Below are 45,398 nucleotides of genomic sequence, written 5' to 3'. Positions count from 1 at the left end.
GATGAGGTTTCTCATAGCATAAGCTAGTAAGATCCCATGTAGACGACATGGTTGATAGGCCAGGTGTGGAAGTGCTGTAAGGCATGGAGCTGACTGGTACTAATAGATCGAGGGCTTTACTTAAAAAAACTTGTAAGTTAACTATTATTCTTCTATGTAGTTTTCAGGGAACACCCTGACAGATTCAGTGACGATGGCTACGAGGAACCACCTGTTCCCATCCCGAACACAGTAGTTAAGCTCGTAAACGCCGAAAGTACTTGGCTGGAAACGGCCTGGGAGGATAGGAAGTTGCTGATTAAGAAAAGAAAAAGAGACACCGAATGGTGTCTCTTTTTCTTTTCTTTGTTAGTGAGTTTACATACGAGTAGGCCCCGCTGGGATCCCCAGTGAACCACTTTCATAGGAGCGAAGCGATGCATGAAAGTGTGTGAATCGGGGAGTTCTGCCCGTAAGATTTTCGACGACCGAAGGGAGTAAAGAAAATCCACAGGGCAGAACAGGAAGTTGCAGATGATGAGGCTATATGAGAAAAGCAATTATATTGATGACGTAATATAACTCTTTTTATAACTATTTTGTTTTAACTATCTAGTTTCTACTTCGTCTATTATGATATAATCTGATCGAATTAGCTGTAAATGTAAAACAATGAATAGATTTATTATATTATAGGAGAAGTTGCTATGACTAATATCGATATATTTAAACAACAAATACAAGAAATGATGAATACAGATTACCGTTCATTTATAGTAGCTCTTATTAACATCGAAAGAGGAGAAACTAATAAAGATAATTTACAAGCTATATATAATTTATATATGGAAAATGATGATGTAACTTTACTAAATCAGCTTTTCTATAAATAGTATATAGTTATATTTTTTTATATTTAGGTCTGGAGAAGACCCTTTTTATTGTGTTAGCATTAGATCTTGACAACCCTATTTATATATGATCTACTTAAGATATAAATTGTTATATCCTAAGGAGAAATCAATATGCAAATTGGTACAGTTTGTAAGCAAATTAAAGAATTATTTCCAATAGGTGATGGGCCAACCTATGTAGTTCCAATTTATCAAAGACCATATACTTGGGAAGAGTCTAATATTAATGATTTTCTAAATGATATAAGTGTGGAGAATGATGGATATTATATTGGAAATGTTTTACTGATAGATAAAATAGATCAGAATTATCCTAATATTAAATTACAAGAAGTTGTAGATGGTCAGCAAAGGTTAACTTCATTAGCATTAATTTTAATGGCTATATTTTATAAATTATACGGTTTTATTTCTTACGTAGAGAGAAATCAACTTTCCAAATTATTCACTATACAAGAAGATATTAAGCGTAAATTAACTAACGCCGAAAACACTGAACATTCTTTACGTTTACTAAAAAAAGATAGTGATGTATATAATGCCATATTTACATTTATTATTACAAATTCATCCTATGATGAATTAGGTAATGCATATAATTTAAACAATACTGCTGAAATTAAATGTGATAAAAGACGATTAATGTGGAAGCGTTTTATTGATATTTTAGAATGGTTATCTGAAAACTGTCATACTTTTGAAGATATAGAGCGTTTTTACAGAAAAGTTGATAATTTAACGATTGTGTCAATTACCTGTAATGACCTTGGTGATGCCTTTTCTATTTTTTCATCAATAAATGCAAAAGGCTTGCCATTAACTTTAATAGATTTAATTAAAGTTGAGTATTTATCTGCTGTGGGAGCATCGGATGAAAACCTTATCACAGTGTATGAGGAAAAGTGGATAGAATTATTAGATATATTTAGTGAAACACAAAAGGACTCTAATCACAGTAAAGTTATTCAATTTTTACAAAATTATTATGATACTTTTATAAACTCAACAGCATCCTCAATAACTAAAAAAGAAGCTTTGAAAGAGTATAAAAAGGTTTTTACTAGTAAAGGTTCAGATTTTATTGATGAACTATTCAAACAGGCAAGAATTTTTGTAGATATTATAAATAGTGAAAATATTATTAATGATAAAGCTGATGCAAATGTTATCGATGATATAAATATTTTAACTATTTTAAGTGAACTACATAGAATGGAAACATCTTCTATCTATCCTTATTTAATGTTCTTTTTAGATTTGTATGTAAATAAATGTATAGGATTAGAGGATTTAATTTATAATCTTACAAAAATAAAGGCTTTTTACATAAAAAGGAATATTATGCAGAAACCCAAAGCATCTAATATTCGTTCGAGGGTTTTAGAAACTATTCGTAGTTTTAAAAATATTAATAGTGTAGATACTATAACCTCAACTGTATCTAACTTATTAAGAGATATTTCTGTGAGTGATGAACAATTTAAACTAGCACTAGAAGAACCCTTATATAGTAAATCAAACTCTAAAACTTTATGAATCATATTAATAGATTTGGCTAGACAATATAATAATGGTTATTTCTCTAAATCTAGACCCGATACATTAGATTTATATACATCTAAACAGACACCTCGTTCTATGTATAAATGGACGATAGAACATATTTTACCAGATGGCAGGTTAAATAGCGATTGGATTCAGTCCTTAAGTAAAGGTAATAAACAAGTTGCTGAAGAAATTCAAGAAAAATATAAGAATAAATTAGGTAATTTAACGTTAACTCCATATAATTCGGAAATGAGTAATTCGTCTTTTATTGTTAAGCGTGATTATAATCCAAGTGGTTCAGAATATGAAGGACTAAGAAGTGGCTTATTTTTAAATGAATCTATAGTTGATAGTGTTAGAGACGAAGATATAAGTAATAAGGAAGAATGGACAGCAGAAGATATAAACAGAAGAACAGATATATTATCTGATCTGATTATTGACTTGTATACACTTTAAATTTAAGGCATTTATCTAGTGATCATAACTCTATTCTAAATTCTAATAAGAAAGGATACGCTATGGACTCAAAGGATATAGAAATTAATGACATTGTTACAAACGACACAAATGAACTGCAACAATCTAAATCTTTAGTAAATCATAAAAATCTTACTTTAGTTCAAGTGTATTTTACTCATAAAAAAGATGCTTACCTATACTTATGTGAAAATATTGTTTTACATGAAGGTGATCATGTATATGTATCTGGAAAGATGAAAGATACATTGGGGATTGTGGTAGATGTGAGACATGAATTTAAGGTTCGCCCATCTAAATATGAACGTGTGATTGCTAAAGTAGATACCCAATTGCATGGTGACCTTACTATTTCTAATCGCTTTTTACTCTCTTTTAGTCGCAATTGTATAGGAAAGGAAAAGATCAGTAAATGGTTTTTTGCGCCTCAAGGGGAAGAACTTTTTATTTCTACGTATACGCCATCTCCATTTCCTTTAGATGATTTATCTCAATTTCCTATTCAAAGAGAACGATTGGAAAGAGGCATTCAATACTATAAAGATCAACGTGTAGTATATATATGTTTAGATGATGTATATGGATATGCGATTGTTCAAGGATCAGAATGTTATGAAATAGAATTTATATATCAAAATGAAATGATAGAGGATATTTCATGTGGCTGTTATTGTGATGGATATTGTAAACATGAATTTGCATTATTGTTAGAATTAAAGGAATTGGTTAAAGAGCTTAAGACATATTTCACCAAGCAATATTCTGTAAATACATATGTGGCAGCGATAGATAAGGATGTCTTATGGCATATGAGTGTAAGATGGGCGAGACGAGGGATTATTTCTTTTACTAATGATACAGAACCTATTATTGTAAATTAAGGAGGACCCATGCAAGAACGTAAACTTTCATCTGAAATGAAATTCGATGGTAAATTAATAAAAGTAACTTATGATATTGCCGATGTCAATGGTAAGGAAGCATGGCGTGAAGTAGTTCACCATCCAGGGGCTAGTGCTGTAGTAGCCATTGATGAAGACAATCGCATTATTATGGAAAAACAGTTCCGCTATGCTTTGAACGATTATTTATTAGAAATTCCAGCGGGTAAATTAGATGCTGGTGAAGATCCTTTAGTATGCGCCAAACGTGAGCTAGAAGAAGAAACCGGTATCATCGCCTCTGAATGGATTAGTCTTGGCGCTATTGCTACGTCTCCTGGATTTTGCAATGAAGTTATCCATTTATATGTGGCAAAAGGACTTTCAAAAGGAGAAATCCATTGGGATGAAGATGAATATGTGGAAGTAGAGCGATATACTTTGGATGAATTGTTACAACGCATTAAGGAAGAAACAATCAAAGATAGCAAAACTTTATCTGCGTTGTTATTAGCAATGCCATATATAAAATAGTCAAAGAATGCCTAGGAACAGTATTCCTAGGCATAGGCTTTTTACGCTAGAGTAATAGAGAGGAGGTCTCTATGTTTAAACGAATTATTACGATTGTTACAGATAGTGTGGGGATTGGTCATAGCCCAGAGGCAGAGCGCTTTGGAGATGCTGGTGCTAATACATTGGGGCATATTGAAAAGGCAGTAGGGCCTTTACAGATTCCAAATTTACGAAAATTAGGTATCGGAAGGATTGCAGATATTACACCGCAACAAGATACAGTGGTGGGCGCCTTTGGTCGCATGCATGAACAAAGTACAGGAAAAGATACCACCAGTGGTCATTGGGAGATGATGGGGCATCCCGTGAAAGTTCCTTTTCCAACATTTTATGACGGGTTTCCACAGGAGTTGATGGATACTTTTACGAAGGAAACTGGCTATGATTTTCTAGGTAATGAAGCGGCATCGGGGACGGAAATCATTGAGCGCCTAGGGGAAGAGCATATGAGAACGGGGAAACCCATTGTGTATACATCTGCCGACTCGGTGTTTCAAATCGCCGCTCATGAAAGCATCATTCCGTTAGAGGATTTATACAAGATGTGCCAAATTACACGAGACCGTGTTTGTATTGGAGATTATTATGTAGGACGTATCATTGCTCGTCCATTTGTGGGAGAGCCAGGTCATTTTGTGCGCACCTCAAATCGTCATGATTATAGTCGATTACCAGAAGGGCGATTTGTATTACAAGCCTTACAAGATGCGAAGGTGCCGACCATTGGAGTAGGGAAGATCGGCGATATTTATGCTCATATTGGACTGGATCAATCCTATCCGACGAAATCTAATTCTCATGGTATTAACCTAGTGGCTGCCTTGTTGGGACATAGTACGAATGGCACACATCCTATGTATGATACATCGGATGCTATGTCAGAAGGTAGATTTACTTATGGCTATATGATGGTCAATTTAGTAGAGTTCGATAGCTTATATGGGCATCGTCGAGATGTACAAGGCTATGGTCGTGAGTTAGAAATGTTCGATTATCAACTAGGGGGATTGCTAGAACTATTGAGCGAAGATGATTTACTACTCATTACGGCAGACCATGGTAATGATCCGACGTGGAAGGGAACAGACCATACACGAGAATTAGTGCCACTATTGGCATATTCACCAGCTTTTACAGGGCCCATTGACTTAGGGGATAGACGTAGTTTCGCTGATATTGGACAAACCATATTAGAAAACTTTGGTGTAACAGAACCATTTGTGGGGGAAAGTTTCTTGTATAAGATAGTAAAATAGAGAAATACTTACTTTTTTATAATGTTAGGCGTATAATAAAACTAAGACATATGATAAAAAAGGAGGTGAGAGAATGTGTACTATAAATATTAGTCAAAATGAAGAACTAAAAGCCCTTGTAAAATTGCTTATTGATGGAGCAACAGAGTCAATTATTTTACAAGATGAGAATACAGTAGCAGAAATAAAACTAGTGAAAGATGTACCACAACCGATACAGTTTGGATTAGGAAGAGGTTTGTTTACAGTTCCAGATGATATTCATGCAGGGGATGAAGTAATTCAAGAAGTATTTAAGGAGTACATATGAATATTCTATTAGATACACATATTTTATTATGGCTTTTATTTGATGATAGTAAACTTTCAAATAATTGCAAAAATATATTAAGCTCACAAGATACATATATATTTTTTAGTGTTATTTCTCTTTGGGAAATTGAGATTAAGCATAATAAATATCCAGATAGATTTCCTTATGATGCAGAAATTGTATATAAGCTAGCTAAACAGTCTGGGTTACGATTATTATCGTTATCGCCAGAAAATATTTTTATGATTAGGACTTTAACTAGAACGGAATCGGCAAAAGCACATCATGATCCATTTGATAAGATTATGATCAGCCAAGCCAAAGCTGAAAGAATGCAATTTATAACACATGATGAACTGTTATTAGGGTATAATGAACCCTGCGTTTCATGGGTGTAAGTATACATTTAATATAATAAGTTAGACATAGCAAAAGAGGCTATCAGTACTGAAGAATATTCTTCCTGACTGATAGCCTCTTTTTTGAGTACATGTACCTTCAAAATCTTACGCGCGTGTAATTTTATCAGAACGAAGGCAGCGTGTGCAAACGTTAACTCGTTTAGTTTCGCCGTCTACAATTGCTCGTACTCTTTGGATGTTTGGTTTCCAAGTTCGTTTGGAACGGATATGGGAATGAGAAACATTCATACCCGTAGTAGTGGATTTACCACATACTTCGCAAAGGTTTGCCATTTGTTTCCACCTCCAAAGTGTTTACTACTAATATAACATATGTATTTTATCATAAAAAGGCTAGGGAATGCAAGTGCATTTCTCCCTTTTCAGGTAATATTATACTAGCCTATTCACTATATACTAAAATCGTAAAATCTGTCAAATTTTATTGAAAAACAACTTGCGTTTATTTTACACAAGTTGTATAATTTAAATATAATTAAATATAAGAAGGACACTTTGATACAACGCCTAACACACGTGACTCTTCAAAAAAGTGCCCTTCTTTTTTTGTGCCATTTTATGGATTTTAGTTCACTTTCATGACAGGCACTATGGTATAATATAATGCATAATACGATCTGTTAGCTACGGTATACGTATTCTCTAGTAGTTATATAGTAGAGCTACTAGACCGTGGTAATTTTGCCATGTTTGAAACTGGTAGTAATCATTGATAGAGAATATAGTACGCTACACTTTCACAAAAGTGGTGTAACTAGAAAGAGTATAGATAGAGCATGAACGAACAATTGCAATCCATCAAAGGCGTAGGGCCACAGAGGGTGAAACAATTACATAAACTAGGCATCACCAGTGTAACAGGATTGTTACACTATTTTCCGCGCACCTTTGAGGATAGACGACAAGTGTATTCTGTTCATGAAGCGCCAGTAGGTGAAACTGCTGGAATTACAGGGCGTGTGGTACGGGTCAGCGAAAAGCGCCCTCGCCCTAGAATGCATATTTTAACGGTTACTGTAGGAGATGGTATTCGACAAATAAATTTGGTACTTTTCAATCAAGCCTATAAAAAGAATTTTTACAAGTCGGGGCAACAGATCTATGCGTATGGAAAGTTAGAGCATGCCTATGGTAATTTGCAAATGAACTCCCCCCAAATAGAAATACTGGAAGAAGGACAAACTATAGATAGAGGGATTGTTCCTGTGTATGGATTGACAGAGGGAATGAAGCAATGGAGCATTCGTATGGCCATTAAGAATTGGTTTGACAATCATCAAGAGTTAGAGGATGTATTACCTGTAGAGGTGCAGAGACATCGATGCACTATGAGCCGATACGATGCGTTTAAAGAAATGCATTTTCCTACTTCTTGGGAACGCCATCAAGAGGCACGAAAACAATTGGCGTATGAAGAGTTGTGGATAATGCAAATGGGATTACTTCTATTGCGGGCTCATGAGCAGGTACAAGGTGGACATGCAATGGATGGGAATGGCTCGTTAGTGGAGCGCATTACTTCGAGTCTACCCTTTCAGTTAACGGGGGATCAAAAGAAAGCCTTTGCAGACATTGCTAGCGATATGGAAGAGCCAAAGGCCATGCAACGTCTTGTACAAGGTGATGTAGGGTCAGGTAAAACCGTAGTGGCCGCATTAGCGTTGGCAAAGGCTGTAGAAAATGGATTTCAAGGGGCTATTATGGCACCTACAGAAATTTTAGCCTCCCAACATTTTGAAAGCTTTCAAGAATTGTTTGGCGATGCACCGATACGAATGGTCCTGTTAACAGGCTCTACCAAAGCGAAGCAAGATGTATATGAGGCGTTGCAAAAGGGTGATATAGATATCGTAGTGGGAACACATGCCTTAATCCAAGAAGGAGTAGAGTTTCATAGATTAGGACTCATCGTGGTGGATGAGCAACATCGTTTTGGGGTAGAGCAACGGGCGAAGTTACAACGAAAAGGAGATCATCCTCATGTGCTCATTATGACGGCCACCCCTATACCAAGGACGATGACCTTATCTATCTATGGAGATTTAGAGGTATCCTTGATTAAAGAGATGCCGCCAGGTCGTAAACCGGTAAAAACCTATGCAGTGGATACATCGTATAAGGAACGCTTATTACATTTTTTTGAAAAAGAAATGAAAGAGGGGCGACAAGTGTATGCAGTCTGCCCGTTAGTAGAAGAATCAGAAAAGATGGATCTTCATGCAGCAGAGCAGATTGCCTATGAGTATAAGGAATACTTTGAACCACACTATCGTGTAGGTATGGTACATGGTCGAATGCGACCGAAGGAAAAAGAGGAAGTGATGGATGCTTTCTATCGTCGAGAGCTTCACTTATTGGTATCTACCACAGTCATTGAAGTGGGCGTGAATGTACAAAATGCAACCATTATGTGCATTCATGATGCGGAGCGATTTGGACTTTCACAGTTGCACCAACTACGAGGGCGCGTAGGACGTGGGTCCGCACAAGCCTATTGCATATTGATCAGCGATAGTAAAAATCCAGATAGCAAAACGAGGCTATCCCTGATGGAACAAACACAGGATGGATTTGAATTGGCGGAACAAGATTTGTTGTTACGAGGCACTGGAGAGCTATTCGGATTAGCGCAGTCGGGATTACCTGATTTAAAGGTGGCTAATATCATTAAGGATATACCTATTCTCGTAGAAGCTAGAGAGGATGCAAATACCTATTTGCGTGAGAAGGGATTTGTAGAGGTGCAGGCCACGCTTCGTCACCAAATGGAAGCTAGATTTGGTTCTCAATATATGCGTATTTTGTATAGCTAAAGTTGTTTATCCAGGTCAAATTATGATACAATAAGGTAAGATTCTATCTTTAGCACAGTGCTAGAGATTCGTAGTGGTAAGGGAGGAATAGCTCATGCCTATTATTCATGTAGAATTAGTTGAAGGTCGTACATTCGAACAAAAAAAAGCTCTTGGTGAAGCAATTACAAAAGCAACAGTAGAAACTGTAAAAGTACCTGCTGAAGCGGTAAAAGTTATTTTTGTAGATATGAAAGCTGACAACTATATGGAAGCTGGCGTTATGCGCTGTGAAAAGAAATAATTAGGAAAATTACCTACCAGAAGGATAGGTCTATGAAGATAGTCTTACTATTTTCGTATGTCCTGTCCTTCTTGTTTGCGTACTAGAGTGGATGAGGTGAATGGTGCAGAATCAAATACATGTGCTGTCCGTACCGATTGATGTGGTAACGATGACGGAAGCCGTACAAAAGGTGCTCACATTAGTGGGAACACCAGGCTTACATATGGTGGCCACAGCAAATGCAGAGATGGTCATGATGGCTCAAGAAAACCAAAAACTGTTAGAGGTTCTGCAAAAGGCTGACCTCGTAGTTCCCGATGGAGCAGGTGTGCTATGGGCAGCAGAGCAACAAGGGGAATCTTTTCCTGAACGGGTGACAGGATGTGATTTACTACATCATCTATTGCAAGCCGCTAAAGATAATCATATTAAGGTATATTGCTTAGGTGGTGCAGAAGGTGTTGTGAAACAGGCCTTGGAGAATGCTACAGCAGAATTAGGCGATTTGCCAGTGGTAGGATATCATTCTGGATATTTTACTGAGGAAGAGGAAGTAGACATTCTTAAGGATATAGAACGCAGTGGAGCGCAACTTGTGTTTGTTGCCTTTGGGGTACCTAAGCAAGAATTCTGGATTCGAGAGCGACTCGCTCATTTAGATGGCGTTGTAGCCATGGGTGTGGGTGGTTCATTCGATGTGATGGCGGGCATGTTGAAACGTGCACCTCTATGGATGCAACGCAATCGGCTAGAGTGGTTATATCGCCTACTATTACAACCAAAGCGTATCATTCGTATGTTAGCATTACCAAAGTTTATGTGGGCTGTTTGGCGGCATAAACAATAGATGCCTTATTATATAACAGTATGATAGAGGCAAAGCATCAGAGAGGTTTTAGTATGGGTTTTATTGTAAAAGAAGGATATCCCTTAATAGGTGCGTGTTTAGTGGTAGCAGGCCTAGTTGGATACTTCGTATCATGGTGGTTAGGAATTATACCGTTTATATTGGCATTATTCTTTACATATTTTTTCCGGAATCCTAATCGCCGTATTCCTCACGATCCAACTATACTTGTGTCCCCAGCGGATGGCAAGGTGATGGAAGTGACGGAAGTATTTGAAGATACCTATTTGCATCAACAATGCAAAAAAGTAACTATTTTCCTATCTGTATTCGATGTGCATGTGAACCGTGCACCTATGGCGGGGGAAATTACCTTCCGTCAATATACAGAAGGTCAGTTCTTACCAGCTTACAAAGATTCCGTAGGCTATGAAAATGAAAGACATACAATTAGCATTAAAAATGATCGCATGGAAATTGTGGTGACACAAATTGCGGGATTGTTAGCTAGACGGATTGTGTCTTGGACAGATTTAGGAGATACCTTAGAACAAGGTACCTTGTATGGTATGATTAAGTTCGGTTCTTGCACAGAATTGTTTGTACCTTTAGATGTAGATATTTGCGTAAGAAAAGGTCAACATGTAAAAGGTGGAGAAACGATTATTGGGAGGGTGAAAGATGAATAAGTCTATATTTCCCAATCTATGTACAGCAGCTAATCTAGCCTTTGGTGTCGTTGGTATTAGTTTATCTGCAGCGGGAAACTTTACAGGGGCAGCTATATGCGTCCTATTATCATTACTAGCAGATGGCCTAGATGGTCGCATCGCACGAGCATTGGGAGTATCTGGTGATTTTGGTCGTGAACTTGATTCCTTAGCGGATGTAGTTGGATTTGGTGTATCTCCTGCGTATATGCTATATATGATGAGCTTAGATCACTATGGGTGGTTAGGCTATGTCCCTTTATTAGTATTTTCTGTATTAGGGGCTTTCCGATTAGCTCGTTTTAATATTATGACAGAAGAAGTACACGGTTACTTTCAAGGATTACCTATTCCAGCAGCAGGATGTATGGCAGCAACCTATGTATTGAGTGGTGTTCGAGTTCCAGATGTAGTATTGATGATTGCGATGATACTCGTAGGCTACTTGATGGTTAGCAATGTGCATCATCCAGACTTTAAAGGTAAAGGTAGTGATCCAGTACAACCTATAGCAGTAGGAATTACCGTAGCTTGTGGTGTATTCCTTGCATTATTGGACTATCGCGTATGGCCAGTACTTATTTTTGTGTTGTATACCGTATATGGCATTAGCAATACGATTATCAACAATATTCGTAAATAGGAAGGGGCTAGGATGAATTACGTTTGGTTTGACCTAGTTATGATTCCCATACAGGTAATCATTGTATTCTATACATTGTATTACTTTGTGTTAATGGTTTGTGGTATGTGGCATAAAAGTGATACAACAGAGTGCCCTCCAAAACATTCCTTTGCCATTATTGTATGTGCTCATAATGAAAGTGCTGTTATTGGTCAATTAGTCAACAATCTCCAAGTTCTTGACTACCCTCGTCATTTATATGATATTTTTGTTGTGGCTGATAACTGTAAAGATAATACGGCACAGATTGCTCGTGAAGCAGGAGCAGAAGTGTATGAACGTTTTAATACGGACGAAGTGGGCAAAGGCTATGCCATGGGATGGATGTTTGATACCGTATTCGCCATGGAACGTAACTATGATGCGTTTGTCATCTTTGATGCAGATAATCTTGTGCATCCTCACTTTCTGTATGAAATGAATCGCCATTTAGAAAAAGGAGAGTCAGTGATTCAAGGGTATTTGAACGCTAAGAATCCAACCGATACATGGGTGGCGGGAACATTTGCCATTGCTTTTTGGATGGTTAATCATATGTGGCATTTGGCAAAATATAATTTGGGACTATCTACAGCTTTGGGTGGTACAGGTATGTGTATTCGTACCAATATTATTCGAGATTACGGATGGTCTTGTAATAGCTTAACAGAAGATATGGAGTTTTCCCTAAAATTGTTGATTCATGGTGTCAAAACAACCTGGGCACATAATGCGATTGTATATGATGAGAAACCATTGACATTTATGCAATCTTGGAACCAACGAAAACGATGGGCCCAAGGGCACTTTGATACGGGAGAACGGTATATACCGAAACTCTTTGTACAAGGAATTAAGAAGGGGAAATGGACAATCCTCGATGGGATAGTGCAGATTACACAGCCATACTTCTTATTATTATCGGCATTCTATATTATCATGACGTATATTAATGGGATTGTTCCATTTTATACCAATATTATTTACCAAATCTTGCCCGTACAAGTGTGGCAGATTATTGGGGTGGGACAGTATTTATTCCCGCTTATCGTATTGGCGCAAATTAAAGTGCCTCCAAAAGTGTGGTTCTATTATTTACTATATCCATTATTCATCTATTCTTGGGTACCGGTTACCTTCTTAGGATATTTGAATCGACATGATAAAGTATGGTCTCATACACAACATACCCGAGGTGTAGCACTAGGGGAAGTAAAATTAACTCGTATGGGAGATACAACTCGTAAAACAAAAGAATAATATAAGTGAAGAGCAGCAAAGCAGAAATGAACTTGCTGCTCTTTTGTTGAAAGAGGATACACGGGAAGATATCATTAAGGTAGCCTTAAAGATGCATGACTATGTGTCTCCCCTCATCGACCCGATTGAAAAGTATGCAAAAGAGTCCACAAAGATAACACAAGAATAGTTACAAGGGATAGAACTGCAATTATATGTCATTTTTGCAGGTATAGAGACCTTGCCGACATTATTCTCCTATACATATACAATGGAGAAGATTAAAGCAGGAAAGGTAAACAGTGTGGAGCCTCAAGATATAATTACGGGGAGAGATAAGCAGAAAAATTTACTAACACTATTATTTTGGCTCCAAACTATAGAGGTTGTAGCGAAAGAGATTCTATTGCAACTAAACTATCGCAATGAAGTGACTGGGGATTTTCCTAGATGCATGAAGCAATTAAGCAAGATCTTAGAGTTTTATGTAGAACAATTCAAAGGTAATGCGATTCCATACGCAGATGTACCAACATTAGAATTACAATGGGGTGTTCCAGTATGTGAAGTGGTGGAAAGGTTTAGTCGCCATGTACAACGTTGGATACAACATAAGGCAAATGTAGGTACGAGTACAGAAAGACATTGTTTGAAGCTGTTAGAAACTTTAAAAGTAGCGGCAGATTATTATAAAATACTGTTCCCTGGGATGATAAGTATGGAGTTTCAGGAAAGGGTTAGAAAGCCATAGTATATATGTTGTGATTATAGATTGTAATATGTATAGTCTATTTCTACAATATGTCCTATTCCATGCTATAATAAAATTAGATTAGATAATTTTCTATCTTTCACAAGGAGGAACTATATGTCAGCTATTGCTATTATTGGTGGTACCGGTGTGTACGATCCAAATATGTTTGATACGATGACGGAATCATCTCTTATGACACCATATGGAGAGATTCATTATGTATGTGGAACTTATGAAGGTAAGACGGTGTATTTTTTAGCTCGTCATGGCCGTGATCATTCGATTCCACCACATAAGATTAATTATCGTGCCAACATTTGGGGGTTGAAAAAGTTAGGTGTTAAGTTCATCGTATCTACGACAGCAGTAGGTTCTTTGGATCAAAACTTTGGACCAGGTCATTTTGTGTTGACTGACCAATTTCTAGACTTTACGAAAAACCGTGTGAATACATTCTACGAAGGCGGCGATCGTCCAGTGGCGCATGTGGATGTAACGGAACCATATAGCCCTGAATTACGAGGTATTGTAGAAAACGCTGCTAAATCTTTAGGATTGACGGTGCATAATGGTGGAACGTACGTATGTACAGAGGGGCCTCGTTTTGAATCTCCTGCTGAAATTCGCATGTATGCTATGTTAGGCGGTCAAACGGTGGGGATGACAAATGTACCAGAGGTGACCTTAGCGAATGAAGCGGAAATGGCATATATGACAATTTCCATGGTTACAAACTATGCAGCAGGCATTTCTAAATCTGCCTTGACACATGGTGAAGTGGTGGATATGATGCAACAAATGGCAGAACAGTTGCAATCGCTGGTGAAAGAAGTTATTAAGGGCATTGATGTGAATGCAGATTATCCAGCGCATCATCGTATGTCAGAATACGGTGGCTTTCAATTATAATCTATGGTGAAGAATTTAAAAGGAGAACGCCAATGCAATCTTTAATTCGAGATATTTCCTTAGCTGCTGAAGGTCGTAAAAAAATCGACTGGGTGGCTAATTTCATGCCTACTTTGAACACATTAGGAGACCGTTTTGAAAAAGAACAAACTTTCAGAGGTCAAACCATCGTTGTATCCGTTCATTTAGAAGCAAAAACAGCGTATTTATCTACCGTGTTACAACGTGGTGGTGCCGAGGTTATTGTTACAGGTTCCAATCCGTTATCTACGCAAGATGATGTAGCGGCAGGATTGGTAGACATGGGGTTAACTGTATATGCTTGGTACAACTGTACAGACGAAGAATATACAATGTTCCTAAATAAGGCCTTAGATCATAAACCGCATATCATCATCGATGACGGTGGCGATTTAGTAAGTTTATTACACACTACTCGTCAAGATGCGAAAGAACGTCTATTAGGCGGTAGTGAAGAAACTACAACAGGTGTACATCGTTTGAAAGCATTAGCGGAAGCGGAACAACTAACATTCCCTATGATCGCTGTTAACGATTCTAACTGTAAATACTTATTCGATAATCGCTATGGTACAGGTCAATCTGTTTGGGATGGTATTATGCGTACTACAAACTTAACGGTAACAGGTAAAAATGTGGTGGTTGCTGGTTACGGTTGGTGTGGTAAAGGTGTAGCACTTCGTGCCAAAGGCCTAGGTGCTCACGTGTATGTCACAGAAGTGGATCCAATTAAAGCCATCGAGGCTGTATTCGATGGTTTCAAAGTATTACCAATGGTAGAAGCAGCTAAAATCGGCGATATTTTTTGTACAGTGACAGGCTGTAAAGATGTTATCACAGAAGAACACTATGCGGTGATGAAAGACCGTGCTGTACTTTGTAATGCAGGCCATTTCGATTGCGAAGTCAATGTAAAAGATCTAGAAGCTATGGCGGTGTCTCACGAACGAGTGCGCCAAAATATCGAGGCCTACCATATGCAAGATGATCGCCAATTGTATGTACTAGCAGAAGGTCGTCTAGTAAACCTAGCAGCAGGTGATGGACACCCAGCAGAAATCATGGACTTGTCCTTTGCAATGCAAGCATTGGCGGCAGAATATATCTTGCATCATGGCAAGGATATGGAACATGATGTACATGTATTGCCATATGAAGTAGACGCAGAAATTGCGAAACTGAAATTGCAATCCATGGGCTACGATTTAGATACGTTGACACAAGAACAATATGATTATTTGTATACTGTAAACTAACATTTTGTATATGTTGTTAGGGGGCGTATAGTATGGAAGTAATGGAAACATATTTTGAATCCTTTGAGAAATTCAAAGATTTTCTTGAATGGCAAGATTTTTATGAATATCTAAATGATGTATTAGGGAAGTTCTATAGTAGTAAAGAAGCGGGTATATTCTATGATACACTAGAAGGTTACTACCGTGAGTTGGATGCCTTTAATACAGATAAAAAATACGATGATATTGAATATGAAGATTGGATTAAGTTACAAGAAGATTTTCAAAAGAATTTCTGGAATCAATTTCCAAGTGAAAATATTTGGGTAGATGACTTTGTAAGTGTAAGAGATTTGTTCAAAGATAAAGAAACTGGTCAATTTGTTGCTATGCAATATATGCCTCTACCTAGGTACTGCGATGTAACTGGATATGGGCTGGGAGAATATACATTTAACAAGTACACTTCTATTAATGATTGGGAATCGTTTCCTGTCTTTCACATTAGAAAAAAAGATGGAACCATCTATGTAGTGGGTGGTGAAGGTAATTGTTATGATATTTCTGAACCTCCTGATAGAAATGCTGATGATTGTTTTGTTATTTTTTCAGTACTAATCTTTTTATTTATGAAGCAAATTATAGATAAAGGTGAACACTATGAACCTATTTTAGAAATTCTAACAAAATCAAAAACAAGAAAACGTAAATTTTTACAGGATTTGTATAAGGAAATTACTACAACAACGATTATTATTGATGAAGTATCTTTTGAAGGATTAGAACAATATGATGGCATTGCAGAAAGAACATTACTGCATAGCCTAACTGCTAACAACTAAAAAAATAGTCTACACATAATTTGGTGATGGAAGATTTAACTTTCATCACCATTTTTATTCAAAAAAGATATTTGTCCTCTATATAAATACAAAAATATGGAAAATATACGCTATGGGTTTACTAAATAAACTCATAACTAAATTCTTATATTTATATTTGACAAACTACTCAGGTTACATTCATAATAGGAAAGCATAGATTTTCTATAGTGTTATCACTTGTTCTTTAAGCTGATAAAGTGAAAAAGGTAAAGATGACTTTCACAGTTAGAAAATCCAAAAGAGGAGTTTTTAAGAAGGAAGGGTGTAACATGAAAAAATCCATGTTCAAACGTGCACTAGCATTGGGTGCTACGGCTATTTTGGCTGCAGCGATCGCTGGTTGCGGTGGCAATAGTTCATCAAGTGACAATGCAAATGAAGCAAAAGTAGCTTTATTGACGACTACGTCTGGCGCAGCAGCTGCCTATGGCGAATCTATTAAGAATGGTGCAGAGTTAGCGGTAGCACAAATTAATGCAGATGCTAACAATGTAAAAATTAATTTGTTGGTGGAAGACACAAAAGGTGACAAAAACGAAGCTATCAATGCGATGAATAAGGTCATTGCAAAAGATAAAGTAGTGGCTGTTATTGGACCGATGTTATCTGGTGAAATGATGGCAGCAGGCCCGATTGCCAACAAAAATAAAGTGGTAGCATTGGGTACTTCTACAACAGCAGAAGGTATTACTGATATCGGAGATTATATTTTCCGTAATGCTGTACCAGAATCTTTGGCAGTAGACGCAGCGATTCGTCAAGCTCATAAAGTATTAGGTTTCAAAACAGCAGCGATTATGTACTCTAACAACAATGACCAAATGGTATCTGTAAACAATACTGCTAAAAAAGCATTGGAATCTGAAGGAGTTCAAATTGTAGCAACAGAAACGTTTGCAGACAAAGATACAGATTTCTCTGCACAGTTGACTAAAATTCAACAAGCAAAACCTGATATCATCATCGTTGCTTCCTTGTACCAAGAAGGTGCGTTGATTATGAAAAAAATGCGTGAGCTTGGTATGAACCAACCAGTGGTAGGTTCTAATGGTTTTAATAGTCCAGCGTTCATTAAAAATGCAGGTGCCGCTGCTGATGGTGCGATCGTAGGTACACCTTGGTTCCCTAACAAAGATGACCAAAAAGTTCGCGACTTCCGCAAAGCCTATGTAGAAAAATATGGTCATGAACCAGACCAATTCGCAGCACAAGCATATGATGCTGTATTCTTGTACGAAGCCGCATTGAAAGCAGCTAGCTCTACAACAGATCGCGAAAAATTCCGTAATGCTTTAAAAGGTATTACAGACTTCGTAGGGGTAACTGGTAAATTCCAATTCAACGAAAAACGTGATCCATCTATGGAAGTTCAAGTTTTACAAATTAAAAACGGTCAGTTCGACGCATTACAAAAATAGGAGTTAAACGATGTTTTTACAGCAATTAGTGAATGGCCTTACTTTAGGCAGTCTCTATGCAGTATTAGCAATCGGATTGACACTGGTGTTTGGTGTGTTGAACATCATCAACATGGCTCACGGAGGCATCTTTATGATAGGTGCCTTCGTGGGTTTATTTATGGTGACAGTCTTTGAAGCTAATATCTTCGTAGCCATCCTTGTGGCTATGCTCGTAGGGGCAATTCTTGGATATTTGTTAGAGTTTGTGGCACTTCGTCCACTTCGCAAAAAAAATGTATCCCATTTGGCGCCATTGATTTCTACGATTGGTGTCTCTATTTTTATTGAAAGTGTAGCCTTGCTTGTGTGGGGTCCACAAACACGTTCTTTCCCACCAGATTTTATTGGTGGACTTATCGATTTTGGTATGTTCAAAATCTCTATGGTTCAAATTATTGGCCTTGGCGTATCCATTGTGTTAATGTTGATTTTAAATGTACTCATTAAAAAGACTAAAATCGGTAAAGCTATCCGTGCTGTATCTTTGAGCACAGAAACGGCATCTCTATTGGGTATTAACCCTACTTTGGTTATTTCTGTAACAGTGATGCTCGCTTCTGCATTAGGTTCTGCAGCTGGTGTATTAGTTGGCTTATCTTTCGATGCCGTAGAGCCTATGATGGGTGTTGTCATCGGATTTAAAGGCTTAGCTGTATTAATCTTGGGTGGTCTTGGAAATATTACCGGTGCCATGGTAGGTGGATTCATCTTAGGTGTATCTGAAGTATTCTCTGTTGCTTATGGAGCATCTTCTTACCGTGATGCTGTAGCCTTTGGGTTAATCATTCTCTTATTGTTCTGGAGACCACAAGGGTTATTCGGATCCAAAGATAAGGGGGGACGACCATGAGTGAAATTTTAAATCCATATTATCTACAAATTGTGATGTTCTTCATTATCAATGCCATTATGGGTATTTCCATTTTCTTCACCCTTTCTACAGGGCAGTTGACATTGGGTGCGGCTGGTTTTATGAGTGTTGGTGCCTACGTAGGTGCTTTGCTTACTTTGAAAGCTGAACTGCCGATTCCGATTGCTATCTTCATTGGTGGTATCGTAGCGGCCTTAGTAGCTATTGTGATTGGTTTACCGACGACGCGTTTGAAAGGGTTATACTTAGCCATTGCTACCTTAGGTTTTGGTGAAGTAGTACGTGTTATTTTCTTGAACTTGGAAGTGACACATGGTGCATTGGGGCTTTCAGGAATTCCAGCGATTGCCCAAGAATTGACAAACTATGTGTATGAATTTGATATGGACGGATTGTTAGATATCGATGCATTAACATGGGGTAACTTGTTAACGATTGTTATCTTATTAGTGATTTTAGCATTGGTTATTCTATTTTGTTTACGTATCCACAATAGTCGTGTAGGTCGTGCATTCCAAGCTATCAAAGCAGATGATCATGCAGCAGAATTAATGGGTATCAATGTGGTGTATTACAAAATGTTAGCCTTTGTAATTGGCGCTTTCATTGCCGGCATTGGCGGTGGTTTGTATGCGCATATTACGAACTTCATCAACCCTACGGATTTCAGTTACCACAAAGTAGTACAAATTTTATTGTTCCCAGTGTTTGGTGGCTCTAATGTAGTATGGGGGTCTGTACTAGGCTCGTTCATTTTGACATTGTTGCCAGAAGTATTGCGCTTCTTAGCGGATTATCGTGATATTATTTACGGTGCGTTATTAGTTATCTTGATGGCGGTTCGCCCAGATGGTATTTTGACAGAAGAATTAATGGAAAAAATCTATCGTAAACTAGGTGTAAAAAAGAAACCATATATTCCAGAATCACAAGTGTTAACAGAACGCTTTGAAGCATATAAAGCACAGAGCAAGTCTGGTCAAGAATAGGAGGTAACCATGCTATTACAATTAGATGATGTAAGTAAAAGCTTTGGCGGTGTGGCTGCCTTGACAGGAGTTACCTTCCAAGTGAATCAAGGAGAAGTCTTTGGTGTGATCGGACCCAATGGTGCTGGTAAAACGACGTTATTTAACTTAATTACTGGGGTGTTCCCTGTAAGCACTGGTAATATTGTATTTGATGGTATGAATGTAGTGGGCATAAAACCACATCGTACAGTGGAGATGGGGATTGCTAGAACGTTCCAAAATATCCGTCTCTTTGGTAATATGACAGCCTTGGAAACTGTATTGACAGGTATGCATTGTCGTACAGGTTCTGGTGTGTTGTCTAGTTTCTTCCGTACAAAACGCCAACGCATTGAAGAAGAGCGTTGTCGTGGTATTGCCTATGAGTTTTTAAAACTCGTTGGTTTAGAAGAGGATGCAGAAGAAGTAGCTACATCCTTACCATATGGTAAGCAACGTCGTTTGGAAATTGCTCGTGCCTTAGCAACGCATCCACAATTGATTTTATTAGATGAGCCTGCGGCAGGTATGAACGATAGTGAGACAGAGGTATTGCGCCAATTGATCGGAAAAATCCGTGATTTAGGTATTACCGTGGTGGTCATTGAGCATGATATGGCGTTGATGATGAATATTTGTGACCGTTTAGCAGTGTTGAACTTCGGCAAAAAGATTGCAGAAGGAACTCCACAAGAAATTCAAAACAATCCAGATGTAATCGAAGCGTACTTAGGAAAGGAGGAATAATATGTTAAAAATTGAAAATGTAGTAGCTGGTTATGGACATATTACAGCTTTAAAATCTATTAACTTAGAAGTTCCTCAAGGTTCTATTGTATCTTTGATTGGTGCCAATGGTGCTGGTAAATCGACAACTATGCGTTCTATTATGGGCTTAGTAAAACCAACAGAAGGTCGCATTACTTTTGAAGGTAAGGATATTACGTCCATGAAAACACATGACATAGTGAAAGCTGGTATCTCCCTCGTTCCAGAAGGGCGCCAAATATTACAAGATATGAGTGTTTACGAAAATTTAGAAATGGGTGCGTATATACGCAAAGATAAAGATATCGAAGCTGATATTAAGAAAGTATTTAAACGTTTCCCTATTCTTGACGAACGTAGCTACCAATTAGGCGGCACACTGTCGGGTGGACAACAGCAGATGCTTGCGATCGGTCGTGCTTTAATGGCTCGTCCTAAACTGTTGTTGCTAGATGAACCATCCATGGGTTTGGCGCCGTTGGTAGTGAATGAAATCTTTGAAGTTATCAAGGAAATAAGTGCTGAAGGAACGACTGTATTATTAGTAGAGCAAAATGTACGTCAAGCTTTGAAAATCGCTGACTATGCATATGTATTAGAAACAGGTAAAATCGTTCTTTCAGGACCAGCAGAAGAAATTCGCCATGACCCTAGAGTGATGGAAGCGTATTTGGGTGGTAGAGTGGAATAATTCTCTAAATTTTATCTTAAATATCCTAGAAAAGTAAAAGATATATAGAGGATTCAATACTGGTGAATTGACCTTGGCAGGTAACTATATAAAGATAGCAGATATACAATCCATTGCGGTTGTGTATCTGCTTTTTATTTTCTATATTTTTAATATATAGTTATTACAAAGAGAAATGGGGCGTACATATTACTATAAGAATATAGAGAAATGATTATATAATGGCATATATATATCATTACATACTAGAGGAGTATATAGGAGATGCTTTCAAAAGATAAATAAAATTGAAAGGTAGTAAAAACTATTGTGTATACATGAGCTCAATGTCTTGTAGTCAAAGCAATTTTTTTGTACACTAGTAGATAGATATTACATATAAGTATAAATTAGGAAGGTGTTACACATGAGCATGGCAGCGAAACAAGCGCGTGGGAAAAAAGCAAATGACGCCATCTTTGCAACAAACTCTCGAGCGCAAGAAGCAGCAATAACATATGGTAAAGAAAATGTTTTAATCGGTACTGTCGGGTCTATCCTTGATGAAAACGGAGATATCGTATTTTTAAAGGTTGTAGAGGATGAGTTCCGTAATTTGCCACGCAATGAATACATCGCATATGCTCCAATTGAAGGACTGCCGGAGTTCATCGAAGCATGTAAGCAAGAATGTTTTAGTGAGTCTCGCCCAAACGCCTATATCGAAGGGATTGCTACGACTGGTGGTACAGGTGGGATTCATCATTTAGTTCACAACTATACAGAAATTGGAGATAAGGTCATCACAGCTGATTGGCATTGGGGCGCCTATAAACAAATTTGTGCAGATAATGGTAGAGAATTAGTGACATATCCTTTGTTTAATGAGGCGTTTGAATTTAATTTCCCAGCTTTAGAAGCGCTTACCTTAGAATTGGCTAAGATACAGGAAAATGTGTTAATTATCATCAATACACCTGGTAATAACCCAACAGGATTCTCTTTATGTGAAAGTGATTGGGATAAAGTCTTAGGCATGTCTAAAAATTTGGTAGCTAATGGAAAAAATAAAGTAATCATCGGTATTGATGTGGCCTATATTGATTTTTCTGGTGAAAAAGAAGAAGTTCGTCGTTTCTTCAAGAAATTCGAAAATCTACCTAAAGAGATACTAGGAGTAGCTTGCTACAGTATTTCTAAAGGTTTCACGATGTATGGACAACGTGTGGGCTGTATGTTAGGGATTACTTCTGATGCAGAAGTGGCGCAAGAGTTTTTTGATATCAATCAAATGACCTCTCGTGGTACTTGGTCCAATATTAATCGTCCGGCTATGCGTACGATGTCGAATATCGTTCATGATCCAGAAAAAATGAAACGGTATGAAAAGGAAATTCTTGGTTATTCTAACTTAATAGAAGAACGTGCTGCTATTTTAGAAGAAGAAGGTAAAGCGATTGGTCTTCCTATGCTGCCATATATGGGAGGTTTCTTTGTGACCATACCAAGCGATGCACCAGCTGAAGTGACAGAGGAATTGATGAAAGAACATGTGTACTTAATTCCTGTATCTAGAGGGATTCGGGTGGCAGTATGTTCAGTACCTAAACGACAAATTACTGGATTGGCACAACGTATATATGATGCCATGAAACGAGTTGGGCAGCTGTGACACGTAATAATAGGGATAATAGAATATAACATATATCTGTTAAGAAAAGATGGGTGAATCATAGATTCACCTGTCTTTTTTATTTTATGGTAATTTCTTGTGTGTTTCCCACGTGTGTATCAATACCTTTAATACTCTATTTTTCAAGTGAATATACTGAATTTTTATAGTACATAGAATAAATGATGAAAAATAGAAAATTCCCACCACTTTTCCCCACCATTTTATACTGTAAAAAGTGTTCGATATTATGCTTTATATACGAACATATATATAAATATTTAGAAAGAAGTTCGTTATAAACGAATTGTAAGAAAAATTTGCATAAATATCTATAAAATGAGTGGTTATTGTGTTGTTAAAAGTGGTGAAATGTGGTAGAATTTACCATATAGTGGTAATAGGGCAAAAAGGTGTATAAAAAAGGAGGTGTCCTTGCTATGTTTAAAGGTGAATTTTCACATACAATTGATAGTAAAGGACGCATGATAATTCCTGCTAAAATGCGCGAACAGCTTGGTGAAAACTGTGTTGTTACCAGATATTTAGATAATACCCTAGCCATTTATACACAAGAAAAATTTGAAGAAATTGCCAAAAAGCTAAGTGCCCAAAGTTCCAATAAATCTGCACAACGTGCCTTTGTGCGTTTCTTTGTAGGGGGAGCCGCAGATCTTGAATTTGATAAGCAAGGTCGTGTCTTGATTCCAAGTAATCTAAGAAAGCATGCAGAATTAAAAAAAGATGCAATCATCGTTGGTAATGGTGAGCGCATTGAAGTATGGAATAAAGCTCGTTGGGATGCCTATAATGATGAGATTTATGGCAATATTGAAGAATTAGCTGAAGAGTTGGATTTAGATGACATTGGATTTTAAGTGAGGGATTATGGACTTTCATCATGTGAGTGTATTACTCAATGAAACGCTAACAGGATTGGCAATTAAACCAGATGGAATCTATGTAGACTGTACCTTGGGTGGGGGAGGACATTCCCATGCCATTGGTGAACAGTTATCTGCAGAAGGTATGATTGTAGGTTTAGACCAAGACGTGGCGGCATTGCAAGCAGCATCAAAGCGATTAGAAGATTTAAGCTGCCAGGTGAAAGTTATTGAAACCAATTTCTCTAACTTAAAGCAAGCCTTGCTCAATGCAGGCATAGAAAAAGTAGATGGATTTGTCTTTGATCTAGGCGTATCCAGTCATCAATTAGATACGGCAGAACGAGGATTTTCCTATATGCAAGATGGTCCACTAGATATGCGAATGAATCAAAGTGGAGCATTAACTGCGGAAGCGATAGTTAACACGTATTCTAGTGAAGAACTATATCGCATCATTTGGGAGTATGGGGAAGAACGTTGGGCCAAACGTATCGTAGAGTTCATTGAGGAAGCGAGAGCTGAGGAGCCAATTGTTACGACTGGTCAATTGGTGGATATTATCAAGCGAGCTATACCAGCCAAAGTAAGACAAGACGGACCGCACCCAGCGAAACGAACGTTCCAAGCGTTGCGTATTGAAGTGAATCAAGAGCTTCAAATTTTACATGATGCATTTGTAGATGCCGTATCTATGCTAAATCCGAATGGACGAATTGCTGTGATTACGTTCCATTCTTTAGAAGATAGAATTACGAAACAAACATTTAAAGAGTTAGCGCAAGGTTGTACATGCCCACCAAGTTTGCCAATGTGTGTGTGCCACAATGTACCAACTGTAAAAGCAAAAAATAAGGCCATAGAGCCTAGTCAACGAGAAGTAGAAGAGAATCCACGGTCCCGTAGTGCCAAGTTGAGGGTAGCCGTGAAATTATAGTTTGGAGGAATGCTATGTTAGTACGAAAGGCTACGTATTGGGAACAATCGGCTCCTTATGTAGAACCCGCCAGAAAAGAAAAAGTCAAATCACCTGATTTTATCTTAGATGTGACACCGAATATGAGAGAGTGTGTAGTGACCTTGATCTTTGGTGTTATATTAGGAATGATTTGTTTGATTATCACGGGTGTTACAGAAAACGTAAGAAAAGAAACTGTACAAATACAAGAAAAAATAGTTTTTGAAAATCGTACGAATTACGAGTATAATTTAGAGTTAGCAGAACTAAAATCTCCAACGCGCATTCAAAAAATTGCGCAAGAAAAACTTGGCATGGTATTACCAGATAATTTCGTTTATACCACTAAGAATACAGTGGAAGAACGAAAGGTTACAACGAAAAAGGATATTAGAGAATGATGAAGGCAGTCCTTTTGGACTGCTTTCGCTATGATTGGAGGAATCGGTATGAAACGTGTAGCAGATATTGTGAAAATTGTGTCTCCTATAAAGGTAGAAGGTCCAGTAACAGCAGAAGTGAGTCATATTACAGCTGACTCTCGTACAGTACAAGAAGGCAGCTTATTCATATGTTTAGTGGGAGCTACAGTAGATGCACACACTTTTGTAGATAAAGCAGTAGAAGATGGTGCTGTAGCAATTATTGCATCTAAACCTGTGACCGTGCCTGCTCACGTAGCAGTATTGTATGTAGAAGATACGCGACAAGCCTTGCAAGATGCAGTGCCGTTCTTCTATGATTATCCAGCCTCTAAGATGCGTATGATTGGTGTGACAGGTACGAATGGTAAAACTACAACGACTCATATTATTGCGCATCTATTACGATCTCAAGGATATACAGTAGGCGTTATTGGAACGGTTCATATTTTAATCGATGACCAATCCTATCCGATTCATAATACCACGCCAGATGTGGCTGACTTGCAACAAATTTTGCAACAAATGGTGGATGCTGGTGTGACGCATTGTATTATGGAAGTATCTTCTCATGCATTGGCATTAGGCCGTACAGCAGGCGTGGAATATGATACAGCTGTATTTACAAACTTAACACAAGATCATTTAGATTTTCACAAAACATTTGATAACTACCTAGCGGCAAAAGCGACATTGTTCAAGCAAGTTAGTGCTTCTTACCAAGTGAAAGAAGGAAAAGGAGCTGTTATCAATGTAGATGATGCGTATGGTCAAGCGATTGTAAATGTGACAACAGCACCAATGATTACGTATAGCACAGAGGGTAAGGGCACTATGAATGCGTCTAATTTGAGTGTTACAGCCAAATCTTCTGAATTTACATTGACCTACGGGGAAGAAAGTTATACAATTCAGACAAAAATTGCAGGTCTATTCAACGTATATAATACATTAGCGGCCGTAGGTGCTGCTCTATATGAAGGCGTGACGATGGATGACATCGTGAAAGGATTGGCAACTTTCACAGCTGTGCCTGGTCGTTTTGAACTTATTGAAGAAGGTCAAGATTTTGCAGTAGTTGTGGATTATGCCCACACGCCAGATGGATTGGAAAATATTTTACAAACAGCAAAGAAAATTGTGGAAAACCGTATTATAGTTGTCTTTGGCTGCGGTGGTGATCGCGATGCTACCAAACGTCCTATTATGGGGCGTATTGCGGCTCAATATGGTGATCGAGTACTTGTTACTTCAGATAATCCTCGAACGGAAGATCCAGTGCAAATTGTGAAAGATGTAGAAGTAGGCGTCAAAGAAGGCTTGCGTGACGGAGTAGACTATGATGTTATTGTGGATCGTCGAGAAGCAATTTTTGCAGCCATTGCAGAAGCAAAAGCAGGAGATGTAGTGATCATTGCTGGTAAAGGCCATGAAGACTATCAAATATTAAAAGAAGAAACGATTCATTTTGATGATCGTGAAGTTGCTAGAGAAGCTCTAAAGGAGAGATAATATGGCACAATTTACAGTGCAAGAAGTGCTAGAAGCAACACATGGACAGTATACAGGAACGAGTTCGATTACCTTTGCAGATGTATCTACGGATACACGCACTATTGGTGAAAATGGACTTTTTGTAGCTTTAGAAGGTATGACATTTGATGGACATGACTTCTTGCAGACTGCCAAAGAGCGTGGTGCCACAGGTGCTATTGTTAAGATTGGTAAATCTATAGAAGGGCTCGTATGTATCGAAGTAGAGGATACATTATTGGCATATCAACAGTTAGCGACCTATCATCGTAGACGTTTTCCAATTCCTGTCATAGGTATTACAGGTTCATCTGGTAAGACAACAACGAAAGAAATGATTAGTGCTGTTCTGGAGAAAGCTTTTACAGTGCTAAAAACAGAAAAAAACTATAATAACGAAATTGGCGTTCCTCAAATGTTATTGCAATTGACGGAAGATCATGATGTATGTGTCCTTGAGATGGGGATGCGTGGACTTGGTCAAATTGCAGAACTAGCTGAGATTGCAGAGCCAACTATAGGTGTGATTACTAATGTGGGCACTAGCCATATTGAACTATTAGGGTCGCAAGAGAATATTGGGAAAGCGAAACAAGAATTGATTGAGGCCTTGCCAAGTACAGGGGTAGCCATTTTAAATCATGATGATCCATTTGTACTTCCTATGTCACAGGTGACAGGTGCAAAAGTACTTACCTATGGTATGGATGCTAAAGCTATGGTGCAAGGTGCTGCGCTGGAATATACATCTAAAGGTATTAACTTCACAGTTCATGATGAAAGTGGAGCCTGGAAGATTTTCTTGCCTATGATTGGGATTCATAATGTGTATGATGCATTGTCAGCAGTTGCAGTAGGAACTACTTTAGGTGTGCCACAAGAAGAAATTGTGGAAGCCTTTCATGAGTTTCCAGGGATTCCTATGCGTCAAGAAATTGTATCGTTTCCGACTTTCACAGTCCTCAATGACGCGTATAATGCAAACCCTAATAGTATGACGGAATCAATTCGAGCGCTTGGTCAGTTACAAGGCATACGTAAGATTGCCATGTTAGGCGATATGCTAGAATTAGGTGAGCATTCAGTATCTGCTCATAAAGAGATTGGAAAATTGCTAGGTGCTGAATCCTACGATATGGTGTTTACATTTGGGGAAATGATGAAATTAACGGCCGCTGCCGCTAAAGAGGTTGGTGTTCCTTTTGTGTATGTAGGGAATAGCCATCTTGATATAGCGAATGCGTATTATGACGTAAAACAAGCAGGTGATGTGATTCTAGTAAAAGGATCACGAGGCCTAAAAATGGAACGTATTATAGAAGATTTTAAAGAACGACATGGATAAGTAAGGAGATATGTAGCATGAATATGGACTATGCAATAGCCTTTGGCTTAGCCCTAGTGAGTACATTAGTATTAGGTAAAATTGGAATTCCTATGTTGCAGCGATTAAAAGCGCAACAATCGATTCGTGAAGACGGACCACAAGCTCATTTAGCGAAAGCTGGAACACCTACTATGGGTGGATTATTCATGTTACTAGCCTTGGTACTAACGATTTGTATTGTACCACCGTACTCCGTTACACTATGGATGTTATTATTCTTGACATTAGGTCATGGTGTATTAGGGTTTAGTGACGATTTCATCAAAGCTGTCAAGCACAGAAATCTAGGGCTTACTGCGAAACAAAAATTGTTGGGGCAAGCTATATTAGCAGTAGTATTTTGCTATATTGCTGTAGAGTATGCCGCACTGCCTACTACATTGTGGATTCCATTGGCAGATATAACAGTAGATTTAGGTATAGGTTATTATGTACTGGCCTTTATCATCATTTTAGGAACTACCAATGCGGTGAATTTAACTGATGGCTTAGATGGATTAGCAGCAGGTACATCGGCGATTGCCAGTGCTGCTTTTGCAGTTGTTGGTATATTAGCGGGTTCCCTAAGTGTTACTTTTTTTGGTATGATTGTAAGTGCAGTTTGTATTGGATTTTTATATTTTAATGCAAATCCAGCGAAAGTGTTTATGGGAGATACTGGTTCTCTAGCCTTAGGTGGGGCTTTTGCAGGTATGGCCATTGCCACTAAAACGGAATTATTACTGATAATTATTGGTTTTGTGTTTGTAGTGGAAGCATTATCTGTTATTTTACAAGTGGCTTCGTTTAAAACTCGTGGAGTTCGTATTTTCCGAATGAGTCCAATTCACCATCATTTTGAATTAGGTGGCTGGAGTGAACGAAAAGTAGTATATGTATTCTGGAGTGTAGCCTTAGTGGTGGCTATTCTTGGAATTGGAATTCTCAGCATGAAATAATATAGATTACGGCTCTACCAAGTAAGAGCCGTTATTCTTGCATATAGGGAAAGGTGATAAAATGGATTATACAGGTTCTCATATTTTGGTATTAGGTGCAGGACTGAGCGGTATTGGTGTAGCACATACATTAGCAAAATTAGGGGCTGCGGTAACACTAAATGACTATAAACTAATTGAATTTGATGCTGAAGAAAGCCAGCGATTTTTAGATGATAACATTACTGTGATTACGGGGCAGCAAGATTTTGTGCTTTTAGATCATACGGATCGCGTAGTAGTTTCACCTGGCATCTCTTTAGAGATTCCTATCATTTGTGAGGCTAAAAAACGCAATATTCCAGTAGTAGGAGAAGTAGAAATCGCTTATGAAGTATCGAAAGCCCCTATCCTTGGTGTGACAGGAACAAATGGAAAGACTACGACTACCTCTTTATTAGCAGCAGTACTAAAAGAAGCAGAGTGGGATGTGTATGTTGGTGGTAATATTGGGTATTCCTTAAGTGAGCAAGCGTTAGCTGTTCCAGAGACGGGAGTATTAGTAGCGGAGTTATCGTCCTATCAACTGGAAAGTATTGATAAATTTCGTACAAAGGGGGCTATTTTGTTGAATGTAACGCCGGACCATTTATTGCGTCATAAAACGATGGAACGATACCAAGCAGCGAAAGAAAATATCTTTGTTAATCAAGAGCTAGGCGACTGTACTGTATTAAATTTTGATACTCCTATTGTGGCAGACATGGCTGAGCGAGTAAAAGGCAGAGTGTTAGGTATCAGTCAAATTAGACCTGTTACAGATGGAGCGTACTTTGACAAAGATACTTGCTATGCGGTGTTACATGGTCAGGCCGTTCCAGTGATTACGACAAAAGATATACACATTCCGGGGTCTCATAATATTGAGAATATATTGAGTGTGATTGCTTTAACCTATGCATTGGGTGTGGCAGTTGAAGATATATATCGTGCTATTTCAAAATTTCATGGTGTAGAGCATCGACTTGAGCGAATTAGAACATTACAAGGTGTGACGTATTACAATGATTCTAAAGCGACGAACACAGACTCTACGATCAAAGCTTTGGAATCTTTTACGGAACCGCTTATACTGATTGCGGGTGGAAAAGATAAGATGACAGATTTAAAGGAATTGATGGATCTTGTAAAAACCAATGTGAAAGAGCTTATCTTAATTGGTGAAGCTGCTCAACGGTTTGCCGAAGCAGCAGTCAAAGCCGGTGTGGCGCATATTCATCGTTGTGAATCTATGGAAGAGGCTGTGCAGCTGAGCGCTCGTATTGCAGAAGAGGGAGATATTGTGTTATTATCTCCAGCATGTGCTAGTTTTGATTGGTATGCCAGATTTGAAGATCGCGGTGATCATTTCCGAAGACTTGTAGAACGATTGTAAGAGGTTATACATGAATATCATGATTTCAGGTGGTGGCACTGGTGGACATATCTATCCAGCCATAACCATATATAAAACGTTACAAACAATGGTAGATGCCAATTTTTTATATGTAGGAACAGATAAAGGATTAGAGTCTCGCATCGTTCCCAAAGAAGGAATTCCTTTTACTACATTACCTGTACAAGGGCTGCAACGTAGCTTTTCTTTAGATACATTTATTACCGCAGGAAAAACAATTAGTTCTTTGTGGAAAGCAAATGGTTTGATTTCAAAGTTTAAGCCTGATATTGTGATTGGTACAGGGGGCTATGTGTGTGGTCCATTGCTGATGGCGGCAGCTTTGCGTGGGATTCCTACGTTGATTCAAGAACAAAATGTTGTGCCAGGTATTACGAATAAAATATTGAGCCGTTTTGTGGATGTGGTAGCTGTTGGTTATGAAGAGGCAGTTAGGGCGTTTCCAAAAGCTAAACAAGTAGTGTATACTGGTAATCCTGTAAGACCAGCTGTAGTAGCAGCGGATCGAGACAAGGCACGTCAGTTTTTTGGTATTCAAGAGCATCAAACTGCGATCTTAGTAGCAGGTGGATCTCGAGGTGCTAGAAGTATTAATACGGCCATGGCAGCTGTTCATGAAGCATTCAAAGGTAGAACAGATGTAAAAATTATTCACGCCACAGGTACTGATGAATATGGACGTGTATGCGATAGTCTAGGCATGCAAGAAGGAGCAACATATAGTGAAGCTTCACATATAGTACCGTATTTAGACAATATGGATATGGCTATGGCAGCATCTGATGTGGCAATTTTCCGCTCCGGAGCCATTGGATTAGCAGAACTGGCAGTCCGTGGGATTCCATCTATTTTGATACCATATCCGTATGCCGCAGCAGATCATCAAACATATAATGCGAAAGCTTTTGTATCAGCTGGAGCGGCTGATATGATTCTTGATTCAGAACTCAATGGGGCTACATTATTAACAGCGCTAACATCGTTATTAGAAACAGCAGAACGACGTAAATTGATGGCAGAAGCTACTTTAGGGCTAGGAAAACCAAAAGCAGCTGAAGACATTGCAAAGTTGGCATTATCTATTACTAAATCATAGAGAGGAGTATCTTCATGTTAGATACCTATAAACGTATACATTTAATCGGCATCGCAGGCTCTGGTATGCGCGCCATTGCTCATGTGTTAATTGAAAAAGGATTTACTGTGTCAGGCTCAGATATTCAAGAATCTCCGACCACAGAAAAGTTTAGAAATGCGGGGGCAACTATATTTTTAGGTCATGATGCATCACATGTAGAAGGGGCGGATGTTGTTATTCGATCCACGGCGATTCATGAAGATAATCCTGAAATTATTGGAGCTCGTGAACGAAATATTCCGATTTTGCATCGTTCTGATATTGTAAAAGCTGTTTTGGATGAGACTTATGGTATTGCGGTCGCTGGTGCTCATGGAAAGACCACAACTACATCGATGCTAGGTCAAATTTTTATGGAAGCCAACCAAGATCCAACGATTATTATCGGCGGAGAGGTAGACTATTTACAAGGCAGTAGTCATGTAGGCAAAGGAAAATATAGTATTGCGGAAGCCGATGAAAGCGATGGCTCATTCTTACATTTAAATCCGAAACGCATTGTAATTACAAATATTGAAAATGACCATATGGACCACTATCGGACGGTGGAAAACTTACTGCGGGCTTTCACAGAGTTTTCTATGAAATTACCAGAAGATGGTGTAGCTGTTGTATGCGGTGACAATCCATCTATTCGTCGAATTATGCCAGATATCAAACGAACTTGTATTACCTATGGGTTAGGGGCTGGCAATGATTATCGCATAGATAACTTACGTATTGAACAAGGGATTACTACCTTTGAAGTTGTTCATAAGGATGAAGTGTTAGGTACTTTGCGATTAGCTGTACCAGGACAACATAATGCATTGAATGCGCTAGGTGCACTTGTGGTAGCCCTTGGAGAAGGTTTGTCCTTTGAAGTAGTGGCACAAGCATTGCGTAAATTTATCGGTGCAAAACGTAGATTTGAAACAAAAGGTCATGTGAAAGATGTATGGGTTGTAGATGATTACGCTCACCATCCAACTGAAATTGCAGCTACCATTAAGGCTGCAAAATCATTAGAAGACCATCGTGTAGTAATTTTATTCCAACCACATCGATTTAGCCGTACAAAATTGTTGCTTAGAGAATTTGGTACAGCTTTCACAGAAGCCGATGTAGTGTTTATTACTGATATTTATAGCGCAGGCGAAAAGCCAGAGCCAGGGATTGATGGTATGTCCATTCCACTGATGATCAAAGAGTTAACAGGAAAAGAAGTGCGCTATGTAGCTGATGTGAATACATTGCCAGAAGAAGCTCTTAAAGTGATTGAACCAAATGATTTAGTCATCACTATGGGCGCAGGTAATATCAATCAATATGGTCCAAAAATATTAGCTTTATTGGAGGAGAAATAAAGTGAAAGATAAACGCATTGTTGTCCTCATGGGAGGGCCATCAAAAGAAGCCGAAGTATCGAGAAGAACGGCTGGTGCCATTGCTGAGGCGTTACAAAGTAAAGGATACAAAGCCAATACATTAGAATGTAATCCAGCGACTGTGGTACAGGACTTGCAACAATTAGAATGTGATGTTGTATTTAATGCGATCCATGGTAAATATGGTGAAGATGGGGCACTGCAAGGGGCCTTGGAAATGGCTGGTATTCCTTATACAGGTTCTGGCATTATGGCCCATGCTGTAGGGATGAATAAAAAAATGAGTAAGCATGTCTTCTTAGGGGCTCAGATTCCTACTGCTCGATCAAAATCCTATGATCAACAACAACAATCAGTGGAAGAGATTCTAACCGACATTGCTAGCAATTTTACTGTGCCATTTGTAGTGAAAGCGGCTAGTCAAGGTTCCAGTATTGGTGTATCTATTATTAAAGAAGCATCTAAGGTAGAGCAAGAAGTTAAACAAATCTTAGAGATTGATCATGTCATCGTTGTAGAGGATTTTGTGGATGGTAGAGAGTTTACTGTATCCGTATTAGATGGAAAAGCGCTTCCAGTTATAGAGATTAGACCTCACTCTGGAGAATATGATTATGCTTCTAAATATACAACTGGTGCTACTGAGTATTTGGTGCCTGCCCCAATTACGAAGGAACAGTCCGCTAAGATGCAGCAGATAGGTGAGTCTGTGTATCGCCAAATGCAATGTGCTGGAGTGATTCGTGTAGACATCATGATGAATGATCGTGAAGACATGTTTGTACTAGAATATAATACAGTGCCAGGCATGACCGCGACTTCCTTAGTGCCAAAAGCAGCAAAAGCTGTTGGCATCGAATTTCCTGAGCTATGCGAACAAATTTTACATTCCGCTGGATTACATAAGTTTTAGGAGTGGATATGCGTTCGAATAGATCTGAGGAATTTAGATTTGAAAGACAGGAAGGCGATACAGTTGCTACTATTGATGAAAGAACTGTTTCTCCTACTGCGGAAGAGGACTCTACTTGGGAAATTGTTACCATTGATACACCAGATGGTCCACACCGAGTAAAAAGGCGGCGACGTATCAAAAAGAAACGGACTCCTTCTAAGTCTATCGTGTGGAAAACTGTCATTGGCGCCGCTCTTATTATTGGCCTATTTACATTGCCGTTGCCAATAGGACAAATTCAAGTGACAGGCACGAATCAGTTGTCATCAGAAGATGTGGTGGCCATTGGTGATTTAGGATATCCAGTGAATATATTACGTGTGAGAACGGGAGCGCTTGAAGAGCGATTGCAAAAAGATATGCGTGTTGACACAGCGCATGTATCGTATGCACTTCCTCTTACTTTGCAAGTAGATGTGAAAGAACGTACAGCTGTTGTGGTAGTACCCTCTCAATTTGGCTTTGTTGCTTTAGATAGACAAGGTATGGTTATCGCAAGTAGCCCAACCATTCCCGATACGACAGTGCCTATTATATCTGGCGTGCGCTTGGGAAACGCTTTATTGGGGGACACTATTGAATCAGAGGGAATTCGAGGGGCTATTACGTACATGATGGGATTTCCTGAAGATAAAAGAAAACAAATTGGAGAAATTAATGTAGGTGATGCTGAGCATATCATCGCTTATACAGTGGATGGCTTGCCGATTCACATTGGAGATAGAAGTGATTTGGAAGAAAAAGCTAAAATTACTACCGATATGATTCAGGATGTATCGCAGCGCCATGTTTCTGCAGAATTTATTGATGTAAATATTAAATCTCCTTACATTAAAACTCAATAAAATCTTGACTAATGTAAGCTAGGAATGATTTTGTTAATGGCTTTCATTGAAAAAAATTAAAATATATTGTAAAATAAAAGCAAATTATAAAAGATAAGATAGACTAGTAGTATAATGTCATAGGATCGTATATGAAATATATCTCTAGTGAAGAGGAGGATCATTCGATGTCAGAATTTGCAAAAATTAAAGTTATTGGTGTTGGTGGCGGCGGCGGAAATGCCGTTTCTCGTATGATTGGCAGCGACTTAGAAAATGTTGACTTCTTAGTAGCTAATACAGAGACACAAGCCTTAGATGGTACTAATGTACCAGTTCGTATTCAAATTGGTGAAAAAGCAACTAAAGGCTTGGGCGCTGGTGCTAATCCAGAAGTAGGTCGTGAAGCTGCAGAAGAAAGTCGCGAAGATATTTTGAAAGCCCTTCAAGGTGCTGATATGGTATTCGTTACTGCTGGTATGGGTGGTGGTACTGGTACAGGTGCTGCTCCTGTGGTAGCTGAATGTGCTCGTGAAGCTGGTGCATTAACAGTAGGTGTTGTAACAAAACCATTTGGCTTTGAAGGTAAAAAACGTAAAGAACAAGCAGAACGTGGTATTGAAGCATTAACTGGTAAAGTAGACACTATCATCACGATTCCAAATGATCGCTTATTGGGCATTATTGACCGCAAAACATCTTTGAAAGATGCGTTCTTAACTGCGGATGAAGTATTGCGTCAAGGTATCAAAGGTATTTCTGATTTGATTACAAAACCAGGTTTAATTAACCTTGACTTTGCTGATGTTAAAACTATCATGACTAACCAAGGTGAAGCATTGATGGGTATCGGTGTTGGTGAAGGCGAAAACCGTGCTGTGGATGCTGCAAAACAAGCTATCAACAGCCCATTGTTAGAAACTTCTATTGACGGTGCAAAAGGCATCTTGTTAAACATCACAGGTAGCGAAGAATTAAGCTTATTCGAAATCAATGAAGCAGCAGAAATTATTTCTGAAGCTGCAGATCCAGAAGCAAATATTATTTTTGGTTCTGTTATTGATGAGAATGCTGGAGACAAAGTATATATTACTGTAGTAGCAACTGGATTTGGTGATCAAGGTTCTAGCAATAGCTTTGCTCGTAAATCTCCATTTGGTGCAGGTAGTAACTCTCCAGAAGTGCCTGCATTTATGAAACGATAAGATTCTCTTATAGGAGGATGCTATGAAAAAAGTATTAGTAGCAACAGTTGTATTGGCAGCTTTTGGTGCCTCTGCGTTTGCGGCAGCCGTGCCAGTTACAAAAATTAATGCTGGTGAAACTAAGATCAGTGCTGAATATTCTGTTAGCAATAAATCAGCAAATGATTCTAAACGTAGAAATGGATTTGGCATATCTGCACAACAAGGATTATCCGATAAAGTAGGAGCTCAATATTCCTTTAATAAAGTGCATCGCACAGGAGCAGATATTAATGACCATCAATTAACAGGTGCTTATGCGGTACACCCAAATGTGAATGTATATGGTGCTGGTACTTATGTAGATATGGGGGACAAACACAGCGGCTTTGGATACCAAGCAGGTGTGATTGGGCATACTCAATTATCTGATAAGGTAGAAGGCTATGCAAAAGCAGGTTTTGGTAATGATATTAAGCATACGTTCCAAGTAGGTGCTTCCTATGGTTTGCGTCCTGATATTGATTTGAACGTGTATTACCAATACGATCAATATAAAATGAATGAAACTAAAAATGATGTGAAAGGTTTACATGCGGGTGTAGGTTACTCCTTCTAATACGGAATAGTAACTCATCGGCGTACATGTCACATTGTAATAAAAATAGGACCATCGTTACTTGTAGTTAATGCAAGTGATGATGGTCCTTTTTCAATGTAGATAGTTCGATTAAGAATCTAAGAAGATATTGCGTTAACGTTGAATATAAAATTTGTTAACAATGAATTTGAAAAATAAGTTGACTATATACGATTTGATTAATATAATAAAAGTGTAACAAAGTAAGATTTATGTAAGACTTGTAAGATCCAGTATACCCATTGAATGGGGGAGGAGGCACTTATGCATACACTATGTAAGGGCTTGACAAGTGTAAGGGACATACCTAATACCGCTATTGTACGAACTGTACAATACAAACGAACTACAAGATCACCGCAGTTACAAATTAACTATACTCCAAAGAAACGAGAGCACATAGTGAGTGCATCGAATCCTAAAGGCACCATAGTGTCTACCATGTTAGAACAATCGAATCCTGATTGGAAGGAGCACGGTGAAGTATCATTAGAGGAAATGCCGAAAACTTGGCCTTGTGATTTGAAGGATAGAACAAGAACTAAATTTATTTTTACCCAAGAATCAATTCTTGAGTTTGCAGATGCTGTACAAGACATGAATCCTATGTATCGTGATGATGTTCCGATTGTACCGGAGTTGATGGTCTTATCACATATGGCACATCATGTACTAGATGAAGAGATGCTAGTTCAGCTTGATATTACTTTTTCATCACCATTTTATGGTGGCGATGTCATTTCTGTGGAGAAAATGACTATTGATACAGATGGTAAGCTTCAAAAAGGTCATTGTCAATTAGTAGGAACTCATGGTGGCTTGGCAGACTGCAAATGGGTGTATACAGAGGAGTTAATGAATCATAATGAGTAATAGAAAAATGCATCCTTCTGGAGAGACAGAAATTACAAATGCTAATACTGTGAGACGCAGCTTTCAGACGACTGATTTAGTTAGAATGTCTTTATTAGTTGCATTAGTTTGTGTAATGGCCCAGTTATCTGTACCAAATCCAATGGGTGTAGGTATGATTTCTCTGATTACTATCGGCTTATGTTTAATAGGTTTATTATTAACTCCTAAACAAGCATTTATAACACTAGTGGTATATGCTCTGTTAGGGGCTGTTGGACTGCCTGTATTTACAGGATTTACTTTTGGAATAGACAAGTTTTTGGGACCTACAGGAGGATTCATTTTGATTTGGCCAGTTGCGTATGCAGCAGTTAGTTATTTAAAAGGTAGCACAAAAAGCTTTTTGCGCTATGCTGTTGTGACGACATTGGTAAGCATCATTATCACCTATTTAGCAGCTGTACCTTATTTTATGTGGGTTGCGAAAATCCCGTTTGATATGGGAGGATTACAAAAAGCTTTACCGATTATATTCTATCCATTTGTGATTGGTGATATTGTGAAAGCTATCCTATCAGCATGGATTGCTACAAAAATTAAATTATAATAGCTCATATATGTAACGACTATCTCTTATAGAGATAGTCGTTATTTTATTACAGACATATAGGTGAAGTTGTGGCATATATCAATTTGTAATGCTTGATAATATTGTGTACGAGATGAAATATAAGAAATCTCTTTGAATTACTAGGGGTTAAGGGGATATAGTATCCTTTATCTCTGTATATCGTATATCTAATTGTAATACATGATATTGTATTACAGATTGAAATTAACTACAATATATAGTACACTAAAGTCATAAAGATATAACATAGAGAACAAACTACATGTGTAGTAACAAAGAAAGAGCAAAGGTTGCTCTTTTTGTATGTCTGAATGTAAGTATCATTCCTCATTCACAGAGTAGGTGAATTTTATTTTGATATGACGATCTTTTTAAGACGTATAGATTATATTTTGTTACTACATAGAGAATAGGCCCTACAGATGATAGAGAGTGGATGGCATATGGTAGTGAGGAGGCAATTAGTATGACACAGGTTATAAAACGTGACGGTAGTTTAGCATCATTTGATAAAGAAAAAATTATCATTGCTATAGAAAAAGCGATGCATAGCAGTACAGGTGTCTATACAGCTGGTTTAGCCCTTCAAATTGCCAATGAAATCGAAGCCTATGCACAAAAAATAGATAGAAATATGACAATTTATGCCATAGAGGAGCAAGTCTATTATAAATTGTTAGAAAATAACAATCCAGCAACTGCTCGAGCTTATGAAAATTATAAGGCTGTACAAGCTTTCAAACGTGTAGAAAATACCACAGATAAAGACGTATTTGGCCTATTGAATAAATCGAATGTAGCTGTATTAGATGAGAACTCTAATAAAGATGCATCCATTGTGTCTACACAACGAGATCTAATTGCAGGGGAAGTGAGCAAGGATATTGCTCGTAGAAAGTTAATTCCTACGGACATAGTACAAGCTCATGATAGTGGGGCTATCCACTTCCATGATATGGATTATATCATTCAACCGATGTTTAATTGCTGTCTTGTGAACTTAGAAGATATGTTGACAAATGGTACTGTCATTAATGGAAAGCGCATTGATACACCTAAGTCTTTTCAAGTGGCATGTACGGTGACAACACAAATTATTGCTCAAGTGGCATCTGGTCAATATGGTGGACAAAGTATTAATGGTATAGATCGCATTTTGGCGCCTTATGTGAGAAAATCTTATGAAAAATACTTGGAGCTAACATTACAAGAACAAGTAGAAGTGTATGGAATGGAGCCAGATGTAACAAAGGCAGAAGAAATTGCTTGGAATCGAACAAAAAAAGAAGTGAAAGATGGTATCCAAACGATCCAATATCAAATTAATACTTTGATGACTACGAATGGACAAGCTCCTTTTGTCACACTGTTTATGCATTTTGATCCACGCAGTGAACTAGCGAAAGAAGCTGCTTTGATTGATGAAGAGATTTTAAAACAGCGGATTCAAGGCATTAAAAATGAATCGGATGTATATATTACACCAGCTTTTCCTAAATTGATTTATGTGTTGGATGAACATAATGTTCACCCTACTAGTGAATACTATTATTTAACAGAATTAGCTGCACAATGTACAGCGAAACGGATGTATCCTGATTATATTTCTGCAAAGAAAATGAAAGAAATTTATGAAGGTAATGTGTTTGCACCTATGGGATGTCGTTCATTCTTATCCCCTTGGAAAAATGACCAAGGTGACTATGTCTTTAATGGTCGTTTTAATATTGGAGTGGTGAGTCTTAACTTGCCACAAATTGGGATTTTAGCGCAAGGCAAAGAAGAGTCATTCTTTGAAATTTTAGAAAAACGGTTAGAGTTGGCAGAAAAAGCATTATTATTCCGTTATGAATTGTTAAAAGATGTTACTAGCGATGTATCACCAATTCACTGGCAATATGGTGCCATAGCTCGGTTGCCTAAGGGCGCTCCCATCCGTCCGTTATTAGAAGGTGGATATGCTACGATTTCTTTAGGTTATATTGGTTTATATGAAGCAACAAAGTTGATCGTAGGTCACTCTAATACATCTGAAGAAGGACATACATTTGCTAAAAAAGTAATGGAACGTTTGCAACAGGCTACAGAAACATGGCGTAGCAAACACAACATCGGCTTTGCCTTATATGGTACGCCAGCTGAAAGCTTAACTAACCGATTCTCCTCTATTGATCGTGCTCGATTTGGAGAAATTCCTGATATTACAGATAAAGGATATTATACAAATAGTTACCATGTGAATGTACGTGAAGAAATCAATGTATTTGATAAATTTGCCTTTGAATCTGAATTTCAAAAGTTATCTACAGGTGGATGTATTTCCTATGCTGAGATTCCTAATATGACTAACAATATTCCAGCCTTATTGACAATGATGCAGTATATTTATGATACAATTTCCTATGCGGAATTTAATACAAAATCTGATTACTGTCATGAATGTGGTTTTGATGGAGAAATTATAGTTAATGATCATGTGCAATGGGAATGTCCTCGTTGTCATAATACAAATCGTGATACATTGACTGTCATCCGTAGAACTTGTGGATATCTAGGAGAAAACTTCTGGAATGAAGGTCGGACAAAAGAGATTAAAGATAGGGTTATGCATATCTAACCTATTTTGAAAGAAGGTGTACTATGCGATACGGACAGTTAAGACAATATGACATTGCCAATGGTGAAGGTATTCGTACATCTTTATTTGTAACAGGCTGCACACATTGCTGCTACAATTGCTTTAATGAAGAGTACCAAGATTTTTCTGCAGGAAAAGAATGGACTGAAGAAGATACACAGCGATTGTTGTCCTATGTAGTAGACCCTAGTTGCAGTGGATTAACCTTACTAGGAGGAGAACCGTTTCAAAATGTGGATGGATTAGTTCCCCTCGTGGATAGAGTTTTAGAAGTGGCGCCGGACAAACCAATTTGGGTCTATTCGGGATATACCTATGAAGAAATTTTGGCTTGCCCTCATAAACGACAATTGTTAGAGCGGTGCCATATCTTAGTAGATGGGAAATTTGTTGATGAGTTACGAGATCCTGGATTAGCATTTAGAGGGAGTAGTAACCAACGTATTATTGATATACAAGCATCGTTAGTGAAAGGTAAGGTTGTGTTGTACTTAGAATAAATAGTATATAGTAGTATAGTAATAACGGCTATTTGATGGATACAGATCAAATAGCCGTATTTGTATAATAGCTTTGGGGAAATAAGAATATTGACGTTATATAGAAGAATTGATACTATTTAATAAGTAGCATGCACATTACATGTGGTAGGATGTAGTTAAAGTGAGTCATGATAAGATGAAGAACATTATATTGGCGATAGTATTCCTATTAGTTTCAAGTGTGTCTTATGCAAGTTGGGATTATTTGGGTACTGATGATAGTGGCATAAAATATTATATAAATTCAGAAACTATACAAGGGTATGGAACGCCTAGCTCTAAAGATGCATTGCCTCCTACGGTTCAAATTGAAGTAAAATTAGACGATCCTAACAATGATAAAGAGTATTCTGTAGTTGATCTATACATTTATGATGCAGTATGGGTGCAATCTAAACATGTTACGTTGTATGACAAAAAAACAGGCAAAGCAATAGTGGACCAAGACTTTCCTAACAACCCAAGAGAAAAAATCGAATCGGGATCCCAAAATGCTGGCATTGCTAATATCTTACTTGCAAAATATAAAGATAAAATTAAAGAAGGTGGTACTGTAAAAAAGGAACCTGTGGATACAGTTTCTGATGATACCGTAACAATACGAATAATTGTAGTGGTCATCATGCTGATAGTAGGAACAATTATCTATTTTGTTGAAAAAAAGAAAAAATGATATAAAAAACGATATGGCATAAGTCATATCGTTTTGTTTTTAATATATTTTTTATTAAACAATGGTTTGGCTAGGATCCCATACTTCGCCATCAGCATCAGGTAAAAATCCATATTCTTTTGTCCACAATGTTTTATATTTGATAGCTTGGTTGTGGATTTTTTCTATCATTTTCTCATCGGTACGAATGACTTTAGCAGGACTACCCACTACTAGAGAGTGTGGAGGGATTTCTGTACCTTCTAATACAAGGGCACCAGCACCTATGATAGAGCCACGGCCAATGTGACAACGGCTAAGAACAATAGCTCCCATGCCTACTAATACGTGGTCTTCTAATGTGGAAGCGTGGATGATGGCACTGTGGCCGATGGTAACAAAGTCGCCAAGGATACAAGCATGGTCATCATCTACATGGAGTACAGAGTTGTCTTGTACATTAGAGTAACGACCGACAACAATTTTATTGACATCTCCGCGAGCCGATACATTTTGCCATACAGAGGCATATTCTTTTAATTCAACATCGCCAGCTAGTTCAGCACCTGGCATAGCATGACTTTTTGGGTCTAATTTTGGATATTTTCCTTTAAATGGTAACATGTTATCCTCCTATATAATGCTGTGTGAAGTTAGTACTGTATGAGAATCCCCTTGGCTTTGATCATTCGCCAAGAGGATGTAGTGCATATATTAGACAGTATTGTACTAGTCATTAGTTGTAAAAGTTTAGATAAATTGTTGTGCTTTTTTAATCGCTTCTTTCGCTTCAGTAACAACGGATTCTACAATTGTTTTAGCAGGTTCAATGGCAGTTAATCGATTTAAGCCTTGGCCTACTTGCACAACACCGTCTACTATATCGCCATCCACGGCAGCTTTTTTGTTTGTACCAATGGCCATAGCCGTTAACTCACTTTTAGGAGCACAACTATATTCAGCTTCTAAATAACGAGCTGTAAATTCACTTTTTAATCCTCGCACACCATGATTGAAAGTCAATCCTGTTACTGTAGAATCAGTATCCGTCGCATTAATGATAGCATCTTTACAGTTTTGATGCATTTTACATTCTTTCGCTAAGATAAAGCGAGATCCCATTTGCACGCCAGCAGCTCCCATAGTAAGACCCGCAGCAAACCCACGACCATCAACAATACCACCTGCGATTATGACAGGGATATCTACTTCTGGGATTACATTTTCTAGTAGGGCCATTGTTGTTTGTGTGCCGATGTGACCACCAGCTTCTTGACCTTCGATGATAATTGCATCGGCTCCTGCAGCAGCAACCCGTTTTGCTAGTTTTACATTTGGAACAACAGGGATAACCTTAATGCCTGCTGCATGTAATGGTTCAATGAAAGGAACTGGATTGCCGGCCCCTAAGGTTACGAATGCAGGTTTTTCTTCTACTATGACAGCTAAGATATCATCTAAGTTTGGTGCCATCAACATTAGGTTTACACCAAATGGCTTATCCGTTAAGGCTTTGCATTGACGAATTTCTTGGCGAACCCATTCTGTGTCACGACCACCTGTAGCGATGACGCCAGTTGCGCCTGCATTGGCAACGGCAGCTGCTAATGTATGTTCTGAAGTCCAAGCCATAGCGCCTTGGATAATAGGGTATTGAATACCTAATAATTCTGTTAAGCTAGTTTTCATAGTACCTCCTATATAGAGTGGCTTCTGTAATAGAAATCACAGGGAATTTCAACATGCTTTCATTATATCTTAATAGAATGAAAAAATATAGTTACTATAAAAGATGTATAAAACGATGTATAATATAAGAGAATTCTATGTACTGCACTCCATACACATGGTGGTTTACTTTTCTATGGGGAGTGGTGCGTGAAGTGATTATAATATCGACTAGTTAATGATTAGGAAGTAGACGCGTATATGATACAATGTGCTAACAAGGAGTAGCAGCTTATTATATGCGTGGACATGAAAAGGAGGGCTTATGAAAAAGTCTTGGATAATTGGTTTAGGTATTTTAGGTGTTATCTTAATTTGGATTTTTAGTTCTTATAATGGATTGGTACAAACGGAAGAACAGGTGAATGGTCAGTGGGCACAGGTGCAAACACAATTGCAACGACGCTCTGATTTAATTCCGAATTTGGTAAACACTGTAAAAGGTTATGCATCGCATGAAAAGGATAGTATCCAAGCAGTAGCAGATGCACGAGCTAAACTAGGTGGTGCGAAGACGGTGGAAGAAACGGCAAAAGCAAATCAAGAGTTAAGTAGTGCTTTGAGTCGTTTACTAGTTGTAGTAGAAAACTATCCAAACTTAAAAGCAGATGCAAATTTTAGAGCATTACAAGATGAATTGGCGGGTACAGAAAATCGTATTGCCGTGGCTCGTAAAGATTATAATGGTAGTGTACAAGCTTATAATTTAAAGATTCGCACACTACCAGCATCATTAATTGCTGGCTCTATGGGATTTCAAGTAAAACCATACTTTGAAGCTGATCAAAATGCACAAAGTGCGCCTAAAGTACAGTTTTAATTCTGTATATAGATTGGCTATCTTATTAGGGAGGTAGAATGACAAAACGATGGACATGGGCTGTCAGTATTGGCCGTGTATTAATAACTATATGGATGCTTGTTGCTAGTGTCTCTGTCTTTGCCTTAGATGTGCCACATCCACCTAAAAATGGGTATGTATTAGATCAAACACAGAGTCTAAGCAAAGAAGAAATTCAGACTATGAATCAAATGGGCTTGGAACTAGAGAAAAAGACTAAAGCCCAAATAGCTGTGTTAGTTGTCCCTACACTGGATGGTGAAGATGTAACAGACTATGCGAATCGAGTATTCCGTTCCTGGGGGATAGGTCAAAAAGAAGCTAATAATGGTATTTTGTTCTTAGTAGCCTTGAAAGATAGACAAATGCGTATTGAAGTTGGCTATGGGCTAGAAGGCGCTATCAATGATGCTAAGGCAGGCCAAATATTAGACGAGTATGCGAGCCCAGCGTTTAAAAAGGGGCACATAGGTCAAGGTATAGTCGCTACTTATCGAGTACTGGTAGGTGAGGCTGCCAAGGAATATGGTGTATCCATTGATGGAAGTCAAACTGATACAGGTACAGAGAGTGCACCGTTGACAACTTTTGAGCTCCTATTGATAGGTGTGGGCATATTCTTATTGGTCATTGTTGATTTTGCATTCTTGGGAGGAACCTTGACACAATCTTTGCTGTGGAT

The 45,398-nt window shown here is 38.1% G+C and carries 48 protein-coding genes and 2 rRNA genes (1 of these 50 cut by a window edge); 47 read left to right on the top strand and 3 right to left on the bottom strand.

Going from position 1 to position 45,398, the window contains the following annotated elements:
- The 10 genes from EO115_RS02310 to EO115_RS02265 form a co-directional block, all read left to right on the top strand.
- Positions 1-123: ribosomal RNA gene (locus EO115_RS02310) — 23S ribosomal RNA — on the top strand; the annotation flags it as partial.
- A 60-nt stretch (positions 124-183) separates the two neighbouring features.
- A 5S ribosomal RNA gene (gene rrf, locus EO115_RS02305) occupies positions 184-300 on the top strand.
- Positions 301-686: 386 nt separating this feature from the next.
- A complete protein-coding gene (locus EO115_RS02300) occupies positions 687-872 on the top strand; it encodes a hypothetical protein (protein WP_126937369.1) in 186 nt (61 codons plus the stop codon).
- Positions 873-1,004: 132 nt separating this feature from the next.
- Complete coding sequence (locus tag EO115_RS02295; protein WP_126937368.1) at positions 1,005-2,429, top strand: DUF262 domain-containing protein; 1,425 nt, start codon at positions 1,005-1,007, stop codon at positions 2,427-2,429.
- A gap of 15 nt (positions 2,430-2,444) precedes the next feature.
- Positions 2,445-2,900: an HNH endonuclease family protein gene (locus tag EO115_RS02290; RefSeq protein WP_256359650.1), complete on the top strand. Its 456-nt coding sequence runs from the start codon at positions 2,445-2,447 to the stop codon at positions 2,898-2,900.
- 62 nt (positions 2,901-2,962) lie between these two features.
- The gene (locus tag EO115_RS02285; protein ID WP_126937366.1) at positions 2,963-3,802 is read left to right on the top strand and encodes a hypothetical protein; all 840 of its coding nucleotides are present in this window, start codon (positions 2,963-2,965) and stop codon (positions 3,800-3,802) included.
- Positions 3,803-3,811: 9 nt separating this feature from the next.
- Positions 3,812-4,336 (top strand): NUDIX hydrolase, encoded by a 525-nt coding sequence (locus EO115_RS02280; RefSeq protein ID WP_126937365.1) that lies wholly within the window; start codon positions 3,812-3,814, stop codon positions 4,334-4,336.
- Positions 4,337-4,407: 71 nt separating this feature from the next.
- The gene (locus EO115_RS02275) at positions 4,408-5,634 is read left to right on the top strand and encodes a phosphopentomutase (protein ID WP_126937364.1); all 1,227 of its coding nucleotides are present in this window, start codon (positions 4,408-4,410) and stop codon (positions 5,632-5,634) included.
- Positions 5,635-5,707: 73 nt separating this feature from the next.
- The gene (locus EO115_RS02270) at positions 5,708-5,944 is read left to right on the top strand and encodes a hypothetical protein (protein WP_126937363.1); all 237 of its coding nucleotides are present in this window, start codon (positions 5,708-5,710) and stop codon (positions 5,942-5,944) included.
- Positions 5,941-6,345, top strand: a complete 405-nt coding sequence (locus tag EO115_RS02265) for a type II toxin-antitoxin system VapC family toxin (protein WP_126937362.1) — start codon at positions 5,941-5,943, stop codon at positions 6,343-6,345. The genes EO115_RS02270 and EO115_RS02265 overlap by 4 nt, the downstream gene beginning before the upstream one ends.
- 108 nt (positions 6,346-6,453) lie before the next feature.
- On the opposite strand, the gene rpmB is transcribed toward EO115_RS02265, so the two are convergent.
- The gene (gene rpmB / locus EO115_RS02260; RefSeq protein WP_038144954.1) at positions 6,454-6,642 is read right to left on the bottom strand and encodes a 50S ribosomal protein L28; all 189 of its coding nucleotides are present in this window, start codon (positions 6,640-6,642) and stop codon (positions 6,454-6,456) included.
- Between the two features lie 503 nt (positions 6,643-7,145).
- On the opposite strand from rpmB, the gene recG reads away from it, so the two are divergent.
- From recG to EO115_RS02090, 35 genes are all read left to right on the top strand, one after another.
- Positions 7,146-9,182, top strand: a complete 2,037-nt coding sequence (recG, locus tag EO115_RS02255; RefSeq protein WP_126937361.1) for an ATP-dependent DNA helicase RecG — start codon at positions 7,146-7,148, stop codon at positions 9,180-9,182.
- A 94-nt stretch (positions 9,183-9,276) separates the two neighbouring features.
- Positions 9,277-9,465 (top strand): 4-oxalocrotonate tautomerase, encoded by a 189-nt coding sequence (locus EO115_RS02250; protein ID WP_009353866.1) that lies wholly within the window; start codon positions 9,277-9,279, stop codon positions 9,463-9,465.
- A gap of 103 nt (positions 9,466-9,568) precedes the next feature.
- Positions 9,569-10,294: a WecB/TagA/CpsF family glycosyltransferase gene (locus EO115_RS02245; protein ID WP_126937382.1), complete on the top strand. Its 726-nt coding sequence runs from the start codon at positions 9,569-9,571 to the stop codon at positions 10,292-10,294.
- Between the two features lie 53 nt (positions 10,295-10,347).
- Entirely contained in the window at positions 10,348-10,983 is a 636-nt protein-coding gene (locus tag EO115_RS02240) for a phosphatidylserine decarboxylase family protein (RefSeq protein WP_126937360.1), read from the top strand.
- Complete coding sequence (gene pssA, locus EO115_RS02235) at positions 10,976-11,647, top strand: CDP-diacylglycerol--serine O-phosphatidyltransferase (protein ID WP_126937359.1); 672 nt, start codon at positions 10,976-10,978, stop codon at positions 11,645-11,647. Before EO115_RS02240 ends, pssA begins: the two co-directional genes overlap by 8 nt.
- Before the next feature lie 12 nt (positions 11,648-11,659).
- Positions 11,660-12,928 (top strand): glycosyltransferase family 2 protein, encoded by a 1,269-nt coding sequence (locus EO115_RS02230; RefSeq protein WP_126937358.1) that lies wholly within the window; start codon positions 11,660-11,662, stop codon positions 12,926-12,928.
- Positions 12,929-12,974: 46 nt separating this feature from the next.
- The gene (locus EO115_RS08495; RefSeq protein WP_256359649.1) at positions 12,975-13,097 is read left to right on the top strand and encodes a hypothetical protein; all 123 of its coding nucleotides are present in this window, start codon (positions 12,975-12,977) and stop codon (positions 13,095-13,097) included.
- An 81-nt stretch (positions 13,098-13,178) separates the two neighbouring features.
- Positions 13,179-13,658, top strand: coding sequence for a hypothetical protein (locus EO115_RS02225; RefSeq protein WP_126937357.1), 480 nt, complete (start codon positions 13,179-13,181; stop codon positions 13,656-13,658).
- Positions 13,659-13,775: 117 nt separating this feature from the next.
- Positions 13,776-14,570: an S-methyl-5'-thioadenosine phosphorylase gene (mtnP, locus tag EO115_RS02220; RefSeq protein ID WP_126937356.1), complete on the top strand. Its 795-nt coding sequence runs from the start codon at positions 13,776-13,778 to the stop codon at positions 14,568-14,570.
- Between the two features lie 32 nt (positions 14,571-14,602).
- Complete coding sequence (locus tag EO115_RS02215) at positions 14,603-15,847, top strand: adenosylhomocysteinase (RefSeq protein ID WP_126937355.1); 1,245 nt, start codon at positions 14,603-14,605, stop codon at positions 15,845-15,847.
- A 32-nt stretch (positions 15,848-15,879) separates the two neighbouring features.
- The gene (locus EO115_RS02210) at positions 15,880-16,671 is read left to right on the top strand and encodes a hypothetical protein (RefSeq protein WP_126937354.1); all 792 of its coding nucleotides are present in this window, start codon (positions 15,880-15,882) and stop codon (positions 16,669-16,671) included.
- Between the two features lie 311 nt (positions 16,672-16,982).
- Entirely contained in the window at positions 16,983-18,131 is a 1,149-nt protein-coding gene (locus EO115_RS02205) for an ABC transporter substrate-binding protein (RefSeq protein ID WP_126937353.1), read from the top strand.
- A gap of 10 nt (positions 18,132-18,141) precedes the next feature.
- Positions 18,142-19,023 carry a branched-chain amino acid ABC transporter permease gene (locus EO115_RS02200; RefSeq protein WP_126937352.1) on the top strand — a complete coding sequence of 294 codons (882 nt, stop codon included), beginning with the start codon at positions 18,142-18,144 and terminating at the stop codon, positions 19,021-19,023.
- Complete coding sequence (locus EO115_RS02195; RefSeq protein ID WP_126937351.1) at positions 19,020-20,033, top strand: branched-chain amino acid ABC transporter permease; 1,014 nt, start codon at positions 19,020-19,022, stop codon at positions 20,031-20,033. Before EO115_RS02200 ends, EO115_RS02195 begins: the two co-directional genes overlap by 4 nt.
- 9 nt (positions 20,034-20,042) lie before the next feature.
- Entirely contained in the window at positions 20,043-20,801 is a 759-nt protein-coding gene (locus EO115_RS02190) for an ABC transporter ATP-binding protein (RefSeq protein WP_126937350.1), read from the top strand.
- A gap of 1 nt (position 20,802) precedes the next feature.
- Positions 20,803-21,513 (top strand): ABC transporter ATP-binding protein, encoded by a 711-nt coding sequence (locus tag EO115_RS02185; protein ID WP_126937349.1) that lies wholly within the window; start codon positions 20,803-20,805, stop codon positions 21,511-21,513.
- 406 nt (positions 21,514-21,919) lie between these two features.
- Positions 21,920-23,164: an aminotransferase class I/II-fold pyridoxal phosphate-dependent enzyme gene (locus EO115_RS02180; RefSeq protein WP_126937348.1), complete on the top strand. Its 1,245-nt coding sequence runs from the start codon at positions 21,920-21,922 to the stop codon at positions 23,162-23,164.
- A 440-nt stretch (positions 23,165-23,604) separates the two neighbouring features.
- Positions 23,605-24,042: a division/cell wall cluster transcriptional repressor MraZ gene (gene mraZ, locus EO115_RS02175; RefSeq protein WP_126937347.1), complete on the top strand. Its 438-nt coding sequence runs from the start codon at positions 23,605-23,607 to the stop codon at positions 24,040-24,042.
- 10 nt (positions 24,043-24,052) lie between these two features.
- Positions 24,053-24,985 carry a 16S rRNA (cytosine(1402)-N(4))-methyltransferase RsmH gene (gene rsmH / locus EO115_RS02170; protein ID WP_126937346.1) on the top strand — a complete coding sequence of 311 codons (933 nt, stop codon included), beginning with the start codon at positions 24,053-24,055 and terminating at the stop codon, positions 24,983-24,985.
- A gap of 14 nt (positions 24,986-24,999) precedes the next feature.
- A complete protein-coding gene (locus tag EO115_RS02165; RefSeq protein WP_126937345.1) occupies positions 25,000-25,407 on the top strand; it encodes a cell division protein FtsL in 408 nt (135 codons plus the stop codon).
- 48 nt (positions 25,408-25,455) lie between these two features.
- Positions 25,456-26,940 (top strand): UDP-N-acetylmuramoyl-L-alanyl-D-glutamate--2,6-diaminopimelate ligase, encoded by a 1,485-nt coding sequence (locus EO115_RS02160; protein ID WP_126937344.1) that lies wholly within the window; start codon positions 25,456-25,458, stop codon positions 26,938-26,940.
- 1 nt (position 26,941) lies between these two features.
- On the top strand, positions 26,942-28,306 hold the full coding sequence (gene murF / locus EO115_RS02155) for a UDP-N-acetylmuramoyl-tripeptide--D-alanyl-D-alanine ligase (RefSeq protein ID WP_126937343.1): 1,365 nt from the start codon (positions 26,942-26,944) through the stop codon (positions 28,304-28,306).
- Positions 28,307-28,323: 17 nt separating this feature from the next.
- Positions 28,324-29,286, top strand: a complete 963-nt coding sequence (gene mraY / locus EO115_RS02150; RefSeq protein WP_126937342.1) for a phospho-N-acetylmuramoyl-pentapeptide-transferase — start codon at positions 28,324-28,326, stop codon at positions 29,284-29,286.
- Between the two features lie 61 nt (positions 29,287-29,347).
- Entirely contained in the window at positions 29,348-30,700 is a 1,353-nt protein-coding gene (gene murD, locus EO115_RS02145) for a UDP-N-acetylmuramoyl-L-alanine--D-glutamate ligase (RefSeq protein ID WP_126937341.1), read from the top strand.
- Positions 30,701-30,710: 10 nt separating this feature from the next.
- Positions 30,711-31,817, top strand: a complete 1,107-nt coding sequence (gene murG / locus EO115_RS02140) for an undecaprenyldiphospho-muramoylpentapeptide beta-N-acetylglucosaminyltransferase (protein WP_126937340.1) — start codon at positions 30,711-30,713, stop codon at positions 31,815-31,817.
- 14 nt (positions 31,818-31,831) lie between these two features.
- The gene (murC, locus tag EO115_RS02135) at positions 31,832-33,205 is read left to right on the top strand and encodes a UDP-N-acetylmuramate--L-alanine ligase (RefSeq protein WP_126937339.1); all 1,374 of its coding nucleotides are present in this window, start codon (positions 31,832-31,834) and stop codon (positions 33,203-33,205) included.
- Between the two features lies 1 nt (position 33,206).
- On the top strand, positions 33,207-34,139 hold the full coding sequence (locus tag EO115_RS02130) for a D-alanine--D-alanine ligase (protein WP_126937338.1): 933 nt from the start codon (positions 33,207-33,209) through the stop codon (positions 34,137-34,139).
- An 8-nt stretch (positions 34,140-34,147) separates the two neighbouring features.
- Positions 34,148-35,026, top strand: coding sequence for a cell division protein FtsQ/DivIB (locus EO115_RS02125; RefSeq protein ID WP_126937337.1), 879 nt, complete (start codon positions 34,148-34,150; stop codon positions 35,024-35,026).
- A gap of 167 nt (positions 35,027-35,193) precedes the next feature.
- On the top strand, positions 35,194-36,210 hold the full coding sequence (gene ftsZ, locus EO115_RS02120) for a cell division protein FtsZ (RefSeq protein ID WP_240628907.1): 1,017 nt from the start codon (positions 35,194-35,196) through the stop codon (positions 36,208-36,210).
- 22 nt (positions 36,211-36,232) lie between these two features.
- Positions 36,233-36,808, top strand: a complete 576-nt coding sequence (locus EO115_RS02115; RefSeq protein ID WP_126937335.1) for an outer membrane beta-barrel protein — start codon at positions 36,233-36,235, stop codon at positions 36,806-36,808.
- Between the two features lie 285 nt (positions 36,809-37,093).
- Positions 37,094-37,702 (top strand): hypothetical protein, encoded by a 609-nt coding sequence (locus EO115_RS02110; protein ID WP_126937334.1) that lies wholly within the window; start codon positions 37,094-37,096, stop codon positions 37,700-37,702.
- Positions 37,695-38,291 carry a biotin transporter BioY gene (locus tag EO115_RS02105; protein ID WP_240628905.1) on the top strand — a complete coding sequence of 199 codons (597 nt, stop codon included), beginning with the start codon at positions 37,695-37,697 and terminating at the stop codon, positions 38,289-38,291. The genes EO115_RS02110 and EO115_RS02105 overlap by 8 nt, the downstream gene beginning before the upstream one ends.
- Positions 38,292-38,781: 490 nt before the next feature.
- Entirely contained in the window at positions 38,782-40,932 is a 2,151-nt protein-coding gene (gene nrdD / locus EO115_RS02100; protein ID WP_126937333.1) for an anaerobic ribonucleoside-triphosphate reductase, read from the top strand.
- A gap of 23 nt (positions 40,933-40,955) precedes the next feature.
- A complete protein-coding gene (nrdG, locus tag EO115_RS02095; RefSeq protein ID WP_126937332.1) occupies positions 40,956-41,453 on the top strand; it encodes an anaerobic ribonucleoside-triphosphate reductase activating protein in 498 nt (165 codons plus the stop codon).
- A 223-nt stretch (positions 41,454-41,676) separates the two neighbouring features.
- Positions 41,677-42,168 (top strand): hypothetical protein, encoded by a 492-nt coding sequence (locus EO115_RS02090; RefSeq protein ID WP_164724030.1) that lies wholly within the window; start codon positions 41,677-41,679, stop codon positions 42,166-42,168.
- A gap of 54 nt (positions 42,169-42,222) precedes the next feature.
- Here the strand turns inward: EO115_RS02090 and EO115_RS02085 are convergent, their stop codons facing one another.
- A complete protein-coding gene (locus EO115_RS02085) occupies positions 42,223-42,771 on the bottom strand; it encodes a gamma carbonic anhydrase family protein (RefSeq protein WP_126937330.1) in 549 nt (182 codons plus the stop codon).
- Between the two features lie 126 nt (positions 42,772-42,897).
- Positions 42,898-43,836: a nitronate monooxygenase gene (locus tag EO115_RS02080; protein WP_126937329.1), complete on the bottom strand. Its 939-nt coding sequence runs from the start codon at positions 43,834-43,836 to the stop codon at positions 42,898-42,900.
- A gap of 304 nt (positions 43,837-44,140) precedes the next feature.
- Between EO115_RS02080 and EO115_RS02075 the strand changes: the two genes are divergently transcribed.
- Positions 44,141-44,695: a LemA family protein gene (locus EO115_RS02075; RefSeq protein ID WP_126937328.1), complete on the top strand. Its 555-nt coding sequence runs from the start codon at positions 44,141-44,143 to the stop codon at positions 44,693-44,695.
- 38 nt (positions 44,696-44,733) lie between these two features.
- Positions 44,734-45,398 carry the 5' portion of a YgcG family protein gene (locus EO115_RS02070; RefSeq protein WP_126937327.1) on the top strand. 109 nt of this gene lie beyond the right edge of the window, so only the first 665 of its 774 coding nucleotides appear in the window; it begins with the start codon at positions 44,734-44,736; its stop codon lies off the right edge, out of view.

This window comes from Veillonella sp. CHU740, assembly GCF_003992055.1.
Lineage (GTDB): Bacteria > Bacillota > Negativicutes > Veillonellales > Veillonellaceae > F0422.
The sequence above is the reverse complement of the archived record's forward strand: the minus strand, read 5'-3'. Positions and strand labels throughout refer to the sequence as shown.

What these genes read in the sequence shown, in the direction of transcription:
- EO115_RS02300 (WP_126937369.1), top strand. Translation starts at nt 687, where the DNA reads ATGACTAATATCGATATATTTAAACAACAAATACAAGAAATGATGAAT.
- EO115_RS02205 (WP_126937353.1), top strand. Translation starts at nt 16,983, where the DNA reads ATGAAAAAATCCATGTTCAAACGTGCACTAGCATTGGGTGCTACGGCT.
- EO115_RS02265 (WP_126937362.1), top strand. Translation starts at nt 5,941, where the DNA reads ATGAATATTCTATTAGATACACATATTTTATTATGGCTTTTATTTGAT.
- EO115_RS02240 (WP_126937360.1), top strand. Translation starts at nt 10,348, where the DNA reads ATGGGTTTTATTGTAAAAGAAGGATATCCCTTAATAGGTGCGTGTTTA.
- mtnP (WP_126937356.1), top strand. Translation starts at nt 13,776, where the DNA reads ATGTCAGCTATTGCTATTATTGGTGGTACCGGTGTGTACGATCCAAAT.
- recG (WP_126937361.1), top strand. Translation starts at nt 7,146, where the DNA reads ATGAACGAACAATTGCAATCCATCAAAGGCGTAGGGCCACAGAGGGTG.
- murC (WP_126937339.1), top strand. Translation starts at nt 31,832, where the DNA reads ATGTTAGATACCTATAAACGTATACATTTAATCGGCATCGCAGGCTCT.
- EO115_RS02185 (WP_126937349.1), top strand. Translation starts at nt 20,803, where the DNA reads ATGTTAAAAATTGAAAATGTAGTAGCTGGTTATGGACATATTACAGCT.
- mraZ (WP_126937347.1), top strand. Translation starts at nt 23,605, where the DNA reads ATGTTTAAAGGTGAATTTTCACATACAATTGATAGTAAAGGACGCATG.
- EO115_RS02115 (WP_126937335.1), top strand. Translation starts at nt 36,233, where the DNA reads ATGAAAAAAGTATTAGTAGCAACAGTTGTATTGGCAGCTTTTGGTGCC.
- EO115_RS02085 (WP_126937330.1), bottom strand. Translation starts at nt 42,771, where the DNA reads ATGTTACCATTTAAAGGAAAATATCCAAAATTAGACCCAAAAAGTCAT.
- EO115_RS02280 (WP_126937365.1), top strand. Translation starts at nt 3,812, where the DNA reads ATGCAAGAACGTAAACTTTCATCTGAAATGAAATTCGATGGTAAATTA.
- EO115_RS02215 (WP_126937355.1), top strand. Translation starts at nt 14,603, where the DNA reads ATGCAATCTTTAATTCGAGATATTTCCTTAGCTGCTGAAGGTCGTAAA.
- rsmH (WP_126937346.1), top strand. Translation starts at nt 24,053, where the DNA reads ATGGACTTTCATCATGTGAGTGTATTACTCAATGAAACGCTAACAGGA.
- EO115_RS02105 (WP_240628905.1), top strand. Translation starts at nt 37,695, where the DNA reads ATGAGTAATAGAAAAATGCATCCTTCTGGAGAGACAGAAATTACAAAT.
- ftsZ (WP_240628907.1), top strand. Translation starts at nt 35,194, where the DNA reads ATGTCAGAATTTGCAAAAATTAAAGTTATTGGTGTTGGTGGCGGCGGC.
- EO115_RS02075 (WP_126937328.1), top strand. Translation starts at nt 44,141, where the DNA reads ATGAAAAAGTCTTGGATAATTGGTTTAGGTATTTTAGGTGTTATCTTA.
- EO115_RS02285 (WP_126937366.1), top strand. Translation starts at nt 2,963, where the DNA reads ATGGACTCAAAGGATATAGAAATTAATGACATTGTTACAAACGACACA.
- rpmB (WP_038144954.1), bottom strand. Translation starts at nt 6,642, where the DNA reads ATGGCAAACCTTTGCGAAGTATGTGGTAAATCCACTACTACGGGTATG.
- EO115_RS02080 (WP_126937329.1), bottom strand. Translation starts at nt 43,836, where the DNA reads ATGAAAACTAGCTTAACAGAATTATTAGGTATTCAATACCCTATTATC.
- nrdD (WP_126937333.1), top strand. Translation starts at nt 38,782, where the DNA reads ATGACACAGGTTATAAAACGTGACGGTAGTTTAGCATCATTTGATAAA.
- EO115_RS02250 (WP_009353866.1), top strand. Translation starts at nt 9,277, where the DNA reads ATGCCTATTATTCATGTAGAATTAGTTGAAGGTCGTACATTCGAACAA.
- EO115_RS02160 (WP_126937344.1), top strand. Translation starts at nt 25,456, where the DNA reads ATGAAACGTGTAGCAGATATTGTGAAAATTGTGTCTCCTATAAAGGTA.
- murF (WP_126937343.1), top strand. Translation starts at nt 26,942, where the DNA reads ATGGCACAATTTACAGTGCAAGAAGTGCTAGAAGCAACACATGGACAG.
- mraY (WP_126937342.1), top strand. Translation starts at nt 28,324, where the DNA reads ATGAATATGGACTATGCAATAGCCTTTGGCTTAGCCCTAGTGAGTACA.
- murG (WP_126937340.1), top strand. Translation starts at nt 30,711, where the DNA reads ATGAATATCATGATTTCAGGTGGTGGCACTGGTGGACATATCTATCCA.
- pssA (WP_126937359.1), top strand. Translation starts at nt 10,976, where the DNA reads ATGAATAAGTCTATATTTCCCAATCTATGTACAGCAGCTAATCTAGCC.
- EO115_RS02125 (WP_126937337.1), top strand. Translation starts at nt 34,148, where the DNA reads ATGCGTTCGAATAGATCTGAGGAATTTAGATTTGAAAGACAGGAAGGC.
- nrdG (WP_126937332.1), top strand. Translation starts at nt 40,956, where the DNA reads ATGCGATACGGACAGTTAAGACAATATGACATTGCCAATGGTGAAGGT.
- EO115_RS02275 (WP_126937364.1), top strand. Translation starts at nt 4,408, where the DNA reads ATGTTTAAACGAATTATTACGATTGTTACAGATAGTGTGGGGATTGGT.
- EO115_RS02210 (WP_126937354.1), top strand. Translation starts at nt 15,880, where the DNA reads ATGGAAGTAATGGAAACATATTTTGAATCCTTTGAGAAATTCAAAGAT.
- EO115_RS02165 (WP_126937345.1), top strand. Translation starts at nt 25,000, where the DNA reads ATGTTAGTACGAAAGGCTACGTATTGGGAACAATCGGCTCCTTATGTA.
- EO115_RS02180 (WP_126937348.1), top strand. Translation starts at nt 21,920, where the DNA reads ATGAGCATGGCAGCGAAACAAGCGCGTGGGAAAAAAGCAAATGACGCC.
- EO115_RS02195 (WP_126937351.1), top strand. Translation starts at nt 19,020, where the DNA reads ATGAGTGAAATTTTAAATCCATATTATCTACAAATTGTGATGTTCTTC.
- EO115_RS02225 (WP_126937357.1), top strand. Translation starts at nt 13,179, where the DNA reads ATGGAGAAGATTAAAGCAGGAAAGGTAAACAGTGTGGAGCCTCAAGAT.
- murD (WP_126937341.1), top strand. Translation starts at nt 29,348, where the DNA reads ATGGATTATACAGGTTCTCATATTTTGGTATTAGGTGCAGGACTGAGC.
- EO115_RS02270 (WP_126937363.1), top strand. Translation starts at nt 5,708, where the DNA reads ATGTGTACTATAAATATTAGTCAAAATGAAGAACTAAAAGCCCTTGTA.
- EO115_RS02200 (WP_126937352.1), top strand. Translation starts at nt 18,142, where the DNA reads ATGTTTTTACAGCAATTAGTGAATGGCCTTACTTTAGGCAGTCTCTAT.
- EO115_RS02230 (WP_126937358.1), top strand. Translation starts at nt 11,660, where the DNA reads ATGAATTACGTTTGGTTTGACCTAGTTATGATTCCCATACAGGTAATC.
- EO115_RS02295 (WP_126937368.1), top strand. Translation starts at nt 1,005, where the DNA reads ATGCAAATTGGTACAGTTTGTAAGCAAATTAAAGAATTATTTCCAATA.
- EO115_RS02110 (WP_126937334.1), top strand. Translation starts at nt 37,094, where the DNA reads ATGCATACACTATGTAAGGGCTTGACAAGTGTAAGGGACATACCTAAT.
- EO115_RS02190 (WP_126937350.1), top strand. Translation starts at nt 20,043, where the DNA reads ATGCTATTACAATTAGATGATGTAAGTAAAAGCTTTGGCGGTGTGGCT.